Raw genomic sequence first — 56640 nt, 5'->3', positions numbered from 1 at the left:
CTCCCCGAACGGTGGTCGTGGGAGAATTTCCGCCTGGCCTGGGAGACCGGCGGTTTCGACCGGCTGATGTGGTCGGGCACGGTCATCGCGGTGTTCGTGGTGCCCCTGACGGTCTGCTTCGCCACCCTGGCCGGGTACGCGCTGTCGATCCTGGGGGTGTGGGGCGGACGCGCTCTCTCGCTCGCCTTCGTCCTCGGCCTGACCCTTCCGGTGGAACTGCTGGTCATCGCGCTGTACTTCAACCTGCGCGAGGTGGGGATGACCAACACCTACACGGGGGTGATCCTCGCCGAGGTCGCCCTGTTCCTGCCGTTCGGCGTGTACTGGATGCAGTCGCACTTCGCCTCGATGCCCCGGGAGCTGGTGGAGGCCGCCCGGGTGGACGGGGCCCGGGACCTCACCGTGCTGGCCCGGGTGCTGCTGCCCGTCTCATGGCCGGCCATCACCACCCTGGCGGTCCTGGTGTTCATGTGGTCGTGGAACCAGTTCCTCCTGGTCCTGGTGATGATCCAGGATCCGGCGTTGCGCACGGCCCCCACCGGGCTGGGGTTGTTCGTGGGCCAGTACGGGACCGACATCCCGCTGCTGTCGGCGGCGACCCTCCTGGTCATCGCCCCCATCGTGGTCGTCTACCTGGTCTTCCAGCGCAGCTTCGTCAACGGCCTCACCCAGGGCGCGGTGAAGGGCTGAGCCCCCGTCGTCCCCGAACGTCGACGCGTTCGGGGGCGACGGGGTCGGCTCACGCCTGGAGGAAGGCGCGCAGCCGGGAGACCAGCTCGGCCGGGCGCTCCTCCTGGAGCAGGTGGCCGCAGTCCATCGCGGAGCCGGTCACCGGTCCGGAGCAGACCTCCCGCCAGGTGGCGGCGACGTCGTACAGGCGACCGACCGTGCCCCGCGCGCCCCACAGGGCGAGCAGCGGACGGGTCACCAGGTGTCCGCGTCCGGTGTCGTGACGGTCGTGCTCCAGGTCGATCCCGGCGGCCGCGCGGTAGTCCTCGCAGATCGCGCGCACCGTCTCCGGGTCCCGGTAGCAGCGCAGGTACTCCTGGACCAGATCCTCGTTCGGCACGCCCTCGCTGCGGCTCTGTCCGCGCAGATGCGCGCGCAGGTACGTCTCGGTCGCCCCCGCGATCATCGTCTCCGGCAGCGGGGACGGCTGGATCAGGAAGAACCACCAGAAGTACCGGGTGGCGAACTCGCGGTCGGTCCGGTCGTACATGGTCGCCGTGGGGGCGATGTCCATGACCGCGAGCCGGTCCACCGCCTCGGGGTGGTCCAGGGCCATCCGGTGCGCGACCCGCCCGCCCCGATCGTGGCCGACCACGGCGAAACGCTCGTGACCGAGCAGACGCATCACCTCCACCTGGTCGGCGGCCATCGCCCGCTTGGAGTAGGAGGCGTGGTCGGGTTCGCTCTCCGGCGAGGTCGAGTCCCCATAACCCCGCAGGTCGGTGGCGACGACCGTGAAGTCGCGGGCCAACTCGGGGGCCACCTCGCGCCAGGTGGCGTGGGTCTGCGGATGACCGTGCAGGAGCAGCAGCGCGGGGCCTCGACCGCCGACCGCCGTACGGATCCGTTGCCCGTTCGCCAGGGTGAGGTCCGAGGCCTCGAAACCGGGGATCAGCGTGTGGACCATGACCGCTCCCCGCAGGCGCTCGGCCCGGCCTCGCCGTGGACGTGTGTCATGCCCGGGCCCCCTCGACCAGCTCGTCGGCGACGGCCTTGCCCAGGCCGACGGTCGTACCGTTCCCGCCCAGGTCCGGGGTGAACACCGAACGGTCGCCGGCGAGCACGCGCTCGATCGCGCCGAGGACGGCGGCGCCCGCCTTCTCCTGCCCCAGGTGTTCGAGCATCATGGAGGCGCTCCAGATCTGTCCGACCGGGTTGGCGATGCCCCGACCCGCGATGTCGGGGGCCGAACCGTGGACCGGCTCGAACAGGCTCGGGTAGCGGCCCTCGGGGTTGATGTTGGCGCTGGGGGCGATGCCGATCGTCCCCGTGCAGGCCGGGCCCAGGTCGGAGAGGATGTCGCCGAACAGGTTGCTGGCCACGACCACGTCGAACCGGTCCGGGTGCTGCACGAAGTGCGCGGTCAGGATGTCGATGTGGTACTGGTCCACGGTGATGTCGGGGAACTCGGCGCTCATCGCCGCCACGCGCTCGTCCCAGTAGGGCATGGTCTCGGAGATGCCGTTGCTCTTGGTGGCCGAGGTCAGGTGCCGGCGGTCACGGGTACGGGCCAGTTCGAAGGCGTAGCGCAGGATCCGGTCCACGCCGGTGCGGGTCATGACGGTCTCCTGGATCACCGTCTCCCGGTCGGTGCCCTCGAAGATCCTGCCGCCGATGGAGCTGTACTCGCCCTCGGTGTTCTCGCGGACCACGTAGAAGTCGACGTCGCCGGGGCCGCGACCGGCGAGCGGGCTGGTCACCCCTGGCATGAGCCGGACGGGTCGGACGTTCGCGTACTGGTCGAACCCGCGACGGAACTTCAGCAGGCTGCCCCAGAGGGAGACGTGGTCGGGGACGACCTCGGGCCAGCCTACGGCGCCCAGGAACAGGGCGTCGTAGCCGGACAGTTCCTCGAACCAGTCGTCGGGGAGCATCTTCCCGTGTTCGAGCCAGTAGTCGGCCGAGGCGAAGTCGTACTCGACCAGGTCGAGCCCGAACCCGAAGACCTCGGCGGCGGCGCGCAGGACCCGCACCCCCTCGGGGACGACCTCCTTACCGATTCCGTCCCCGGGGATCACGGCGATCCGGTAGCTCTCCGACATGCGCAAGGCCCTTCGTGTTCGTGGCGGTGGTTCACCGCACTCTCATGCCGGACCAAACTAGGAGGAAAGCCGACACGGAGGAACAGCCCTCCGGTCAACGCTCTCTTTCCTCCAACGCAAGAAGCGAGACGATGTCCACCCTTTCCGACCTGGACGACCTGGAGTTCTTCGCTACTCTGGCGCGCTCGCCCAACATGACGGCGGCCGCGCGGACGTGGAGCGTGTCCCTGTCCGCCGTGAGCAAGCGTCTGACCCGCTTGGAGTCCCGGCTGGGCACCCAGTTGATCCAGCGGAGCACCCGCCGGCTCACCCTGACCGAGAGCGGCGCGCTGTACGCCTCGGGCGCGCGCGATCTGGTGCAGAACCGCGCCGACCTGGAGGAACGGGTGAGCCGCGCCTCGGGAGAGCTGCGCGGTCGCCTGTCGGTGCACTCGACCCTGGGCCTGGGCCGCCGCCACATCGCACCGTTGTTGGAGGAGTTCACGACCGCGCATCCGGCCGTCGAGATGGACCTGACCCTGTCCGAGCACGCCTTCAGCATCGCCGGATCCGGCTACGATCTGGCGATCCGGGTGGGCTCGCCGCCCGACGCCCGATTGCGGATCCGCCGGCTGCACGCCAACCGTCGGATCCTGTGCGCGGCCCCCTCGTACCTGGCCGAGCACGGCGCGCCCCGATCGCTGTCGGAGCTGGCCGACCACGACTGTCTGGTGATCAAGGAGAACGACGCCGACTTCGGGGTGTGGCGGTTCGGTACCGGCCCGGACGACGAGAGCGCGATCCGCGTGTCCGGCGACATGGCCTGCAACGACGGCGAGGTGATCCTGGACTGGTGTCTGGCCGGCCGGGGCATCATGTTCCGTTCGGCCTGGCAGGCGCGACCGCTGGTGGAGCGGGGACTGCTGGTGTGCCTGTTGCCGGAGGTGCCCACACCGCCGGCGGACATCTTCGGGATCACCGACGCCACCGCCCATCTGCCGGGGCGCACGACGGCGCTGCTCGACCACCTGGCCTCAGGGCTGGAACGCCGTCTGGCGGACCCCGCCACCGGCTGAGGTCGGCCCCCGCTCGGGCACCCCGTCGTCCACAGGGGACGAGGGGCGGGGGTCCGCCTCGCGAAGGAGGGGTAGGGATCCCACCGGACACGGTCGAGGGACGCCCCTCTCGACCCCGACCGAGCAGACGAGGAGACCCATGGGTTCACCCGAGGCCGCCTACCGGGTCGGAGAGGGCGGCGTCCTCGACGTCGACACCGCCTTCTACGACCGTCTCGCCGCCCGTTCCGACGATCAGGAGGTGGTCGAACACCTCGTCCTGCCGATCCGCTCCGGCCTGGCCTGGGAGGTACCCGCCGGGCACCTGTTCCGGATCATCGCCCCCGAAGGCCCCCAGGTCGGCGACCTCAACCTCTGGAACCGGCACGATCCCCGGGAACGACTGTGGGCCTCCCGCACCCGACAGTTGCAGAGCGCCCACGTGTCCCGCCACGATCGACTGTGGTCGACGCTGCCCCGGCTGCGGCCGTTGGCCACGATCACCGCCGACTCCCTGGAGGACTACGGGACCGACGCCGACGGCGGGCGCGTCCACGATCTGCTGGGCACACGGTGCGACCCCTACGTGAACCGGATCCTCACCGGTGAGGACTTCGACCTGCACTGCCACTCGAACCTGACCCGGGCGGTGCTGCCGTACGGACTGACCGAGTTCGACGTGCACGACGTGCTCAACGTCTTCCAGTGCACCGGCCTCAACGACGAGGACCGGTACTTCATGAAGGCCTCTCCCGCGCGGCCCGGCGACTTCCTGGAGTTCTTCGCCGAACAGGACCTGCTGTGCGCCCTGTCGACCTGCCCCGGCGGCGACCTCTCGGTCCCGCTGTGGGGGCCGGACGCCCGCGACCCGATCGACGTGTGCCGCCCCCTCGCGGTGGAGATCCGGCGGCCCTCACCCGACCTGCTCCAAGGGTGGAACCCACCGGAGCCGGCCGCCTATAAGGGGGCGCACGGTCTGCGCGGGCCCGTCCAGGGGTGAGGCCCGGTATCGGCGGAGCCGCTCCGTGTCGAGCGAAGCCGTCGTCGTCCGTGGTGGTCACCGGCCCTACCGGAGCGGCGCGATCTCGTCCCGGAAGGGATCGCTCCGTCTCCGGCTCCCTGTGCCCGCCCGCGAGGTGCGGTGGTGGGCCCGACCTCCCCCGGGCCGCGCGGCGATGGGATGCTCTCGTCCATGAGCGAGGATCGACGGGGCGGGGCGAGACCGGGGCCGTGGGGGCTCATCGCGTGCGCCTGGGCGCTCGTCTTCGCGGCGGCGCACTTCTACTGGGCGCTCGGCGGCGACCTGGGACTGGCCGTCTCCGCGGGCCCCCTGGCCGAGGAACGCCCCGGGTGGTTCGTACTGGTGGGCCTGTGGGGCGTGGGTGCGCTGTGCCTGGTGGGCGCCGCGCTCGGATGGCTTCTGGGCGAATCGAGACCGGCCGGTGCGGCAGGGCGAGTGGTCACGGCGCTGGGGTGGTGCGCCTGCGCGGTCCTCCTGGCGCGCGGGCTCGCGGTCGAGGCGTTGCTGCTGTTCGACACGGCGGGCCGGTGGGTGGAGGTGAGCGCAGAGCAGCGGCTGTGGACGCTGCTGCTCTGGAACCCCTGGTTCGTGGTCGGCGGCCTGGCCTTCGGTCTTGCGGCGCGCGGGCCCGGACGGACACGGAACCCGCGCGCCCCGACCGGCTGACGCTCCGGGCCATGGGTCCAGTGTCGCGTGGAGGCGGGCGGGGTGCCATTGCCATTAAACCTACTTAATAAGTAGGATATGTGGGAATTGAACAGGCCCCGAAACCCCACCCACCGAGGAGCCCGTCATCCACCCCCGACGCCACCACCCCCTGATCCCCGGCCTGTCCCTGGCCCTGACCTGCCTGCTCGCCACCACCGCCTGCTCCGGGGACGAGGGCGGCGAGCACCTGCCCCTGAACGCCCCGCTGCCCGAACGGATCCCCGAGGGGACCACGCTCGTCGTCGGAGACCCCCGGACCCAGCGCGCCCTGGAACTGTCCGGCGAGATCGACGACCTGCCCTTCGAGGTCGAGTGGGCGAACATGTTCGGTGGACCGCAGACCTCCGAGGCCTTCCGCGCCGAGGCCCTCGACGTGGGCGCCGTCGCCGACATCCCGCCCCTGCACGCCCGGTGGACCGGACTGGACGTGCGCGTGGTCGCCGCCTCCGAGCGCGAGGCGCCACTGGAACACCCCCTCTACGAGATCGGGATCGCGCCCGGCGCCGACATCGACGACCTCTCCGACATCGAGGGCGCGCGCGTGGCCTACAGCCCCGGCCAGGCCCAGGGCGCGCTCGTCCTGCGCGTGCTGGAATCGGTCGGGCTGGAGCCGGAGGACGTGGAGCTGGTCGAGATGACCAGCGTCGACGACACCTACGTCAACGCCCTGGCCTCCGACCAGGTCGACGTCGCGCCCCTGGGCGACGTGCTCATCCGCCGCTACCTGGACCGGTACGCCCGGGACGGGGCCACCGTGCTCCCCCACGGGCTGCGCGACGACCCCTGGCACCTGTACGCGCCCGAAAGCGTCCTGGAGGACGCCGACAAGGCCGCCGCGATCCGGGAGCTGGTCCGGGCCTGGGGCCGGGCCCAGGTGTGGATCGGCGAACATCCCGAGGAGTGGGCCGAGGGCTTCTACGTCGACCACGAGGGGCTGAGCCCCGAGGACGCCGAACACCTCGTGGAGCGCGACGGGGTCAGCGTGATCCCCGAGGACTGGGACGAGACCATCGAACGCCACCAGGCCACCGCCGATCTGCTCTCCCGTATCCAGGAATGGCCTTCCGTGGACGTACGCGAGGAGGTCTACGACACGCGCTTCGAGACCGTCGCCTTCGAGGGACTGACCGAGGGGGACGCCCGATGAGCGGCCACGCCCCCTCCCCCGGGGCCGGCCCGGAGACCTCCACGACGGTCCCCCTGCCCGAACGCCGCGCGCGTCGTCGGGGTCCGGGCCCCGGACCCCGCGTACCGGGGCTGCTCGCCCTGGGCCCGCTGCTGCTCCTGACGGTCTGGTTCGTCGGGTCGGCCACCGGCCTCATCGAGGAGCGCACCCTGTCGGCGCCCTGGACGGTGGCGCGGACGGCCGCCGACCTCATCTCGGCGGGAACCTTGCAGGAACATCTGCTCGCCTCCGCCGGTCGGGCGCTGCTCGGGTTGGGCGTGGGCGTGACGATCGGCCTGGCCCTGGCCCTGGTGGCGGGGCTGAGCCGGATCGGCGAGGGCCTGGTCGACGGCCCCATGCAGATCAACCGGGCCGTTCCGAACCTGGCGCTGCTGCCGCTGCTGATCCTCTGGTTCGGCATCGGCGAGGAGATGAAGGTGATCACGATCGCCCTGGCGGTGGTCGTGCCGATCTACGTGCACACCCACAACGCGCTGAGCGCCATCGACCAGAGGTACGTGGAGCTGGCCGAGACCCTCGGCACGGGCCGCGCCACCTTCATCGGCCGGGTGGTCCTGCCCGGGGCACTGCCCGGTTTCCTGCTCGGGCTGCGCTTCGCCGTGACCGCCGCCTGGCTGTCCCTGGTCGTGGTGGAACAGGTCAACTCCACCAACGGCCTCGGCTACATGATGACCCTGGCCGGAAGCTACGGGCAGACCGACGTGATCGTCGTCGGTCTGGTCGTCTACGCCGTCCTCGGTCTACTGCTCGACGGACTCGTTCGACTCGTACAGAGGAGGGCGCTGACATGGCGTCGCACACTGGAAGGCTGACCCTGACTCCCCCGACCGAGGGGGCGCCCCTGACCACCGAGGCCCCCGCGGTCCGGGTACGCGGTCTGACCCGCGGCTTCGACGGACGCGCGGTCCTGCGCGGGGTGGACCTGGACATCGCTCGCGGCGAGTTCGTCGCCCTGCTGGGACGCAGCGGTTCGGGAAAGAGCACGCTGCTCAGGGCGGTGGCCGGGCTCGACCACGGGGTGGCCGGGGCCGGGGACGTCGACACCCCCGAGAGCGTCTCCATGGTCTTCCAGGACTCCCGGCTCCTGCCCTGGCAGCGGGTCCTGGCCAACGTCACCCTGGCGTTGCCGGGCCCCGGGGCCCGCGAGCGCGGTCGGGCGGCCCTGGCCGAGGTCGGGTTGGAGGGCAGGGAGCGGGCCTGGCCCCATGAGCTCTCCGGCGGGGAGCTCCAGCGCGCCGCGCTGGCCCGTTCCCTGGTGCGCGAGCCGCGCCTGTTGTTGGCCGACGAGCCGTTCGGCGCGTTGGACGCCCTCACCCGGACGCGGATGCAGGACCTCCTCCTGCGACTGACCGAGCGTCACCGCCCCGCGGTCCTCCTGGTCACGCACAGCGTGGACGAGGCCATCGTCCTGGCCGATCGGGTGGTGGTCCTGTCCGAGGGGGTGGTCGCGGCCGATCTACGGGTCGGCCTCGCCGCCCCGCGCGAGGTCGCCGACCCCGGTTTCGCGGCGTTGCGCGCCCGGCTGCTCTCCCTGCTCGGCGTGGACCGCGAGGAGCGGGCGACCGGTGAGTGAGGGTCGAGAGACGACGGAAGGGGTCCTCGCGGGCGCGACCCGCGAGGACCCGGCGGTCATCGTGCGCTCCGATCACCTCCGGGGGCCGAACACCCCCACGAGCAGGGAGACCAGGGCCAGGGCGGCCGCGCTCCACAGCAGGAGGACGAGCCCCGCCGCCTCCACCACGACCCCGCCGAGCAGGGCGCCCAGCGCGATCGAGGCGGTGAACACCCCGACGTAGAGTCCGGCGATCTGTTCGACCCGGTGGGGGACCGCGCGGGTCATCCAGAGCTGGCCCGCCACCGAGACACCTCCGTAGGCCGCGCCCCACAGGGCGATCCAGACCCAGGCGACCCAGGACGTCTGCCCCGAGAGCGCCGACAGGGCCACGGCCAGGGCGATCCCGCCGGCCAGGGTCAGGATCGTGAGGCGGGAGCGGCGGGCCGCCGTCGCCCCGGCGAGGAAGTTCCCGGCCAGCCCGAACAGGCCGTAGACCAGCAGGAGCGGGGCGATCGCCGTGGGGGCGAGTCCGGAGTGCTCCTCCAGGACGGGGCGCACGTAGGTGTAGGCGGCGAAGTGCGCGGTGACCAGGAGCGCCACCATCGCCAGGCCGATGGCCACGGCCGGGGTGAGCAGGGCCGGGGCCGGTCCGTCGTCGCCGGCCGAGGCCGCCGGTCGGGGCAGTCGTGGCAGCGCGACGGTCAGGGCCGCGGCCAGGACGAGCGCCGCGACCGCCAGGGCGGTGAAGGCCGCCCGCCATCCGAGGGAGTCGCCCACCATGGTGCCCAGGGGTACACCGGCCACGGAGGCGGCGGCGACCCCGCCGATGACGAAGGACACGGACAGGGCCACGTCGCGGGGCGCCACCAGTCGAGTGGTGACCGCCGCCGCCATCCCCCACACCGTCCCCATGGCCAGTCCCAGGATCACGCGGGAGAGGACCATGAAGGCGAAGCCGGAGGCGAGGGCGGTGAGCGCGTTGCCCAGCGCCAGGACCACCATGGCCACGGCCAGGACCGCGCGCCGGTCGAGTCCACCGAGCAGCCGGGGGACGAGCGGGGCGGTCACCGCCGCCACCAGACCGGTGACGGTGAGGCTGGATCCGGTGGCGCCCGTCGATATGCCGAGCCCCTCGGCCATGGGGGTGAGCACGCCGATCGGCAGCATCTCGGAGGTGACGACCAGGAAGGTGCTCAGGGACAGCACCGCGACGGCGGCCCACCGTCGGGGCGTGGTGCGGGAATCGTCGACGGCCGTCGTCGACACGGTTGAACTCATGGGTCCAGCCAAGCGGCCGTCACCGGGGCGAACAACAGCGATCCGCTCAGCGATCGTTGAGCTAGGCTCAACGATATGACGGGTGGGAGCGGAACGTTGAACCAGGTGCACGTCCAACAGATCGAGTGTCTGCTCGTGTTGTCCGAGGAGCTGCACTTCGGGCGGACCGCCGCGCGTCTGGGCTACTCCCCCAGCCGGGCCAGCCAACTCCTCTCGGCCCTGGAGCGACGGGTGGGCGTGCGCCTGGTGGAGCGCACCAGCCGTCGGGTGTCGCTCACCCGGTTCGGCGCCCAGTTCGTCGAGGAGGTGCGGCCCGCCTACGAGAACCTGAGCACCACCTTCCTGCGCGCCCGGGACCGGGCCATGCGCGGCGCCCTGCGCGAGCTGCGGCTGGGGTTCCACGGCAGCGTGTACGAGCAGGTGACCGAGGCCTTCCGCCTCCTGCGCGCCGAACACGAGGTGACGGTGACGCTCAGCGAGATCCCGTTGGGCTCCCCGTTCTCCGCGGTCCTGGAGGGGCGGCTGGACGCCGCGTTGGTGGAGCTGCCCGTCCACGATCCCGCCCTCACCGTGGGTTTCCGTTTCCCGCCCCAGGAGCAGCTCCTGGCAGTGGGCACGGCCCACCCCCTGGCCTCACGCGAGGGTGTGCGGGTGGAGGAACTGGCCGAGTTCGACCTGCTGCGGCCGGTCGGGGACGCCCCCGACTACTGGATGGCGGCCCGGGTCCCGCCGACCACGCCGTCGGGCCGGCCGATCCGCTCGGGTACGGGCATCAACACCATCCAGGAGGGGCTGGCGCTGGTCGCCGCGGGGACGCACGCCATGCTGGTCTGCCGTCCGATGGCCCAGAGCATCTCCAGGACCGACGTGCGCTGCCTGCCGATCTCGGAATGGGAGGAGCCCTCCCAGCTGGGGCTGGTCCGGCGGACCGCCGACACCGGTCCGCAGCTCACCGCGCTGGCCGGTCTGCTCGCCGAGGTCTACGGGGGCGACTCCCCCTGCTACGCGGGGCTCTCCCCCGCGCCGGGCTCACGCGACATCGCGTAGAGCGTGGGGCCGCCGGGGACGGTGATCGCCGCCGTGGTCCGGAAACCGAACCTCTCGTAGAAGGGGAGGTTCTCGGCCTTGCTCGATTCCAGGTAGGTGGGGAGCCCGGAGCGGTCGGCCCGTTCCAGACCCGAGAGCAACAACGCCTTGCCCGCCCCGGAGCCGCGCACGTCGGGGTCGGTGCCCAGTTCCGCCAGGTACCAGTGCGGCCCGCGGGGGAAGTGCTCTTCGAGCCGCTTCAGCCCCTTGAGCACGGTGGGCAGCCGTCGCATCCCGAAGATCCCGGGCAGGTGCGGGGCCACGCGCAGCGCGACCCACGTGTCCCGGGCGTCGGGGTCGCCCCACAGGGCGGCGCCGACCACGCGTCCGTCAAGGTCGGCCACCTCGACCCTTCCATGCGGCAGGTATTCGAACCCGGCCTCCAGGGCGTAGAGGCGTCGGGAGCGCGCGGGGCGCAGGGCGGGGTCGGGGAACATCCACTCGTTGAAGGGATCCCCCTCGAAGGCCCGGCTCAGGACGTGACCGATCGCCGCCACGTCCGTCGTCCGGGCGTCGCGTACCGAGGCCTTCACGCGCGGCTTCACCATGGTCTCCACAGACTCCCCTTCTCATACCGTCCGGACGGTACAGTAACGGGAACCGGGGCGTTCCGCCTATGACCTCCGCCACCCGGCGAGATCCCGGGGTGTCCTTGAAGACACGTCAACCCAGCGGCATCTGCACCATGTCGCGGATCGGGCCGGACAGCTCCTCCTCGAAGAAGGTGAAGAAGCCCTCCGGGTCCGGACCGGCGTTGATCAGGACCAGATGGTCGTAGCCGGCCTTGACGAACTCGCGGACCACCGTCAGGTGCCGTTCGGGGTCGGGGCCGTACCCGAAGACGTCCCCCATCGCGTCCCTGCTGATCAGGGAGGTCGCCGCCTCGAAGTTGACGGGGTTGGGCAGCTCGGACTGGACCTTCCATCCGGTGAGACCGAACCGGAAGATCTCGCGCGCCGACTCCAGCGCCGAACCGTCGTCCGCGGCCCAGGCCAGGGGCACCTCGCCGTAGGCGGGCCCCGTTCCGCCCATTTCCCGATAGTCGGTGACCAGTGTCCGATCCGGCTCGGTACCGAAGAGTCCGTCACCGAGTTCGGCGGCGAGCTCCGCCGCACGTCTTCCTCCGGCCGCCACGGCGATGGGCGGCGGCTCCTCCGGCAGATCGAACACCCGGGCGTCCTCCAGGACCAGGTGCTCGCCCCGGTAGGAGTGGTAGCCACCGGACCACAGCATGCGGATGATGGTGACCGCCTCCCTCAACATCTCGTGGCGGATGGTCGCGCTGGGCCAGCCGCGCCCCACCACGTGTTCGTTGAGCCTCTCGCCCGAGCCCACGCCCAGGGTGAAACGGCCTTCGGAGAGCAGGGCCGTGGTGGCGGCCGCCTGGGCGACGATCGCCGGGTGGACCCGCAGGATCGGACAGGTGACCCCGGTCGCCAGGCCGATGTTCTCGGTCCGTTCGGCGATCGCGGCCAGCATCGACCACACGAACCCGGAGTGCCCATGACTGAACAGCCAGGGGTGGAAGTGGTCGCTGATCTCCACGAAGTCGAATCCGGCCCGCTCGGCCCGTACCGCCTGTTCCACGATCTCGCGCGGCCCGAACCCCTCGGCGAACAGTTTGTAGCCGACCTTCATTCGAATCCCTCCCCTTCGTCCCTACCGCCGCCATGACCGTGACGCGGGCGACGGAAACATGACCTGGCCCAGAAATGGGCTCCGTTTCACTCGGAACGGAGGCCGGACCGCTCCGCCTCGAACGCCGGGCCACATCTGTGCGCCTCGGGGAGTACGGAATCGGAAAGGATCGTCCATAGGACGGAAAGGGCGTGCGCACGGACACGATACGAGATCGAATCCATTCGTTCGGGGATGGGTCTTGAAGTGAAGTCCCCCACGGACGACTTCACCGAGCAGACCCTACCAAGGACCCGTTTTCGAACGAAAGGGCATCGCTCGGATTCGATAAAAGACATCCCGCCACTCGTGCAACAGCATCACCATAACTCACCGTAGCAACATCTTTACAAACCCCCATGAACTACCCGATAGGGGACACATAACCCCTCCCGCGAAAAGATAGGGAAAACAGTCGGCGTCCGCCATTGACATACCGAACACCACGTGCCACCAGCAGCCATACGATCTTCGTTCGCACCCGCACCCCACCATCACCGCAGGTGACGAAGGCCGACGCCGTCCCACACCCCACCGAACCGAGAACACACGGGGGAAGGTCGGACGATTCCTCGCCGATTCCCTTGACATCACCCTCCACAACTGGAAACTGATAAAGCCGAGTCCTCGAACATCTCCTCGGCCTTCCGGACGACACCCGGAACAGACCAACGAAAGGCACGGAGAGGGTCATTTCAACGCGCCCACCGAGCGGCGTTCCCCACCGATCCTCTCCGGCCCGAACCGTACCCGTCGGACGGCCCGCCGCCCGCACCCGAATGAGGGGCGATAACTTGACGGACACGTTTCCCCAGGAAATAGAGACGACAGCCGCACAACGGAAACGTTTCATGGAATCCGGCTATCTGATCCTCCCCGGCTTCCTGCCCGAAGACCTCGTCGACGGCCTGGCCCCCGAGGTGGACCGCTGGGTGGACGAGGGTTGGCGCGAACGTTCGATCGCCGCCTGTCTCTCCCCCGGCTCCCAGGCCCCGCCCCCGCCGCTCATGGAGCTGGAACTGCCCTCGCACGGTCGACTCCTCGCGCATGAGCCCCTGATGAGGATCCTCGACGAGCTGATGGCCACCCCGTTCGTCTTCCATCATCTGCACAGCGACCGCCACGGGGACGTGACCGGGAGCAAACCCTGGCACCACGACCACGAGCCCAACGACCGGGACGACCCGGACCTGCTGATGGTCCACGCCCTGCACTACCTCGGCGGACTCGACGGCTCCGTCGGCCACCTCGTGCTCCTGCCCGGCTCCCACCTGGAACACGCCGACAAGAGGGCCCGGGCCCACCTCGACACCGCCGCGCTGCCCGGAGAGATCGTCGTCGACCGGCTCCCGCCCGGGTCGACCGTGCTGATGAACTCGGCCCTGTTCCACGCCCGCAGACCCTCGGACATCCCCGGTTCGGGAAAGCCGCGCTACTTCGTCGACGCCTCGTACTGTCAGGTGGGGGCGCTGTGGCGCCCCGTGAAGCCGTTCTGGCGGCACATGCTCGCCCGGGCCCGGGAACTGGACCTGGACGGCGGGCGCCGACCCGAGCTGTTCGCGGAACGGCACTTCGACGAATACACACCGGCGGAACGGAGTCCTTCCGTATGAGGATCATCGGCACTGTCGCCTTCTCCTACGTGAGAGCGGTCTATCGCGGCGACCACCCCCTCGACCGTGAACATCGGTCCAACACCAACGGCGACGGGGAACGGGCCCTGGAGATGGCCGACGAGATGCTCGGCACCTGGGTCCGGGTCCTGCTCACCCGCGAGGAGGTCCTCGGCATCACCCTGCCCTGGCACCTGAGCGAGGGCGGTGGGTTCGCCCTCGTGCCCAAGACCGGGACGACGGTGGGCGAGGCCGCGGAACTCGTCCGCTCCGACCCGGAGGCCATGGAGAGGGAGAACCCGGTCTGCGCGGAGAAGCTGGACCTGTTCCGACGCTCCCCGCACAGCCCGATCTACCTGAGCACGAGCCCGATCCCGCACCCCGACTACGCCGACCTGCGCGTGCGCAGCGGTCTCATCCACCTGGACGGGTTGCACCGGTCGGTGGCCTGGGCGCTGTCCGAACGTCTGGCGCCGGGAGAGAGGACCGAGGCGTTCGTCGCCGGTGTCCCGGAGTCCTCGTCCGAGCAGGGGCCGCCGCCCCCACGTCCCGACACCGACCGGACCGGAGGCCCACGCCCTTGACCCGTACGATGAGCCCGGCCCTCTCGCTCTCCGACGTGCTGACCCACCGGGCGCGCGCGTATCCGGAGCGGCCGGCGTTGTCCGACGGTGTCCGTGCCCTCGACTACCGCGCGCTCCACCTCACGGCCGATCGTGTGGCCGTCCGACTCCACGAACTCGGTGTCGTTCCCGGCGACCGGGTGGCGATCGCGGGCCCCCGCGACGCCCGGGTGTGCGCCCTGCTGTACGGGGTGCTGCGCTCCGGCGCGGCGGCGGTGGCCATCGACCCCACGTGGAGCGCGGCCGACGTGCGTCGCCGTCTGGACTCCGTCGACGCGCGGTGCGTCCTGGTCGCGGACGCCTCCCTCCCCGTCCCCGAGGGACGTCCGGTCGAGATCCTGGACGTGGACGCCCCGGACCCGGCCCCACGTCCCTTCGGGCCTCCGGTGCTCGCACCCGCCGCGCCCGCCTACCTCTCCTTCACCTCGGGATCGAGCGGAGAGCCCAAGGCCGTCACGGTCACCCACGCCAACGCCGTGCACTACGCGCTCTCCCTGCGCGCGCGGCTGGGTCTGGGCGAGGACGAGGCGCCGTGCTGCGCGCACGTCACCACCCTGGCGGCCGACCTCGGGCACACCGCCTGGCTGCTCGCCCTGGCCACCGGCGGATCGGTGCACGTCGTCCCCGACCACGAGACCCGGGAGCCGGCCGCCTTCTGGGCCTCCTTGGCCGGGGCCGGGGTGTCGGTGCTCAAGACGACGCCGTCGCATCTGACCGCCCTGGCCGAGGGACGGCCGGACGGAAGCCCGCCTCTGCGCACCCTGTTGTTGGGCGGTGAGGCGCTGCCCCGTTCCCTGGCCGCCGGGCTCCTGGACACCGGGGTGGCCCGCCAGGTGGTCAACCACTACGGCCCCACCGAGACCACCATCGGCGCCACCTGCTTCGTGGCCTCCTCCTCGTCCGAGCTTCCGGCGGACGAGCCCACGGTCCCCATCGGCACGGCGATCGGCGAGGTCGTCCTGGACCTGGTCGGTCCGGACGGGACACCCGTACCCGAAGAGGGCGAACTGCTGATCGGCGGCCGCGGGGTCACCGCGGGCTACTTCGGACGACCCGAGGAGACCGCGCGGCGTTTCGTCCCCCACCGGGACGGGATCGGCTACCTGACCGGCGACCTGTGCCGTCGTCGGCCGGAGGGGGACCTGGTCTTCGCCGGCCGTACGGACCGCCAGGTCAAGATCCGCGGCCATCGTGTGGACCCGGCCGACGTCGAGTGGGTGATGGGCGACCTCTCCGGGGTCGACCAGGCCGCGGTCGTCGTGCGTCGGACCCCTTCGGGGGCGCGTCTGGCGGCGGCGGTCCGCCCCGGGCCGGGCCTCGACCCCGAACGCCTCCTCGCCGAACTCCGCGTCCACCTGACGGATCGGCTGCCCGAGTACTCGATCCCCCGGCCGATCGTCGCGTTGACGGGGTTCCCGACGGGGCCCAACGGCAAGCTCGACCACGAACGTCTCGCCGTCCTGGTGGACGAGGCCGCGGCGAGGGAGCACGAGCCCGAGCCCTCCGTCCGGGCGACGGAACCATCCCCGTCCCCGGAACGGCTCCCCCTGGTGGAGGCCGTCACCGAACTCTGGGCGGGCGCGCTCGGGCTGTCCCACGTCGCGCCCGACTCCGACGTCCTGAGCCTGGGCGGGGACTCGATCCTGGCCATGCGCACCATCACCCTGCTGCGGCGTCACGGATACCGGGTCGCCTTCGAGGACTTCTACCGCTCCCCCTCGCCCCTGCTCCTGGCGTCGGTCGCACGACCCGTGACCGGGGAAGGAGTCTCCGCCGGAGCCGAACGGGACACCGCCGACGCGCTCGCCCTCGCTCCCGCCCAACGGTGGTTCTTCCGACAGGAGGCGCGGGAGCCGCGCCACTGGAACCAGGCGATCCTCCTGGAATGCGGGGTGCCGGTGGCCCCCTCGGCCCTGGTCCGGGCGGTGGGCACGGTCCTGACCCGCCACGTCGCCCTGCGCCGGCCGATCGGACCGGACGGTCCGGGTGCGCCCCGGGAGGTCGAGGACCTGGACACGGTGACCTTCTCCCGGCTCCCCCACGACCCCGAACACGCGGCGGAGAGGGTCGAGGCCACCTGCGCCGAGCTCCAGCACGCCCTGGACCCGGCGGCCGGCCTCTCGCTCCGTGTCCACCTCTTCTCCGGACGGGACGGAGTCCCGGACCGGCTCGCTCTGATCGCGCACCACCTGACGGTGGACGGCCTCTCCTGGCGGATCCTGCTCGACGACCTGGCCCACGCCTACCGCGCCGCGCTCTCCGGGGACACGGCCCTCCCACCGCCGACCGCCGACTTCCACCGATGGGCCGCGACGGCGCCGCCGGCCCCCGCCGACCCGCCGGTCCGCCCCGAGGCCCTGGCCGGGACCGAGCCGGCCGCCCTCACCTGGTCCCTCGACGCCGGGGCCACCGACCGGCTCCTCCACAGGCACGGGCGCTCCCAACGGCTGGAGGCCCTTCTGCTGTCGGCGTTCGCCCACGCCGTCTCCACGCGGGACGGGGGCGAGGCCCTCACCGTGGAGGTGGAGACCCACGGTCGGGACACCACGGACCGGGGCGACGCCTACATGGACACCGTCGGCTGGTTCACGGCGGTCAAACACGTGGCCGTGGACGGCGCCCGCCCGACCGCGGAGACGGTCGAGGAGACCGAACGCCGACTCCGCGAGGCCCCGGAACGGCCGATGGACGCGGCCGGTCCCCGCCCCGAGGTCGGCTTCAACCTCCTGGGCAGCTTCACCCTGCCCGACGAGCCGACCCTGCGCTGGTCGGTGGCTTCCGAGAGCCCGGGACCGGCGCGCTGCCCGAGCGCCGATCCGCTGCATCGGCTCCGTCTGACCGCCCGAGTCGTCGAGGGGAGGCTGGTGATCGACCTCGTGTACGCGTGGCCGTGGCTGTCGCACGACGCGGCCGAGGAGATCGTCGCCGCCCTCGGTCGCACCGTGGCGGCGGAGGCCGAGGCACCCGCCCCCGCACCGATACCGAACGCGGTGCCGCCCTCGGGCCACCTCCTGCACCCCGGGCTCCCCTCCCCCGCTCGGGCCCGGGTCCTGGAACCGCCGCCCCACGTCCTGCTCACCGGGGCCACCGGTTATCTGGGCCGGCACCTGGTGACCGCGCTCCTGGACCGGGGCTCCCGGGTCACCTGCCTGGTCCGGGGGCGGGACGACGCGGACGCGGCCCGACGACTCGCCGAACGGACCGGCGCCCCCGTCGGCTCGGAAGGGGCCCTGGACGTGATCGCCGGGGACATCGACCTCGAAGGGCTGGGGCTGGGCGGCGACGGGCTCGCCCTGGCCCGCCGGGCCGAGGTGATCGTGCACGCGGCCGCCGACGTACGTCTGGTCGCCCCGCCCGAGGAACTGGAACGCACCAACGACCTCGCGGTCCGACGCCTGGTGGCCTGGATCGAGAAGGAGGCGCCCGACGCGCGACTGCATCACCTGTCCACGCTCGCGGTCGCCGGCCGGATCGACGGACCTCCCCGCCGGTTCTCCGAGGCCGACCTGCGGATCGACCAGGACTTCCGCACCCCCTACGAGAGGACGAAGTTCGCGGCGGAGGAGACCGTCCGCGCCTGGGCCGCCGGCGGCCGCCCCTACCACGTGCACCGCAGCGGGCACATCGCCGCGCACAGCCGCACCGGCGCCTTCCAGGACAACGTGGCAGACAACCGGATCTACCAGCTCGTACGCGGATACGTCCTGGCCGGGGCCGCCCCGAGTCGCCCTTCGGAGGGCTTCGCCTTCTCCCACGTCGACACGGTCGCGGAGGGCATCGCGGCGATCGCGACCCGAGCGCACTCGGCTCCCGGGGTCCACCACGTGGAGTCCCCGCACACGGTGGCCCACGACGAACTGGTGTCCTGGCTCGTCGACCTGGGATATCCGATCACCCTGACCGACGACCACGGGTTCACCGAGGCCCTCTCCCGACTCGAACGGAGCGATCCGACCGCCGCGCGCCTGGCGATGGCGTGGTCGCAGCTGGAGGACCGCAACGTGGTGGTCGACGGCTCGCGGACGACGTCGACGCTGGAGCGCGCCGGGGTCCGCTTCGCCCCTCCGACCCGAACGTGGTGGTCGGCGGCCATGGCCTGGGCCGTGGACGTCGGCTTCCTCCCGAGACCAGGTGACCCGAGGCCATGACGAAGGGAACGGACCAGGAGATGACGGAGAACACCGTGACCGAGATCGGTTGGGGAAGCACGACGTTGGAGAGCCGGCGCGACCTGTGGTCGATGCCCCTCGACGACGAGGACCGGCGACTGCTCAGGCGGGACGCCGCGGCCCGGACCTGGAGCGAGGGGAAGGAGGCGCGCGAGCGGCTACGGTCCTTCGTCCAGGGGAGCGTCGCCTCGGTGGGTTTCGCGCACGTCCCCGACCTGCTCGACCCGAGTGAGGACGAGGTCGACATCGTGACGTCCCTGTCCTTCCTGCTGCGGGACTTCGGTGAGATCATCCCGCAGAACGCCCAGGGCGACCTGTTCCAGGTGCTGCGCGACCGCGACGGCGACGGCGCCACCGAGCTGGGCTTCCACTGCGACACCTGCGACGTGCTCGTCCTGCTCTGCCTCCAGCCGGCGGTCCTGGGTGGGGGGAACACCAAGCTCGCGAGCGCGCGCCACGTCCGGGAGATCATCGCCCGGGAGCGCCCGGACGTCCTGGAGACCCTGGAGGGCGACTGGACCTTCGACCGGACCGGTCGCGCCGGACAGCAGGTCATCGTCTCCCCCATCCTCTTCACCCAGGAGGACGGGACCACCGGCTGCTACTACCAGACCCGGACCGTGCGCACCTCGCCCGAGCGGGGCGGGCCGCCCTTGAGCGACCGACAGTGGGAGGCCCTCGACGTGCTCGACGAGGTCCTCTACCGACCGGAGATCGCCTTCGGGCTGCGGCTGGCCGCGGGCGACCTGCTGTTCATCCGCAACAGTCGTGTCCTGCACGGACGCTCGCCCTACGTGGACGAGCCCGGTCCTCGGGCGCGCCGCGTGCTCCGGGCCTGGATGAACGACGGTGACCGATGAGCGCCCCGGAGGAGGGGAGCGGCGTCGCCGTGGTCACCGGCGGCGGTGGCGGGCTGGGCCGGGCGGGAGCGCTCGCCCTGGTCGAGGCCGGCTGGTCGGTGGTGATCGCCGGGCGCCGCGAGGAGGCCTTGAAGGAGACGATCGCCCTGGCCGGGGACGAGGAGCGGCGGCTCCTGGCCGTCCCGACCGACATCCGCGATCCGGAGCGGGTCGCGGCGCTGTTCGCCGCCGCGCGTGAGCGGTTCGGCCGGGTGGACCTGCTCTTCAACAACGCGGGCGCGGCCGTGCCCCGCAGGCCGGTCGCCGAGATCGCCTTCGAGGACTGGACCACGATCATGGACACCACGGTCACCGGCACGTTCCTGTGCGCCCGTGAGGCCTTCCGGGTGATGCGGGAGCAGTCCCCGCAGGGCGGACGCATCATCAACAACGGCGCGCCCTCCGCCCATACGCCCCGACCCCATACCGCCGCCTACACCACCGCCAAGCACGCCGTCCTCGGTCTGACCAAGGCGCTGTCCCTGGACGGGCGGCCGTACGGCATCACCTGCGGACAGATCGACGTCGGCAACGTGGCCCCCTTGGACGGCGGCCCGCAGCCGCCCTCGATGCAGGCGGACGGGACGATGGCGGTGGAGACGACGATCCCGGTGGAACGGTTCGTCGAGACGCTGCTGTTGATGGCGTCGATGCCCCCGGACACCAACGTCCAGTACGTCACGGTGCTCCCCGCGACGATGCCGTTCGTCGGGAGGGGATGACCCGTGTTCGTCAGCGCGCGCTCCTTCGAGGAGTACCGGGCGATGTTCTCCCTCACCGATCGCGATCTGTCCCTGCGGATCCTGGACTGCCCGGGCGGCGCCGCGGGTTTCGTGTCCGAGGCCGGCGAGCGGGGTATCGACGCCGTCGCCGTGGACCCCGTCTACGGGTCCGACCGGGAACGTCTGGGAGAGCTGGCGCTCAAGGAGAACGAGCACAAACACCAGGAACTGCTCGAACGTCGGGAGGACTTCGTGTGGACGTGGTTCGACGGGCCCGAACAGTACACCCGCTCCCGTTCGCGGGCGGCGCGCGCCTTCGCGGCGGACATCGGGAAGCGCCCAGAACGCTACGTCGCGGGTTCGCTCCCCCGGCTGCCCTTCGCCGAGCGCTCCTTCGATCTCGTCCTCAGCTCGCACCTGCTGTTCTCCTACGGACGACAGTTGAGCGAGGACTTCCACCGCAGATCCCTGCTCGAACTGGTGCGGGTGTCCCGGTGGCAGGTGCGGCTCTATCCCTTGTTCCTGCACGCGGATTCCCGGCGCTATCCGGCGCTGGACCGGATGCGGGCGATGCTGGCGGGGTACGGCGTCACCTCGCGGGTGGAGCGGGTGGAGTACGCGTTCTTCCGGGGTGAGCCGGAGGCGTTGATCCTGGAGTGCGCCGAGCGTTCCGCCCTACCGAAGGACGAGCCCGAACCCGTCGCGGACACCGGATCGCACGACCCGGTGCGGTGGCGGCACCTGGAGTCCCCCGCCCGAAGCGGAGGACTCCCCTAGAACGGCTCCGGGCCCGCCCCCGGAAACGGGGCGGGCTCGGAGTCATCCACGACGGGTTCCCGAGGACGCCGTTCCGGCGGTTCGGCGGGAGCGGCGACCGGATCCGGAGGTCCGACGTTCGCTCTCCTTGCGCAGGGCGTCGACCAGCTCGTTCTTGCGCATCCGGGAACGGCCCTGGATGCCCAGTCGGCGGGCCTGGCGGTACAGGTGGTCCTTGGTGGCCTCGGCGTCGACCCCGCCGGCGGTGGGCAGGTCCGGGCCGGAGCGCCGTCCCGAACGCGGGTTGCGCGCCTGGGCGTCCGAGGGCCCCTTGCTCTGCTTGGCCTCCCAGTGGTCGCCGACCTTCTCGAAGGTGTGCTTGACCGCCGCGAAGGCCACCCGGTGGGCGCGTTCGCCCTCGCCGTACTCCTTCACCGCGTTGTCGTGCGCTTCGATCCAGGTCCGCTGCGCCTTCTTCGGTGACCGGCGCAGAGTGTCGGGAAGTTCGTCCTTACCCGGCATTCCTCTCATCCCCCGAATGGTCGGTTCCGGTGTGGGACGCCCTGCCCGCTCTCCGACCTCGGGAAACACCGGGGTGTCGGGGTCAGGTGGCGAAGATGTGGGACTCGTCGGCGAAGGCCTTGAACTCCAGGGCGTTGCCGGCGGGGTCGAGGAGGAACATCGTCCGCTGCTCTCCGGGCAGGCCTTCGAAGCGCACGTACGGTTCGATGACGAACTCGGTCCCGGCCGCGCGCAGCCGCTCGGCCAGCCGTTCGAAGGCCTCCGGGGCGAGGATGAGACCGAAGTGGGGCACGGGCACGTCGTGTCCGTCGACCGGGTTGTGGACGGCGGCCCGACGTTCGGGGGCCAGGTGGGTGACGAACTGGTGGCCTTCGAGGTTCCAGTCGATCCAGGTGTCGGAGCTACGGCCCTGTTCGAGGCCGAGCACGGTGCCGTAGAAGTGGCGGGCGGCCGTCAGATCGTCGACGGGGACGGCCAGGTGGAAGCGGGGGCGAGGGGTGTCCGGCCGGGTCATGGGGCGACCTTTCGGGAGGGGGTGTTCCATCGCGATGTCGACATTAGGACATCACGGCGTCCATGAGAAGACCCCCGAGACCCCGAGTACGACCGGAAGGGCCCGCCCCGGGGCGGGCCCTTCCGACGTGGCCGTGGGGCCGGGTCAGCCGACCAGGGCGAGCAGTTGCGGCACCGTCAACAGCGCCACGTAGAAGCCCATGAACTGCACACCGGTGTGCATGTTGAACATCCGGTTCAGCAGTCCGCCGACGAGGCCGACGCTGACCGCCACGCCGACGGCCAACAGGCCGCCCTCGTAGAGGCAGATCACCAGGATCAGGCCCGCGAACGATCCGATGATCGCCTCGTGGGAGATCCGGCGCATGACGAAACCGGCGGCCTTGTGGGCGTAGGTCATCGCGAACGGGTAGGCGATGACGGTCGCCAGCACCACGCCGAGCAGACCGTAGAAGAGGAACTCTCCCCCGGACAGCAGGTCGTGCAGGTTGTTGGTCGCGCCCGTCTCCGTGTCCACCGTGTACACCGGCGGGGCGTTGAACAGCGGCGCGGCCGGTCCGGCCGCCATCGGCGACAGCGGAAGCCCCAACGCGATCAGCGGGATGAGCGTCTCGGCGATGTAGGTGGACTCGGTGGTGCCGTTGCGCACCGACATCACGGTGGTGAGCCGGTGGTACCCGTTCTTGATCCGGGAGCCGGCCGCCTCGCCCATGAGCACGGTCATCGCGACCGGGGAGAACACGAAGGTCGCGCTGGAGACCGAGGCCGCGGCGGCCGTGTACCCCACCTGTCGCCGGTCGAGGATCTTGAACGGGTTGGGCACCCGCCCCTTCCACGTCCGGTTGTCCGGGGCCAGGTCGAACGATCGCGGCTTCGACCTGCGCAGGCCCTCCCGTCCGGCCGGGGACAGCGACAGGAACAGGTCCGCGATGAGCGGTCCGATGGCGATGCCCATGAAGAAGCTGATCGTCAGCGGCGTGCCGATGGTCTCGCCGATGAAGGTCTGCAACCCCACGACCAGCAGGACGAACGGGATCAGCGCGAAGACCGCCGCCAGCCGCCCCTTCGAGGTGTAGGCGATGATGAGCGCCGCCGCGAGGAAGATCCAGGGGGCCGCCGCTCCGATCGCCTCGGTGAAGGGGCTCAGCAGCCAGGCGAACAGGACCGACAGCGGGACCGAGATGAACGCGGCGAGCACACCGCCGGAGATGGCCTTGCGCAGCGCGATGTGGGGCACGCCCAACTCGCGCAGCATCTGCGCGTCCCGCAACATCGGCACGGCCAGGGTGTCACCGGGGATGCCCAACAGGGTCGTGGGGATCGCGTGGGTGATGTGCTTGGCGACAATGGCGCCGATGAAGAAGGTGAAGACGCCGGTGGGCGGCACGCCCAGCAGCACCACGAGCAGGGTCAGAGGGGCGACCGTGGCCGTCTCGTCGGTGTAGGAGGCCAGGCCGATGAAGGCGAAGACCACGACACCGATGATGCCCATGGCCACGGCCCAGGTCATGTCGGTGAGGAGTTCGGGGCTCATGATCGTTCCTCGGCTTCGGTGGAGCGCCGCCGGTGCTGCGCGAGCAGGTCGTCGTACAGCCCCAGGGTGCGGAGTTCCTCCTGGACCGCGGTGGGCAGTTCGGACGGGTCGCCCAGGGGGCCGATCTCGGCCTCGATGGCGTCCATGGCCTTCCTCCGACCCTCACCGTCGGCGGCGGTCTCGCGGACGATGCGCTTGGGTCGGAAGAACACGGCGTTGAGGAAGCCGGCGAGGAGACAGCCGCCCAGGCCCACCAGGAGGGCGTAGGTGGAGGCCACGTCCGGGTTGTCGCCGAAGTGGGCGAACAGCCGTTCCGAGACCAGGTAGAGCGGGACCGCGATCCCGGCTCCGAGCAGGATCGCCCACAGCGTGTGGCGGGAGTCGACGGTGTCGCCCCAGATCTCCAGGAGCCGGCCCGTCGCCTCCTTCTCTTCCTCCGGGGCGGTCATCGCCGGTCTCGCAGACGTGCCAGGACGGCCTCGGCGTGGTCGGCGCCGAAGGAACGATCGGCCACCAGGGCGGCCACCACCTGGGGGATCTCCTCGGGTTCGGCACCGGCGGCGACGGCGATGTTGCGGGCGTGCAGCGACATGTGGCCGCGCTGGATGCCCTCGGTGGCCAGGGCGCGCACCGCCGCGATGTTCTGGGCGAGGCCGACCGCCACCATGAGCTCGCCGAGTTCGCGGGCCGTGGTCACACCGGTCAGCGCCAGCGCGGCCCGGGCGACCGGGTGCGTGCGGGTGGCGCCGCCGACGAGGCCGACCGGGGTGGGCAGCTCCAGGGTGGCGACGACATCGCCTTCGGCGTCGAGCTCGAAGGTCGACAGGGAGGTGTAGCGACCGGAGGCGTCGACGGCGTGCGCGTGGGCGCCGGCCTCCATCGCGCGGGTGTCGTTGCCGGTGGCCAGGACCACGGCCGAGACGCCGTTCATGATGCCCTTGTTGTGGGTGGCGGCCCGGTAGGGGTCGGCGGCGGCCAGACGGTAGCCGTGGACGATGTCGCGGGCGACCTCGGGCCCGCCCAGCGCCTCGGCGTCCAGGACCGCGCGGGCCCGGCTGATCCGCCGGTCGGCGCGGTTGGTGAGGATGCGCAGCAGGGGGCGGCCCTGGGCCAGTTCGGCGATCCGGGGCGCGACGGCCTCGGCCATGGTGTTGACGGCGTTGGCGCCCATCGCGTCGCGCACGTCGACGGCCAGGTGGGCCACCACGTAGGTCTGGTCCCCGGTCGGCACGGTGCGCACGGTCAGGTCGACCACGCCTCCGCCCAGACGGACGAGGGTGGGGTCCTGGCGCTCGGCCAGTTCGATGATCTCCTCCCGCGCCTCCAGCACCCGCAGACGGGCCGCCTCCGGGTCGGTGACGTCGACGATCTGCACCTGCGCCTGCATCACCGGGGTGGTGCTCGTGGTGGTGAAACCGCCGCGGACGCGGGCGATGCGGGCCGCGTTGGAGGCGGCGGCCACGACCGAGGGCTCCTCGGTGGCCATCGGGACGAGGACGTCCCGCCCGTTGACGGTGAAGTTGGTGGCCACGCCCACCGGCACACCGATGACACCGACGGCGTTCTCGATCATCCGGTCGGCGATCTCGGAGTCCAGGCCGCCCGTCTCCAGAACGTCGAGCGCGTCCGGCTCCAGTCCGCACTCGCGCGCGGCCGTGCGTCGCCTCTCGACGACGTCGAGGTTACGGAACCCGGACAGCCTGCTGTTACCGGCCAAGCTGGGACACCCCCTGGGAGAAGGCACCGCGGACTATGCGGTGCGTCACTGTGATGGAGACCATGCAAGCAGCCCCGCAACGTGGGCGACATGTCCGATTCGGACAGAGAACTCCCCGTTAACCTGGCCGTTTCCTTCCGATCACATGGAGGCGGGCCGCCACGCCGAGTCGGAAGAGCGCGTCGGAGGAACGCCAGTCCGACCCCAGGAGTTCGGACAGACGCTCCAACCGCTGCTTGACGGTGTTGGGGTGCACGAACAGCGTCCGGGCGGTGCGGGTCACCCCGGCGCCGCTGTCGACGTAGGTCAGGAGCGTGCCGATCAGGTCCGTGCCGTGGTCGCGGTCCCAGGCGATCACCGGGCCGAGCAGGCGTTCGGCGAACCGGCGCGCGCGTTCGCCGTCGGTGCCGAACATGGCGAGGTAGGGCGCGTACTCCTCGGTGGAGAAGACCCCCTCCTCCGCCCCGAGTCCGGGGAGCAGGGCGGCGCACTCCCAGGCCTCCCGCATGGCCTCGGGCAGTCCGGCGGTCCCCTCGGCCCGGCCCACCACCACGGTCGTCGCCCCGGCCTCAGCCTGGTGGGCACGGGCCCGGACCTCCTCGGCCCGATCGGTCGCCCCCTCCCCCGGGATCAGGACGCCGACCCCGCCGTCCTGGACCGCCGCCAGCCAGCCGCGCCCTCCCGACAGGGCGCGGAGCACGGTGTGGCGTCGGGTGTCGGGGACGGGGAGGGCCAGCACCGTCCAGGCCCGGTCGAGTTCGATGCCCCGGGCCTTGGCGCGGCGTTCGAGCGACTCGGTGTCGGTGCTGCCCGAGAGCAGGTCCAGGGCCAGCTCGCCGCGCACCCGGTCCTCGGCCTCGGTCAACGCGTCGCGCCGCATGGTCAGCAGGGCCAGGATCTGGGCCGAGCGTTCGATGGTGCGCTGTTCCAGGTCGGTGAGGGGCTCTCGCGCCTCCCCCACCAGGACCAGCCCGAGGAAGACCGGCCCGGCCATGACGGCGGCCACGGTGGCCAGGCCGTGTGCGCCCACGTCGGCGCAGTGCCCCGAGGCCCGGCTGCGTTCGGCCGCCCGGACCACCTCGGGCAGGGGGCGGCCGTCGTGCCACCGGCGTTCGGCGGCCCCGGGCGAGGAGGCCAGCGGCCGGTGATCGCGGTCGACGACGGCGACCGGACGTTCCAGGGCCCCGGCCAGGGTGTCGGCGACCTCACGGGGCCCGTGCCCGGACAGGACCAGGGCGGTGAGTCGTTCGTGCACGCGGGCGGCCACGGCCATCTCCTCGGCGTGCTTGCGGGCCCGTTGGGCCGCCTCGGAGGCGGTGGAGAAGAGCCGCGCGGTGCGCAGGATGAGGGCGGCCTGGTCGGCGAAGGCCGAGAGCAGGGCGATCTCGTCGCCGCCGAAGGAGCGGGCCGAACGGTCGGCCGCGAAGAGCACGCCGAGGATCTCCCCGTCGGCGGAGACCGGCACGCCCAGCAGGGAACGGAGCCGCTCGTCCTTGACGGCCAGGTCGATCTCCGGGTCGCGGTCGAAGTCGGCCGTCTCCGAGTAGTCGGCGACCCACTGCGGGCTGAGGGTGTGGACCACCCGACTGGCGATGCCCACCCCGGTGGGGACGCGCAACCCGGGGAAACGCGGGGAGACCGTCCCCCGGCTGGCCCGCACGAACAGCTCGTCGGTGTCGGGGTCGTAGAGGGACATGTAGGTGACCTCGGTGCCGACGAGGTCGTGGGCCCGGTCCACCAGACGCTTGAGGACGGCCTGGGGATCGTGCACGTCGACCAGGTCGTGGGTGCTCGTGATCAGGGCGAGCAGTTCCCGTTCGCGCCGTCGGAGCCGGCCCACGAGAGCGGAGGTCCGTTGGACCTGGGAGGCGAGTTCCTCGCCCATGTCCCCCAGGATCGTCTCGGCCTCCTCCGCCCCCAGGTACTCGCCGGTCTCCAGCCGGCGGAGCAGGTCGACGACGGCGTGTCGCGCCTGCGGTCCCAGCCGTTCGGTGTGCTCTGCCATCGGTCCAGTCTGCCGGCCCGGGGCCGGCGAAACCGCTGGTGGGGCGGGTACGCTCTCGGTCCGGCCGGTTCCGTGGCCCCCTCGGGCCACCGGCTCAGGCCGGGGTGGTCTCTCCGTCCCCGTTCTCGTTCGGGGTGGCGGCGATCTCCAGGTGGACGCCGTGTTCGCGGATCGCCCGCGCCGAGGAGTCCGCGAGGCGGTCGTCGGTGATCACCGAGGAGAAACCGGAGAGCGGGGCGACCTTGAAGGTGCCGAAGGCCCCGTACTTGTCGGCTCCGGCGACGAGCACCGACGAGGAGGCCGCGGCCATGGCGGCGCGCTTGACCGCCACCTTCGACCGCGACGGCGTCGTCGAACCCCGGTTGAGGTCCCAGGAGCTGGTCGAGACGAAGGCGATGTCGATGTTGAACTCGGTGACCGTGGCGGCCGCGATGTCCCCGACCGAGGAACGGTTCTCCCGGTCGATCTGGCCCCCGATGAGGAACAGGGTCAGGTCGGGGTGGTCGGTGAGCGAGGCCGCGGTGGTGAGGTCGTTGGTGATGACGGTGAGCCCGGTGACGTTCCACAGCAGGGGGACCAGATGGCCGAGCGTCGTCCCCGCGTCCAGGTAGAGGGTCTGGCCCTCGCCCACCAGGGCGGCCGCCGCGCCGGCCATCGCCCGTTTCTCCGCGACGTCCACGCTGGACTTGTCCCGGTAGGAGGGTTCGGAGCGCACCTGGGAGGCGAGTTCGACCCCGCCCGGGACCGAGCGGACCCGGCCCTCCTCCTCCAGGGTCATGATGTCGCGCCGCACCGTCATGTGCGAGACGTCGAGGATCTCGCAGAGCTCCTTCACGCTCAGCACTCCCGTGCCGCGCAGCTCCCTCAGGAGCAGGTCACGCCGTTGCGCCGGAATCATCGTCCTCCTTCGTCGTCGGTTCCCACAGACATGGTACCGAGAGTTACCAGATGATCTTAGCTGTGATAATTTTTGACTCATATGTTCCGGCAGTGTTAAAACACTGCTCATCGCCTCGACGGCCGGCGCACCACGCGTCCCCCCACGAGGTGAGAGAAGGAGAACCATGCAAGGCACCGATCCCACCACCTCGCCTCACGCCCCCGTCCGGTACGCGCTCACCGGGGCTCGGGGCGGGTTCGCGCGCACGCTGCTCGCCCAGACCCTGCGGATCGAACGGTTGCGCCCCACCGTCCTGTGCGACCTCGACACCGCCGGAACCGTCGCCCTGTGCGAGGAACTCGGCTACGCCCCCGAGGACCTGCGGGTCTGTTCCACCCCGGACGAGCTGGCCGCCCTGGAACCCGGCCGGATCGCCGTGACCGACGACGCCGGCCTGCTCGCGCAGGAGGGCTACGACGTCCTCGTCGAGGCCACCGGTAGCCCGGCCGCCGGGACCGCGGCCGCGCGGACCGCCATCGAGACCGGCCGCCACGTCGTCATGGTCTCCAAGGAGGTCGCCTCCGTCGCCGGAACCGCCCTGGCCGACCTCGCCCGGGAACACGGCGTCGTCTACACCCCCGGAATGGGCGACCAGCCCGCCAACCTCATCGAGTGGTACGAGCGCGCGCTCACCCTCGGCCTCGACGTGGTCGCGATCGGCAAGTCCGGCGAGTACGACCTGGTGTTCGACCCCGAGACCGGGCGGGTCCGCCAACTCGACCGGGAGATCGACGCCCCCGAACTGGCCGATCTGCTCTCCCTGGGAACGGACGTGCCCGCCACCCTCGCCGCCCGGGCGCGCGCCGTGGCCGGACTCGACCGTTCGGCCGCCGCCGACTACTGCGAGATGGGCGTCGTCGCCGACCACACCGGGCTGACCTCGGACGTGGAGGGGCTCCACTACCCGGTCGCCCGGACCGCCGAGCTCGCCGACGTCTACTCCCTCACCGAGGACGGCGGGATCCTGAACCGCTCCGGGGTCGTGGACGTCTTCAGCGTGTTGCGTCTGCCGGAGGAGGCCTCCTTCGCCGGGGGCGTCTTCGTCATCGTGCGCACCGGCGACCCCGTGACCTGGGAGCTGCTGACCCAGAAGGGGCACGTGACCTCGCGTTCGGGCCGCTACGCCTGTCTCTACCTGCCCTACCACCTCATGGGCGTGGAGACCCCCCTGAGCCTGCTGGACGCGGTCGACCGCCACCGGGCCGCGGGTACGCGGCGACCGGCGCCGCACGCGATCCTCGCCGGACGGGCCCGAGGCCCGCTGACCGCCGGCACCCGACTGGACATGGGCGGACACCACCACGACGTCACCGGCGTGGCCCCCGTTCTCCTGGACCCGGCGCAGGCGCCGGACGACGTGGCCCCGCTCTACCTGGCGGCCCACACCACCCTGGGGCGCGACGTTCCCGAGGGCGCCCTGGTGCGCCTGGGCGACCTCGCCGACCCCGACGAGACCCTGATGGACGTCTGGCACCACGCCCGACGCCGGGCGAGCGATCGGAACAACTGACATGTCGGATCTCTACACACTGCTGGCGTTCCTCACCGCCATCGTCGTCCTCGTCCTGCTCATCGCCCGCTTCAAGGTCCACCCCGTGGCCACGCTGTTCATCGTGGTCATGGGTCTCGGCCTGGTCCTGGGCATGGGCGGGGCCGCCACCGTCGAACTGGTCATGGAGGGCTTCGGCAGCACCCTGGCCAAGGTCGGCCTGCTGGTGATCTTCGGCTGTGTCCTCGGCAAGATGCTCGAACTGAGCGGCGCCGCCATGAAGATCACCGAGACCGCGCTGCGGATGTTCGCGGAGAAGCGGGTGCCCTGGGCGATCGCCCTGGCCTCGACCGTGCTCGGCATCCCGCTCATCGCCGACACGGCGGTGGTCATGCTCATCCCCATCGTGTCCGCCCTGGCCTACCGCACGGGCATCTCGATGATGCGCCTGGGCCCGATCCTGTACATCGGCGCCTACGTCATGACCTCGGTCATCCCGCCCGGCCCCGGCCCCCTCGCCTCCGCCTCCCTGCTGGAGGTCTCCATGGGCGAGGCGATCCTCTACGGCCTCATGGTGGGCGTGCCCGGCGTCCTGGTCGCGACCCTCTACCTGTCGCGCATCAAGACCTACGTGCCGCCCAAGCCCGAGTTCGTCGAGCACCTGGTGGGGGCCGGCGGCCCGTCCTCCGGCGGCTCCGGCGAGGGGGCCGCCGACGGAACGACCCCGGGAGCGAAGGTGGGGCTGTTCGGCGCCCTGCTGCCCATCCTCGCCCCCATCGTCCTCATCGTCTTCGCCTCCCTGGCGGGACCGGCGCTGCCCGAGGGCTCCTGGTTCACCGGCACCGTGCTGTTCGTCGGCGAGCCGACCGTCGCCCTGTTCCTGGCCTGCCTCCTCGCGCTGCCGCTGTTCCGCGGCCGCTGGCGCGACAAGGAGACCCTCAACGACCTGTTCGAGTCGGGGCTGCGCATCGCCGCCATGCCCCTGGCCCTGACCGGTGTCGGCGGGGCGCTGGCCACCATCATCCGGGAGACCGGTGTGGCCGAGAGCGTGGCCGGGGGCATCGAGAGCGTCGGGCTGTCCCCGATCCTCGTCCCCTTCCTCGTCGCCGCCGCGGTGTGCACGATCACCGGCTCCAACATCCTCGGGGTCATGACCTCGGCCGCGATCATGCAGCCGCTGCTGCCCTCGCTCGACCTGTCCCCGATCGCGGTCTACCTGGCCTGCGCCACCGGCGCGCAGATCATGAAGCACGCGAACTCCTCGGGCTTCTGGGTGACCACCACCCTGTCCAACATGACGGTGGGCCAGGGCATCCGCTCCATCGGGGTCGCCTCGGTGCTGTCGGGTGTGACCGGGTTCGTGGTGCTCTACGCCATGCACACCGCCGGGCTCGTCTGATCCCCTCCCAGCGGGAGAGGGCCGTCCCCGCGTCCGACGCGGCGTGGGGACGGCCCGCACGACCGGAAGAAACGACCAACCTACGGAGGACCCCATGGCGACCCTCGGAGTGATCGCCGACGACCTCACCGGAGCGACCGACATCGCGATCGCCCTCACGTCGGCCGGATACCGGACCACCGTCGTCCTGGGCGACGACCCGAACGTCGGCGCCGTCGACACCGACGGCGCCGACGCCGTGGTCGTGGCCCTGAAGTCGCGCACCGCGCCCGTACGGGAGGCGGTCGCCGACTCCCTGAACGCGCTGGAGACGTTGCGGGCGGCCGGCTGCGAACGGTTCTACGTCAAGTACTGCTCGACCTTCGACTCCACCCCGGACGGCAACATCGGCCCCGTCTGCGAGGCGGTGCTGGAGGCCCTCGGCGAGCCCGTCACCGTGATCGCCCCCGCCTTCCCCGCCAACGGCCGCACCGTCTACCGGGGCCACCTGTTCGTGGGCGACGACCCCCTCGACGAGTCGTCGATGCGCCACCACCCGCTCACCCCGATGACCGACTCCAGCCTGCCGCGTCTGCTCGCGCCCCAGGTGTCCGGGGGCGCGGACGACATCGCCCTGGTGCCCTGGCAGGTCGTGGTCCGAGGGGCCGACGCCGTACGCTCCGCCATCGACGCGGCGGCCGCCTCGGGCGCCCGTTTCGTGGTCGTCGACGCCCTGGACGACGCCGACCTGGACACGCTCGCCGAGGCCACCGACCACCTGCGTCTGCTGACCGGCGGCAGCGCCCTGGCCCAGGGTCTGCGCGGCCCCCGCGACTTCGGCCCCTCCCGGATCACCCTCCCCGAGGGTCCCCGGGTGGTCCTGGCCGGCAGCGCCTCCCGCGCCACCCAGGGCCAGGTCCGCCACGCGCTCGCCGACGGCGACGGGATCCACCTGGTCCCCGCCGACCTGCGCGCGGACTTCGACGGTGTGGTCTCCACCGCCGTGGAACGCGCGCTCGGCTCGGGCGAGGGTCCGTTCGTGGTGTACGCGACCTCGGCCCCCGAGCACGTCGGCGACACGGCCGACGCGCCCTTGATCGAGGACGCCCTCTCGGAGATCGCCGCGCGACTCGTGGCCGCCGGGGTGCGCGCCCTCCTGGTCGCGGGCGGCGAGACCAGCGGCGCCGTCGTGCGACGTCTGGGCGTGGGCCCGCTGGCCCTGGGCCCCGAGGTCGACCCGGGTGTGGCGTGGATGCTCGGCCGTAAGGACGGCGCCGACCTGCACCTGATGCTCAAGTCCGGCAACTTCGGCGGCGAGGACCTCTTCGTCCGCGCTTGGGAGGAAGGGGAGTGAACCCTACGACACTGGAGGACGCCGAGAGACTGTGCGCGGCGGGGCGTCGCGCCGTCGACCTGGGGCTGAGCCCCGGGGCGTCGGGCAACGTCTCGGTCCGTTCGGGCGACCTGACGTTGATGAGCCCCACGGGGGTCCCGCTGAGCGAGCTGGACCCGGGAGAGTTGTCCGTCCTGGACGACTCCGGCCGCCACGTCGACGGCCCGGCCCCGTCCAAGGAGTTCCCGCTGCACCTGGCGATGTACCGCCGGGTACAGCGGGCCGGGGCGGTCGTGCACCTGCACTCCCCGCACACCGTCGCGGCCTCCTGCCTGCCCGCCTGGTCGAAGACCTCCGCCCTGCCGCCGATCACCCCCTACCTGGTGATGCGGGTCGGGCAGGCGCCCCTGGTGCCCTACGCGGCCCCGGGCAGCGCGCGCCTGGCCGAGAACCTGGACGAGCTGCCCGGCGACTTCCGCGCGGCGCTGCTGGCCAACCACGGTTCCCTGGTGGCGGCGGCCGACCCGGCCGCGGCCCTGGACGGGGCGATCGAGTTGGAGGAGGCCTCCCGGATCGTGGTCTCCCTCCAGGGACGGGAGTTCTCCGTGCTGACGCCCGAGGACGTGCGTGAGCTGACCGAACGTTACGGCACCGTCTGGGAGTGCTGACCCCGTCCCGAGGGGGAGGACGGGCGGACACGCGACGAGGGGCCCGCGCCGGGTGGCGCGGGCCCCTCGTCGTGATCCTCAGCCGGTCTCGGGCAGCCGGTAGACCGACACGTGCGAACGGGACTCGGAGGTGAAGGCGGCCCCCTTCCAATCGGCGTGCCGGGACTCCAGGACGAAACCGGCCAGGCGGGCCATCAGGTCGAGTTCGGCCGGCCAGACGTAACGGTGGCGGGAGCGGAGCAGCCGGGCCTCGCGCCCCTCCCCGAAGCGGAAGTGATGCGAGACCAGGTGCTGGCGGGCCACGTCGTAGGTGTCCAGACCGATGTAGCCGTCCTCGGCCGCGAACAGGGCGCCCTCCTGGCCCGGGGGCAGCCTGCGCAGGTCGGGCACGCCCAGTTCGATGACGAACCGGCCGCCGGGCCGCAGGTGACGGGCGGCGTTGCGGAAGCACTCCACCTGCTCGTCCTGTTCGAGCAGGTTGCCGATCGTGTTGTAGACCAGGTAGACGAGGGTGAAGTCGCCCGGGACCCGGGTGCTGGCCATGTCCCCGACCGTCACCGGCAGGACGGTCTCGTCGGTCTTCTCCCGAAGCCGGGCGAGCATCGCCTCGGACAGCTCGATCCCGGTGACCGGAACCCCGCGTTCGGCGAGCGGGATCGCCACGCGGCCGGTGCCGACCGCGAATTCGAGCGCGGCCCCGCCCTCGGCGAGCACGGCCAGACGTTCCACGGTCGGGCCGAGCCTCTCCGGCGCGAACATCCCCTCCCCCGGGGTGTCGTACTCGGCGGCGGTCTCGGCGTCCCACGTCAGCGCGTTCTCGCTCTGTTCCATGCGGGAACGCTAACCCGGCGGGAACGGACCGCGCCAAGGGTTTTTCCGGGCCCCGCGCCGCGCGGGCCCCTTCGTCGGGATCTTCGACCGTGCCGGCATTGCGTTCGCACTGTGTTCCACGTCACCCTCCTGGAGGAACGTCTCCCACAGTGAGGACCCCCATGACCACCCACCCCTCCGACACCTCCCCACCCGAGGAACGACACGGCTTCATCAGGACCCTGGGCCGGATCGACGTCTTCTTCCTCGGGTTCGGCTCGATGATCGGCTTCGGCTGGATCGTGCTCACCGGAGGCTGGATCCAGAGCGCGGGCACCCTCGGAGCCGTCACGGCCTTCCTCGTCGGCGGCGTCGTCATGGCGCTGGTCGGCCTGGTCTACTCCGAACTGGTCTCCGCCATGCCCAAGGCCGGCGGCGAACACCACTACCTCCTTCGAGGGATGGGCCCCAGGGCCGCGCTGCTCGGCTCGTGGGGCATCGTCGGCGGCTACGTCACCGTGATCCTCTTCCAGTCGGTCGCCGTCCCCCGATCACTGACCTACCTCTTCCCCGATCTGCCCCGGATCGAGTTGTGGACCATCGCGGGCGCCGACGTGCACCTGACCTGGGCCCTGGTCGGATCGGCCACGGCCGCCCTGCTGACCTGGCTGAACGTCCGAGGGATCCGGCAGGCCGGTCTCCTCCAGACCTCGGCGGTGCTGTTCCTGGTGGTCGTCGCCGTGGTGTTGCTCGCCTCCTCCTTCTTCGGCGGCCGACCCGAGAACGTCGAACCGCTCTTCACCGGCGGCGGTTCCGGGATCATCGCCGTCCTGGTCGTGGTGCCCTTCCTCTTCGTGGGCTTCGACGTGATCCCGCAGTCGGCCGAGGAGGCCCGGGTCTCGCCCCGACGGATCGGCTCCCTGGTGGTCCTGTCCGTGGTGATGGCCGCGGTGTTCTACATCGTGATCGTGGTGACCACCTCGCTGGCCGCGCCCACCGCCTCCCTGGGCTCGATGGACCTGGCCACCGCCGACGCGATGACGCACATGCTCGGCCACCCCTTCTGGGGGATGTTCGTGGTCGCGGGCGGTCTCGCGGGGATCGTCACCACCTGGAACGCCTTCCTGATCGGGGTCTCCCGGTTGCTGTGGGCGATGGCCCGTTCGGGCATGATCCCCCGCTGGTTCGGGGTGATGCACCGGCGCAACGGCACCCCGGTCAACGCGCTGCTGTTCGTGGGCGCCCTGTCGATGGGGGCGCCGTTCTTCGGGCTGGCGATGCTCGACTGGGCGGTCGACTCCGGCGGGCCGAGCATCGTCATCACCTATCTGATGGTCTCGGTGGTGTTCCTGCTGCTGCGCCGACGCGAGCCGGGGATGGAACGCCCCATGCGCGTGGGCGGCCGACGTCCCTGGGTCGGCGTCCTGGTGGGGGTCGCGGCCGTGGTGACCACCACGGCCATGCTCGCCCTCTACCTGCCCGGCATGCCGGCGTCGCTGTCCCCGGAGCCGTGGCTGATGTTCGTCGCCTGGTGGGCGCTGGGGCTGGTCTTCCTCGTCCGGATCCCCGGCGGCGTGCGCCCCGGACCCGAGGCCGAGGAGGAACTGAGCGCGCGGGTCGCCGAACGGACCCGTCGACGGAGCGGCCGGCCGTGACGGCGGGCCGTTCCGGGGCCCGCCCGGAACGGCCGCCTCCGTTCCCTCAGTCCTCGGTCGTACGGGGACGTTCGCCCTTGATCTCGGTGCCCACGTCCAGCTCGGCCCGCTCCTCGGCCAGGACCCGCAGCGCCTCCTCGTCGGAGACCCGGTTCCTCGGCGTGAGCAGGCTGACCACCACGCCCGCGACCAGGGCCGCGGCCAGGGACGGGAGCACCGCGTTGCCCCAGAAGGCGGCGTAGGAGTCCACGTTGTTCACGACCAGCGCCGCCACCGAACCGGCCGCCATCGCCGAGACCCCGCCCTGCCAGGTGGCCCGGGGCCAGAACCGGCCGAGGAGGGAGGCCACCAACAGGCCGGTGAGCACCGTGGAGATGAGCAGGGTGATGTAGTCGATGATCGTCGTGGCCAGCAGGGCGAAGACCAGCGCCAGGGCGAGGACCGAGGCCAGGGCCACCCGGGAGTGGAAGACGAGACGGTCGGGCCGGGGCAGCCGTCCGGTGACGAGCTGCACGACGTCGCGCAGCAGGATCGTGACGCCGACGATGGCGTCGGAGTCCCCCGAGGACATCGTGGCCGACAACCCGGCCACCAGGAGGAAGGCGCCCAGCCAGAGGGGGAAGAGCGTCGTCGCCAGGTAGGGGAAGGCCAGATCGGGGTTGTCCAGGCCCGGTTCCAGGGCGTGGGCGGACATCCCCGCGATGGCGGGCAGCAGGGAGAAGACCGCGAACAGCGTTCCGGCGATCAGGAAGCCGCGACGCACCGTCCGCACGTCGGCGGCCGAGTAGATCCGCTGCCGGTAGGAGGGGGTGGCCAGGACGCCCACCGCGATGACCACGGCCAGAGACAGGGCGGGCAGGAGCCCCAGCGCCTCGACGCCCAGCATGGACAGGGCCTCCTCACTGTTGCCCTCGGCCAGACCGGCGAACCCTCCGACGTGGACCAGGGCCAGCACCGCCAGGAGCGTGAAGCCGACGAACAGCAGCGTGCCCTGGATCGCGTCGGTGACGACCACGGCCAGGTAGCCACCGACGACGGTGTAGATCCCGAAGCCCAGCGCCACGACGACCTTGGCCGTCGCGGCGTCCATCCCGGTCAGAAAGGACAGATACATGGCACCGCCCATGATGTGCGCGCCCAGCCATCCGACGGAGGCCAGGAACAGCAGGACCGCCACCACGCCCTTCACCACGCGGTTCGCGCCGTAGTAGAAGCTCATCTCCTCGGCGAAGGTCATGAACCCGTACTCGCGCACGTCGGCGAACAGCCACATGAGCAGGAGGATCCCGGCCGCGCCGCCGATCCCGTACAGGGCTCCGGCCCAGCCGTTCTGGTAGGCGAAGCCGACCGCGCCGAGGCTGGATCCGGTGCCGACCAGGGTCGCCAGGGTGCTGCCCATGATCAGGGGGACCCCGAGGCGGCGCCCGGCGAGGAGGAAGTCCTCCCCGTCTCGGGTCCTTCGGGCCACCCACCAGCCGACGCCGATCATGAGGAGGACCGCGGCGATCAGGGCGGGGAGATAGATCATCCGCGCTTCGACCATGACACTGCTCCGTCTCGAGGGGGTACGGAGCCGCGGGGGCTCCGGGGCGGGGTGAGGGAGCGGGGTCGCCCGGTCGAAGGGCGACCCCGGACGGAAGGACCGGCGGGGGCCGTTCCTCAGGCGGTGTAGAGCACCGCGTCGATCTCGATGAGGAACCCGGGCAGGTCGGCCTGGATGGTGGTGCGCACGGGCGGCTCGTCGCCGAAGTACTCGGCGAAGAGCGTGTTCATCGCCTGGAAGTCGTCCAGGTCGCGCAGGTAGACCCGGGCCTGGACGGCGTCCCGCAGGCTCGAACCCGCGGCCTCGGCGATGGCGACGAGGTTGGCGAAGGTGGCGCGGGCCTGCTCCTCGAAGGTGCCCTCCACCAGGGAGCCGTCGGTGCGGTGCGGGGTGGCCCCGGCCAGGTACACGAAGTCCCCGGCGATGGCGGCGTGGGAGTAGGGGCCTCCGGGCGGGGAGGCGTTGGGAGTGACCAGGGTCTTCTTCTTGCTCACGTGTTCTCCTCGAACATCGGATCGGTCCACCGGTCGGCGGACGGGTGCGGCTGCGCCCCGGGGCCCGGGGCGTTCGTGCGGGGGGTCGGTGGAGGTCCTCCGGTCAGGGGCGGGGGAAGGGTTCGTCGAAGTCCTCGGGCCGGTCGAGGCGGCGCACGGAGGCGCGCACCCGTTCGCGGCGTTCGTTCTCCGCCTCCTGTTGGGCCGGGCTGAGCGGCACCCAGAGGGGCGGTGGCGCGGCCGAGGCCGGGGGCAGGAGGCGACCACCGACGTAGGTGGCGGTGTTGGTCAGTCGTACCGGCGCCCTGCGGACGCCGCCGTGGACGTCCACGGCGTCGAAGCCGTCGTGGTCGATCTCGAAGACGGCGATGTCGGCGGCGGCGCCGACCGCCAGGGTTCCCGCGTCCAGGCCCAGCGCGCGGGCGGGGCGGACGGTCGCGGCGGCCACCGCCCGGTTCAGGTCCATCCCCGCGGCCATGGCCTTGGCCATGACGGTGGGCAGGTCGAAGGCGGGCCCGTGGATCGACCGGACGTGCAGGTCGGTGGAGACGACGGGGTCGATCCCGGCGGCCAGTTCGGCCTCGAACACCTCGAAGTCGAAGGCGCCCGAGCCGTGGCCCAGGTCGAAGACGACGCCCGTGTCGCGCAGGCGCAGGAGCGTGTCGGTGGGTCGCCCCTCGGAGACCAGTCCGGCGGCCACGCCGGTGGCGCAGTGGGTGAGGACGTCCCCCTCCTTCAGGAGCGGGGCGATCTCGGCCAGACCGGGCGGCCCGTAGCCGATGTGGACCATGAGGGGGCGGCCGAGCCGGTCGGCCACGCTGCGGGCGCGGCGCAGGGGTTCGATCCCGTGGGGGCCGACGGTGTGCCGGTCGATCCGGGCCTTGACCCCGCGGACCAGGTCCGGTTCGGCGGCGGCGACCGCCACGGTGGTGTCGACGTCGAGGTTCTCCAGCACGTGGTGTTCGCCGGTCCGACCGACCAGGCCGGTGCCGGCCACGTTGATCAGGGCGTGCACGCGCAGCGGGGAGGGGTCGACGATCGACCGGCGCAGCCCGGCGAGGGTGTAGGCGCCCGCCGAGCCGGCGTCGATCCAGGTCGTCACCCCGGTGCGCCAGGCGATCGGGGCGGGGTCGAGCCCCCAGTAGCCCGCGCCGTCGCCCAGGTGGGTGTGCAGGTCGACGAGGCCGGGCAGGACCACCAGGCCCGTGACGTCCACCGCGTGCACGGCCTCGGAGCGGGGCAGGTCGACCGCGACGTCGACGATCCTGCCCCCTCGGACGCCGATGTCGGCGATCCCGTCCCTTCCCGTGCCCGGGTCGATGACCCGTCCGCCGTGGAGCAGAAGGTCCCACACACCCATCACCCCCATGGTGTTGCGTCCTGCGCAACACTGTTGCTCCATTGCCAACAGATTGAATAGCATCCCGACGTGACACGGGTCAATGAGTTCGGTGTCGAGCGCTACGAAAGGACCTCGGTGGACGAGTCGCATCCCCCCGCTCAGAGGGACCCCCGATCCACGCACGCCCCCGGGACGGCACGACCGCGGATCGACGCGGTGTGCGTGGGAGAGTGCATGGCGCTCCTGGTCCCGGAGGAGGCGCCCCCCGGCCACGCCCCGCGTTTCCGCGCCGAGGTCGGTGGCGCCGAGGGCAACGTCGCCGTGCACCTGGCCCGGGCCGGACGTCGGGTGGAGTGGCACGGCCCCCTGGGCGACGACCCCTTCGGCGACCGGATCCGCGAGCGGCTCACCGCCTCCGGCGTGGTCTGCCGATCCCGGATCGACCCGGCCCGTCCGACCGGCCTGTACATGAAGCACCCCGGCCCCGAGGGCACCCGGATGCGCTACTGGAGGCGCGGGTCGGCCGCCTCGGCCCTGGGCCGGGACGACGCCGTCGCGGTCCGAAAGGCCGCGCCGCGCCTGGTCCACACCACCGGCATCACCGCGGCCCTGTCGGAGACCGCGGATGAGCTGGTCGAGGACCTGCTGACCGACACCTCCCCCACCACACTGCGCAGCTTCGACGTCAACCACCGGCCGGCGCTGCACGACACGCCGGGTCGACGTCGACGGCTGCTGGATCTGGCCCGCCGGGCCGACGTCGTCTTCTGCGGGCTGGACGAGGCCCAGGCCCTCTGGGGGATCGAGACCATCGACGGGCTCCGCGCGCTCATCCCCGAACCCGAGTGGCTCGTGGTCAAACAGGGCGCCACCGGGGCGACCGCCCTGCGTGCGGGCGGTTCCTTCTTCCATCCGGCCCCGGAGGTCGAGGTCGTCGAACCGGTCGGCGCGGGCGACGCCTTCGCCGCCGGATTCCTCCACCGACTGCTGGACGAGGCGCCTCCGATGGAGTGTCTGGCGGAGGGGACCGCCCTGGCCGGGCTGGTCCTGGGACTGGAGGGGGACGCCCCCGCTCCCCCACCACCCCCGACCTCCTGCGACACTGACACGGGGCCCTCGGGCCGCCACCACTGAACGACCGGGGCGAAGGAGAAGGTGCACAGGTGTCCAACAGCGTCGAACGCGCGATGCGCATCCTCGTGGAGCTGGCCGACGGCCCCAGCACCATCAGTGAGCTCGGCCGACGTCTCGACGTGCACCGCACCACCTCGCTCCGACTGCTGCGCACCCTCGAGGAACAGCGTTTCGTGCGGCGTACCGAGGACGGCCGCTTCCAGCTCGGAGCGCGTATGGCCACCCTCGCCGCCGCCGCGCTGACCGGCCTGGACATCCGGGGCTCGGCCGCCCGTCACCTCCGGGACCTGGGCGAGGCCACCGGCCAGACCGTCCATCTGGGGGCGCTGGAGGGCGATCGGATCGTGTACCTGGACAAGGTGGAGTCGCGTCACGCGGTGCGCATGTACTCCCACATCGGCGCCCTGGCGCCCCTGCACGCGACCGGTATCGGCAAGGTGATCCTGGCCCACCTCCCGCCCGCGGAGCGCGACGGCCTGTTGGGCCCCGAGCCGTTCGCGAGGTGCACCGCCGGAACCCTCACCGACCGCGCCTCGCTCGACGCCGACCTGGACCGGATCCTGCGCCGGGGCTGGGCCCTGGACGACTTCGAACACGAGGAGTTCATCCACTGCGTCGCCGCCCCGGTCCGTGACGCGGCGGGCAGGGTGAACGCGGCGATCTCGGTGTCCGCGCCCAGCGTCGTCCTGGACCGCGACGGGCTCCTCGGACTCACCGACGACCTGGTCGCGGCGGCGGACGCCATCGGCGAGGAACTGGGGTGGCGACCTCCCCGAACGCGCTGAGGGGAACGCGGGGGCGAACTTGAGTACTCGTACTCACGTGCCCGCGGCCCCGTCCGGAGAGCATGGGGACATGAACCCCGCACAGACCCGCCCCGCCTCCCTCCCCCGACCGCTCTCGGCCCTGATGACCGCCCTGCTCCTGGCCGGCACCGCCGTCTCCACCTGGTGGGTGACACGCACTCCGCCCCATGAGGAGGCGGCCGCCGGAGGCTTCTCCCTCGACGAGGCCGACCACGCGATCGACCCCCTCGTCCTGCCCGCGTGGGCCGAGACGCTGATCGGCGCCTCCGCCCTGGTGATCGCCCTGGCCATGGCGGCGCTGCTCGTCCGGGCGATGGTGGTCGAACGTCTGGACCGCCGGTGGGGCGCGGTCATCCTGTCGCTGACGCCGATCGCGGCGATGGCCGGACTGTGGTGGATGATCGGGACCGCCCCGGTGATCGGCGCCAACATCGGCTTCGGGCTGGCCTCGATGGTGTTCGGCCCGGCCTCCCTGATCCTGCTCGCCGTCGCGATCGCCCTCTCGATCCCGATCCTGCGCTCCCGCTGACCCCGGGGCGGGGGTCAGGACGGGCGTTCCCCGCCCTTCGTCCCGCTCCGTCGGGTGCCCCCATAGTGGCGGGCGGCCTTGGCCCGATTCCCGCAGCGCGTCATCGAACACCAACGGCGGTTGCGTCCGGGCGAACGGTCGTGGAAACGCAGCCCGCACCGTTCGTGCGAGCAGACCCGCACCGCGCCCGTCTCCCCCGCCGCGACCAGGGCGATCGTGTCGGCGGCCGCGCCGGCCAGGGCCCGTTCGACCCCCGGGGCCGGATCGGCCGAGCGCAGCACGCCCCCGTCGTCCTTCAGGAGGGGGCGGGCCTCGTGGGCCCGGACCGCCCACCGATTGACGGTCGCGATGTCGGCGGCCTCGGGTGAGGTCCCCTCCCGGGCGACGGTCAGCAGCCGGTCGACGGCCTCGCGCAGTCCACGCGCCTCCTCCAGCAACGCCGGTTCCGGTTCGGGGACCCGTTCGCCCGCCGCCGCGGCGAGGCCGCTCCGCTCGGCCCATTCCGCGAGGTCGTCCGGGGTCACGAGCAGCTCGCGAGGTTCGTTCCAGCGGTCGCGCAGGGTGTTGACCAGGTCCAGGCAGGGCCGGCCGCCGTCCCAGATCCAGTCGTGGGCGGACGTGGCCATGGCTCCTCCTCGGCTCGACCCGACTTGAACAGGACGCCATCCTAGCCTTACTCTCTAACCCCCTTAGATGGTTAGGATCTATGATGCACAGCGAGACCGCCCTCGTCGGCGACCTGCGAATGCACTACCTGCGCGCCGGAAGCGGCCCCCTCCTCGTCCTGCTCCACGGCTGGCCCCAGACCTCCCACTGCTGGCGCCACGTCATGCCGACCCTGGCCGAGCACTACACCGTCATCGCCCCCGACCTGCGCGGCTACGGGCTCACCGACAAGCCCGTCGGCGGATACGACAAGCGCACCATGGCCACCGACGTCCGGGCCCTGGCCCGACGGTTCGACGACGGGCCCATCCGGTTGGTGGGTCACGACCGGGGCGCGCGCGTGGCCCACCGCTACGCCCTCGACCACCCCGACGAGGTCGAACGGATGGCCCTGCTGGACATCGCCCCCACCCTGGCGACCTTCCGACGCACCTCCATGACCGTGGCCCGCAACTACTGGCACTGGCTGTTCCACATGCAGCCCGACCTGCCCGAGGAGCTGGTCGGAGGCCGTCACGACACCTACCTGCGGTACTTCTTCGAACGGTGGACCGTCAATCGCTCCGCCGTGGAGGAGGCCATCGACCACTACGTCGACGCCTTCTCCCGCCCCGGGGCGCTGCGCGCCGGCTTCGACGACTACCGCGCCACCCACCCCGAGGACCTGGACGCCGACGAGGCCGACCAGGAGGCCGGCCGGCGGCTGACCATGCCGCTCCTGGTCCTGTGGGGGGACGCGGGCCTGCCCGCCGCGCTCCCGGTCGCCGACATCTGGCGCGAGTACGCCGACGACGTCACCGGAGAGGCCTTGGAGGACTGTGGCCACTTCCTCCCCGAGGAGCGCCCCGCCGAGCTGGTCGACCGCCTGCTCCGCTTCCTCTAGACGGAGGACCCCAGAGAGGGCGCGGCCGCACCCCCGATACGGCCGCCGCCCTCGGGGATCTCTCAGAAGCGGCTGCCGGGGACGGCCACGTCGAGGCGGCCGTCGAAGACCTCGGCGGCCCGATGGCGGCCCTCCTCCCAGTCGGCGGGGTCGGCGAAGTGGGTGAGCACCAGGTGCCGCGCGTTCGCGCTCGCGGCCACCTCCCCCGCCATCCGGGCGGTCAGATGGCCGTGGCCGTGCAGCGCCCGCTCGTCGGCCTCCAGGTAGGTGGCCTCGCAGACGAACAGGTCCGCGTCGCGGGCCGCCTCCACCAGCGGCTCGCACAGGCCCGTGTCGGAGGAGAAGGCGAGCACCCGTCCGTCCGGCGCCTCGAAGCGCAGCGCCGCCGAGGGCACGCTGTGGTGAGCGGCGAAGGAGCGGAACACCAGCCCGTCCACCTCGTAGACGGTGACGCCGTCCCGCGTCATCGGACGGGCCTCGAACGACTGAGCGATGGGGCGGTTCATCGTCGGCAGCGTCGGGATGCCGAAGACCGCGTCGAAGGCGGCCAACCGTTCGGCCTCGCCCTCGGGGAAGAAGAGCGGGATCGACGGCAGTTCCTCGGGGAAGGTCCATCGGTAGGCCCAGGCCATCAGGTCCAGGCTGTGGTCGGCGTGCAGGTGGGTGACCACGATGCCGCGCAGCTCGGAGAGTTCGTGGCGGGCGCAGTAGGCCGCCAGCGAGCCGGGCCCCGCGTCGACCAGCAGCACACCGGTCTCGGTGCGCAGCAGGTAGCAGGAGGCTGGGCCCTCCTTCGTCGGCGCGGTCGCGTTGGATCCGAGGATCTCCAGTTCGAGCATGTCCGTCCTTTCGGGGCGTGCGGTCGTCAGGGGTTCGGGGTGAGCAGCGCGGCCCGGCCCGGGTTCACGGTCAGGGCCACGGAGCGGCCGACGCGGGTTCCGGGCGGTACCCGGACCCCGAGCGCGTGCCCTCCGGCGCGCACGGTCAGGTGGAGGGCGTCGCCGGTGAACTCGACGTGCTCCACCTCCGCGACCAGCGCGGATCCGTCATCGGGCGTCTCCTCCTCGTCGACCACGCCGAGGCCGTCGTGGTGCAGCAGCAGGCGGGTGCTCCCGTGTTCGGTCGGGCGCACGTCCAGCTCGCGCACCGGGATCCGCCAGCGTCCGTCCATGACCACGGCGTGGTCGTGGTCGCGTTCGGCCTCCAGCAGTACCGCCCCGGACAGGAAGTCGGCGACGAACGCGTCGGCCGGGTCGTCCCAGAGCCGCCGCGGAGTGTCGAACTGGACCGGGCGGCCGTCCCGGAGCAGGAGGATCCGCGACCCCAGGGACAGCGCCTCGCGCTGGTCGTGGGTGACGATGAGCGTGGCGCATTCGGTGGCCGCGAGCATGCCGGACAGCTCTCGCCGCAGTCCCCCGCGCAGTTGGGGGTCCAGGGCGGCCAGGGGCTCGTCCAGGAGCAGGGTGTCGGGGCGGATCGCCAGCGCGCGGGCCAGCGCCACCCTCTGCCGCTGACCGCCCGAGAGCTGGTCGGGGCGGCGTTCGGCCAGTTCGGTGAGGCGGGTCAGGTCGAGCATCTCGCCCACCCGGGCCCGTCGTTCCGAGGCGGGCACCCCTCTGGCGCGCAGCCCGTAGGCGATGTTGGCGGCCACGGTCATGTGCGGGAACACCGCGTAGTTCTGCGGCACCAGTCCGACGTTGCGCCGGGCCGGATCCAGCGAGGTGACGTCGCGGCCGGCCAGGGTGATCGTGCCCCCGGCGACGGGGACCAGGCCGGCGACGGCGCGCAGGGTGCTGCTCTTGCCGCAGCCCGAGGGGCCGATGACGGCGACGGTCTCGGCCGGGGCCACGTCCAGGGATACGCCTTCCACCGCGGTGGTGTCGCCGTAGCGGACGTTCAGGTCGTCCACGGCCAGGCCGGCCGCCCGGACGGCGCCGTCCGGGCCCCCGCTCCGCGAGTCGGTGGAAACGGTGGTGGTCACGGGGTCCTCCTCGGGGCGCGGCGGCGGGCCAGGACGACGGCGGTCAGGACCGGCACGACGAAGGCGATGAAGATCGCCGACTGGGCCGAGGCCGATTCGAGCCGTTGGGTGGAGTAGGAGTCGAACAGGGCGAAGGGCGCGGTCGACGTCGCCGGAGGGTTGATGAAGAAGGAGACGTTGAACTCGCCGAAGGACAGGGCGAAGACCATGGTCACCGCCTGGGTGACGGCGACCAGGCAGGCCGGAACGGTGATGGTGCGCAGCACTCGGAGCGGACCGGCCCCCAGACTGCGGGCCACGCTCTCGTTGGTGCGCAGTTCGGTGTCGGCCAGGGCCGGCGTCAACGCGGCCAGGGTGAACGGCAGCGTGAAGACCAGGTGGCCCATGACCAGCAGCAGACCGCTGGGGCGCAGCATCGGGTAGGTGCCCACCAGCGCCACGCTCAGAGCGATGCCCGGTACGGCCAGGGGCACGTTGACGAGGTAACCGGTGAGCCGGGTCAGCGGAGAGGGGTGCCGCGCCACCCACCAGGCCAGCGGCCCTCCGAGGAGGAGGTTGAGCGCGACCACGATCGCGGCCACGGCCAGGCTCCGGCCGATCACCGGGGCCAGCGGCGGCCAGGCGTAGGCGAACCAATCGAGGGTGACGCCGCCGCCCCAGGGCCCCTGGGAGAAGTCGACGCTGGTGGCGGCGACCAGGGTGGCCAGGATCGGGATGAGGACGAACGCGCAGGTGGCGCGGCTGACGAAGCGGGTCATGCGGCCACCGCCCTACGGACCAGGCGGGACAGCGCCCGCCCCAGGACCAGGGCCAGCACGGCGGTCACCGCGAGGATCACCGCCAGGGCCGAGGAGTCGGCCAGCCGGTAGCCGGTGGTGAGCTCGTTGGCGACGTTGAGCGGCAGCAGCCGCACCCCTTCTGAGAGGGTCGCGACCGTGCCGTAGCCGCCCAGGGCCACCGCGATGGCCGTCCCGCTCGTCTCGATGAGGGCGGGCAGCAGCAGCGGCAGGGTCACGGTGGTGAAGACCCGGATTCGGGAGGCGCCCAGGGTGCGGGCGCTCTCGGTCAAGGCCGGGTCGAGGGTCGCGGCGGCGCCCCGCAGCGGCCCCAGGACCCTGGGCAGGGAGAAGTACATGTAGGCCACCAGCAGGCCGGAGAAGGTGTAGGCGAGACCGGAGAACCCGCCCCAGGCCAGTCCCAACAGCCCGGTACGACCGGTGAGGACGATCGCGAAGAAGCCGATGATGATGCCGGGCAGGGCGATGGGCAGGGTCAGCAGGACGTCGGTGGCCACGCCACCGCGACCGTGTCGGTCGTCGTCGGCCTGGCGCAGGACCACCGGAACGGCCACCAGCAGGACGAGGAGGACCGAACCTCCGGCGATCAGCACGGAGTCGAGCAGGGCGGATCTGACGGTCTCGGATCCGAAGGCGCGCGTGTAGTGGTCGAGGGTGAGACCCTCGTCGGCCGGTGGGCGTCCCACGCCCAGGGAGCCGGCCACCATCACCATGACGGGGTGGACGCTGAACAGACCGATGACGATCAGGGCCGGGAGCGCGGCGAGCCAGGCCGGGCCGGGCACGGCGCGCCCCCGGGCAGGGGCGCGGACGGGCACTAGAAGCCCACCTCGTCCTGGTACAGCTCGATGAACTCCTGCTGGCGGGCGCCCTGCTCGATGTAGTCGATGGTGACGGCCCGCTCGTAGTCCTCGTCCGGCAGGACGCGCTCGGCGACGTCCTCGGGCAGGTCGCCGATGACGGGGCGCATGTACCCGGCGGCGAACAGGCCCTGCCCCTCCTCGGAGAAGTAGAAGTCGAGGAGCTCTCTGCCGTTGTCCTCGTTGGGGGCACCGGCGACCAGACCCACGATGTAGGGGATCTGGAGGGAGCCCTCCTCGGGGATGACGACCGAGACGTCGGCGCCCTCGTCCTGGAGCTTGTAGCCGTTGAAGTCGGTGTCGATGAGGATGGGGATCTCGCCCTGGGCGACCTTCGCGGTCGCGGTCTGGGCCGAGGTCGAGGCCCCGTTCTCCTTGAGACCGTCGAGGTAGTCCAGGCCCGGGCCCCAGTCCTCGAGCGTTCCGCCCAGGGCCAGGTTGGCGGCGGTGGCGACGGAGTAGCCGACGGCGGCCTGGGTGGGGTCGAGGTAGCCGACCAGGCCCTCGTACTCGGGCTCGAGCAGGTCCTCCCAGCCGGTGGGGACCGGGGCGCCGTCGAGGTGGTCCTCGTTGACGATGAAGGCGATGGTCCCGGTGTGGACGGTGGTCCAGGCCCCGTCGGGGTCGCGCAGGTCGTCGGGGACCTGGTCCGCGCCCTCGGGGACGTAGTCCTGGAGGACCTCGGCGTCCGTCAGCTGCTCGGCGAAGGCGATACCGGTGTAGGCCACGTCGGCGACGGGCGCGCCCTTCTCGGCCTGGAGGGCGGCCAGGGCCTGCCCGGAGTTCTTGGGGTCGTTGGGGGCCTGGATCCCGGTCCTCTCGGTGAAGGTGGACAGGACCCGCCCGTAGTTGCCCCATTCGGTGGGCGAGTTGTAGGTGATGACGATCTCCCCGTCGCCCGTGGCGGTGCCCTCGGGCGCCGCCACGTTGCCGCAGGAGGTCAGGGCCAGGGCGAGGGCGGCCGCGGTGGCGGTCGCGGGGATCACCGTGTGTCGGTGGGACATGAAGGCTCCATCAGGGGAACGAAGACCCGTTCGCGGGCCGGGGGGCGGACCGAGAGTGCTTCCTGATGAAACGATTAACCACAGGGGTGACCTGCGATGTCTCGATATGTGTCCTGAAGGGGAACGCCGTGGGAACAGCCGGCCGTCACACACCCGGGAGACGGGCGACACAGGGGCCGGGGAGGGCGGGGCGATGAACGCGCCCCCTGTGGAGGTCGATCACGACCACGGGACCGAGGGGAGGTGCGAGGGGCCGGAGGGAGGGACGATCGGGAAGGGGTGGAGGTGAGGCGGGTGGAGAAGTCCGCGCGGAGCCCATGAGAACCCCGCGCGTCGACGTGACCCCGGAGCGATCGGGCCGTTCGGACGGGGGCCCGCTCCGAGGCCGGACGCCTCATCGATGATCGGTCGGCGCGGATTCCCGGGCGTGGATCTCCCCTTCGACGGTGCCGTATCCACCGCCACCGCCTCCGCCGTCCCCGGATCCGGGGCATCCCGCGGTGAGAAGGGCGACGGCCGTCGCGGCCAGGACCGCTCCGGCGATCCAACCCGTACGTCGGGGCGTGACACCGCCTCGAGTGCTGTCGTCGTTCATGGCTCTCCCCGTCCGTGGCCCGCCGGCCCTCCGGCCGTTTCGCACACGCCACCGGCGGCCCACTCGTGGTGGTCACAACACGGCCCATGGTAACGATTTGGTGTCGTTTGTCACGATAGATACCGTCGTGTCGGATTTTCTCTCAGTCTCGTTCGAGAACGCCTCCACACAGGGACGGCCCGTCCACGCGGCGACGAGTGGACCCGGGGCGGCCCCGATGGAACGATCGATCGACAAGGGGTGGACCGCGTTCCCCCACCGCGTGTCCCGAGTCCGCGCCACCGGCGCGTCCACCGCCCGTTCCCTGGAAGGAACCCGTGTCCGAACCCCGCAAACGCGCGACCCTGCGCGACGTCGCCGCCCGAGCCGGGGTGTCGGTGGCCCAGGCCAGCTTCGCCCTGAACGGACGGGGCCGCGTCGCCCCCGCCACCGCCGAACGGATCAGGCGGGCCGCCGACGAACTCGACTACCAGGTCGACCGCCGGGCCCGAGAGCTGCGCACCGGCCGCAGATCTCTCTACGGGGTGGTCATCCGCAACATGCGCAACCCCTTCTTCCTGGACGTGCTGCGCGGCATGGAGGTGCGCGCCCACCGGGAGGGCGCCTCCCTGCTCATCCTGAGCTCGGACTACGACACCGCGCGGGAGGAATCGGTGCTGCGCCGGCTCGGCACCGAAGGGGTGGGCGGCGTCGCCATCACCCCCATCGGCCGTGGAGGCCCCCTCTCCGACTGGTTGCCCCGCCACCCCGACGTCCCCGTCGTGGCGTTCAACTGCACCCCCGACCCGGACCTGTCCGGTCCGGGCGGACGCGTCTCCACCGTGGGCCCCGACGACGACGCCGCCGTCTCCCTGGCCCTGGAACATCTGCGCGCTCGAGGTCACCGAGGCGCGACCCTGGTGACGGCCCCGGAGGGGCTGGCCGCCGACGGGGGACGTGAGGAGGAGTTCCACCGAAGGTGCGCCTCGTGGGGGCTGGCCGGAACGGTGGTGCGCTGCCCCCTGGACCACGAGAACGTGGCGCGGATGACGGCCGAGAGGCTCACCTCGACCGAAGGGCACGAGGCGTTCGTGCTCAACTCCGACCACCTGGGCATCGCCGTCTACGACGCCGCCCGCACCCTCGGCCTACGCGTGGGGAGCGACGTGAGCGTGATCGGCCACGACGACCTGCCCACCTCGGCCCTGTTGGACCCCGGTCTGACCACGCTGCGCCTGGACCGTGAACTGTTGGGCGACCACATCATGCGGTTGCTGACCGGCCCCGGGACCGAGACGGTCCGCCTTCCGGTCCGGCTGATGGACCGGGGCTCGGTGGCCCTTCTCGACGACCGATAGAGCACACCCGGCCACTCGTACCCGCCGAACGGACGAAATAACCGGAAAACCCCCATGACCGGGGATAACGCGTTCGAGAACACACACCGGCGTGTGCGGTCGCACCCCGTTCACCCCGCCGCACCGGGGGAGAACGCACGTAGACTCCGTCGGGTCCCGTGTCCGGGGCCTTCGCCGTCCGCCGTGTCGGTACCGCTGTGACGGCCGTTCTCTTCAGACTTCCCGAAGCGCCCGAAGGCGTGCCCGGTCCCATGCTCCTATTCGAGGAGATCTCTTCACTCCATGTCCTCCGAACAGCGCACACCCGTGCCCAAGACCGGAAGTCGCCCCGACCCCTGGGTCATCGGCGTCTCCGGCGGCCTCCTGGTCGCGTTCGTCCTGACCGCCCTGATCCTCCCCGCGCAGGTGAGCGCCGGGGTCGACGCCGCCTTCGCCTGGTCCGCACGCTGGTTCGGCGCCTACTGGCAGGTCCTGCTCCTGGCCACCGTGGCCGTCATCACCGTCCTCGCCATGTCCCGCTACGGGCGGGTCCGTATGGGCGGTGACGTCACACCCGAGTTCGGCTGGTTCCGCTGGGTCGCCATGATCCTGACGACGTTGCTCGCCGCGGGCGGGGTCTTCTGGGCGGCGGCCGAGCCGATCGCCCACTACGTCGACGCTCCGCCGCAGTACGCCGACGTCCAGGGCGGCATGGACGGGGCCGCCGTCGCGATGGCGCAGAGCTTCGTCCACTGGGGCTTCCCCGCGTGGGCGATCGGCGGATCGCTCGCCACCCTGGTGATGATGCGCGGCGTCGAGAAGGGCATGCCCCTGCGCCCGCGCACCCTGCTGTGGCCGGTCATGGGCGACCGGATCCGCACCCACTGGATCGGCTCGGTCGTCGACATCTGCTGCGTGGTCGCGGTGGTCGCCGGCACCGTCGGCCCGATCGGTTTCCTCGGTCTCCAGATGTCCTACATCGGCGGCGAGGTCTTCGGACTCTCCTCCGGTTACGGGACCCAGGTGATCGTCATCGTCGGACTGACCCTGGTCGCCACGGTGTCGGTGCTCAGCGGCCTCGACCGCGGCATCCAGCTGATCAGCCGGATCAACGTCTGGGCCGCCCTGGCCCTGATCGTCCTGCTCGTGGGGCTGGCCTCGCTCCCCTACGTCGTGGACCTGTTCCTCCAGGCGAGCGCGGTGCACATCCGCGAGTTCGTGCCCATGACGCTGTTCCGCGGCGACCAGGAATGGCTCGGCTACTGGACCGTCTTCTTCTTCGGCTGGTTCATCGGCTACGGCCCGCTCATGGCGATCTTCATCGCGCGGATCTCCAAGGGCCGCACGGTGCGCCAGATCTTCCTGGGCGCGACCGTGCTGCCCGCCGTGGTCACCGGACTGTGGTTCACCGCTCTGGGCGGCACCGGTCTGTGGCTGGAGCAGAGCGACCCCGGGGTCATCTCCGGCCCCTACGCCGAGCACGGGCTGCCCGCCGCGGCCCTGGCCATCGTCGACGCCCTGCCGATGAGCGGTCTGACCGCCCTGGTCATGGTCGTGGTGACCCTGATCTTCTTCGCGGGCACCATGGACGCGATGTCCTACGCCATCTCCGCGTCGAGCATGCGCGAGGGCGAACCGCGCTCCCTGATCCGCGCGTTCTGGTGCGTGGGCATGGGCGTGGCGGCCGTCGTCCTGCTGACCATCGGGGACGGCGGCGTACAAGCGCTCCAGTCCTTCATCGTGGTCACCGCGGTGCCGGTGGGTCTGATCATGCTGCCGTCCCTGTGGACCACCCCTCGCCTGATCCGGGAGATGGCCGTGGAACAGGGGATCGTGACCCCGACCGTCCCGGCCGGAGAGGTCGCCGCCCCGGTCGAGGAGACCGCACCCGTCGAGGTGCCGGCCAAGGTCTGAGCCCGAAGCGACCCGAGAGGGCCCCGCCCCCGCCACGACGGCGGGGCGGGGCCCTTCGCATTCCCACCGGAACGATGGGCGGGGCCGTGCGGCGCGGGGCGACCTGACAGACTGGGGGACCACGAGGCGCGACACGATGGCCGATCGACAGAGGGTTTTCATGGAACGCGGTTACGACATCGTCCTGTTCGGCGCGACGGGGTACACGGGGACGCTCACCGCCGAGTACCTGGCCGAGAACTCCCCCCGCGAGCTGCGCTGGGCGTTGGCCGGACGGAACGGGGAGAGGCTGGAGGCGCTCCGGGCCGAGTTGGCCGAGATCGACCCGGACCGGCCCACGCCCGACCTGCTCCTGGCCGACATCGACGACGCCGCCTCGATCCGCTCTCTGGCCGCCTCCGCCCGGGTGGTCGTCACCACGGTGGGCCCCTACACCGACTACGGCGAGCCCTTGGTCGCCGCGTGCGCGGCCGAGGGCACCGACTACGTGGACCTGTGCGGCGAACCGGCCTTCGTGGACCGGATGTACATGAGGTACCACGAGACCGCCCGACGCACCGGCGCGCGGATCGTGCACTCCTGCGGTTTCGACTCGATCCCCTACGACCTGGGCGCTCTGTTCACCGTGGAGCGACTGCCCGAGGGCGTCCCTCTGCACCTGGAGGGGTTCGTACGGGCCAAGGGGACCGCCTCGGGCGGCACCCTGCGTTCGGCGTTGGGCGCCTTCTCCGACCTCGGCGGTATGAAGGAGGCCTCTCGGGAGCGGCGCGCGATGGAGGGCCGGCCGGAGGGTCGCCGGGTGCGGATCGACCGGAGCGGCAGGCCCCGTACACGCCTGGCCCGAGGGTGGACGCTGCCGCTGCCGACCCTGGACCCGCTGGTCGTGGCGCGTTCGGCCGCGTCCCTGGAACGCTACGGCCCCGACTTCTCGTACGGGCACTACGCGGCCTTCCGCCACCTGTCCAGCGCGGTGGGCGCGGCCGCCGGGGCCGCCGGTGTACTGGCCGCCGTCCGGGTGCCCTCTCTACGAGAGCGGCTCCTGTCGTTGCGCTCCCCTGGTGAGGGCCCCGATGAGGAGGCGCTCGCCGAGGGCTGGTTCACGGTGCACTTCGTGGGCACGGGCGGGGGCCGCAGGGTCCACACCCTGGTCTCGGGCGGGGAGCCCGGCTACGGAGCGACCTCGGGCATGCTCGCGGAGTCGGCCCTGTGCCTGTGGCGCGACGAACTGCCACCGACCTCGGGCCAGGTGACCACGGCGGTGGCCATGGGCGACGCGCTCATCGAACGTCTGCCCCGGGCCGGGGTGGAGTTCCGCGTGCTCGACGTGTTCGAGGACTGAGTCGAAGGGCGCGGGGTCGGTCTCACGACCTCCGGACGGCGTACCGGGCCAGGGAGAGCGCCACGGCGTCCTCCATGAGCGCGCCCTGCCAATCGGGGCGTCGTTCACCCCACCAGGAACGCCAGCCCAGCCCGAGCGCGGCGCCCACCGGGGCCGTGAGCGCGCAGATCCCCGCGGTCAGGGGAACGGAGGCCCCGGTCCGGCGGGCCAACAGGCTCCCGCCCCAGGCGCCGGAGAAGGCCCGGAAGAGCAGGCCGGGGCCCTCCGTTCGCGCCGGGGCCGCGGGGCTCTTGTCGCCGAGCATCTCTCCGGCGACCGTCAGTGCGGCCAGGCACCGCCCGCCGACCCGTCCCTCGTCGCGGGCCCGCGCCCACAGGGGCGCGCACGGTCCCAGGGTGCCGCGCGCGCCCGCGGCCAGGCCCAGGGCGAGGGCGCGGAGAAGGGGCGTTCGCATGTCGACTCCTCGTGTACGGGTGCGCGGTCGGTGGTCCCGCGCGGGGACGGTATCCCCGCTCTCCCCCGCCCCGAATCCGCCCCTTGACCTCTACCTTGGTCGAGGTTCGATCCTGGGGGTATGACGCACATCGAGATCGGCGCGGTCCTTCCCAGCGCCATGGACGAACTGACGGACCCGACCACCCCCGACCCGATCAGAGCCGCCCGTATGGTCGAGGAGCGCGGCCTGGAGTCCCTCTGGGTCGCCGACCTGGTCTTGGGCGACGGCACCCCCGCCTTGGAGCCGGCGCTCACCCTCGCCGCCGCCGCGGCGGTCACCGAACGGGTGCGGCTCGGCTTCGGGGTGCTCTCCCTCCCACCGCGCCCCGCCCCCTGGGTCGCCTCACAGGTGGCCACCCTCCAGCACCTGTCGCGGGGACGGATCGAACTCGGGGTGGGCATCGGCGGCTTCCCCGATTCCCCCTGGTGGCGGGCGCTCGGTGTGTCCCCTCGTGGCCGGGGTCGGGCCACCGACTCGACCCTGGACCTGTTGCCGTCGCTGGTCACCGGCGCGGAGACCTCCGTCGGAGAGGAGGGCACCCGGCTGCGCCTGGCCCCGGCCGCCTCCATGCCCCCGGTGTGGATCGGCGGTGGGGAGGCGGCCTTCGCCCGGGTCCTACGCCACGGCGGTGGCTGGTTCCCCTCCCAGCTCTCGCCGCCCGACCTGGCCGGAGCGATCTCCCGGCTGAGCGCCGCGGCCGACGAACGTGGGCTGCCCGCGCCTCCGGTGACGGTCGGTGGCCACCTCATCCTGGGAACGGACGACAGGGCCGAACGGGCCCGGGCCCTCCTGGTGCGCGAGCTGATCGAACACCATGGGATCTCCCCCGAGAAGGCGGAACGGGCGCCGATGGTCGCCCGCACCCCCGAGGAACTGGCCGGACTCTACACGGCCTACGCGGAGGCGGGCGCCCGGCGCGTGGTCGCCGGTGCGGACACCATGGGCTGGGAGGAGCAACTGGACTTCGTCGCGGAGGCGCTCTCCCATATGGACCGGGCCCCGTCTTCCGCCGGATGACGGCTCCGTCGGGGAGGGCGGCGGATACGGCGCCGGGCCGGGGTCAAAGGTCCACGTGAAGGGCGTGCACCCCTTCGGTGGTGGCCAGCACCACCACACCGTCGGGGGCCGCCACCAGGTCCTCCAGCTCGCCCGGCCAGGTGCCGGGGATCTCCGTCACCGGCTGCCCCGGCCGGTCCAGGTGGCGCACCCGCAACCGGTCCAGGTACCAGGAGCCGAGCCCTCCGGGGCGGGCGTCCTCCTCCTGGTAGACGGCGACCGCCTCGCCTCCCCACTCCACCAGGGAGGTCAGAGTGCGCGGCCCGCCCAGTTCGGCGACCAGCTCCAGGTCGGGGAGCGAGTGGATCCGGCCGGCCACCGCCAGCAGGGATCGGCCGCCCACCTTCGCGGCCACGGTCTCGGAGTCGGCGTGGCTCTCCACCTCGCCCAGGTACTCGCCGTCCTCCAGCCGGTAGACGCGTTCCCTGGGGTGCTCGTAGTCGGCGAGGATGACCGGATCGAAGCCGGGGTCCTGTCCGGGCGCCACCAGGTAGTCACCGGCGAAGGACATCCGTTCGCCGCGGGCCTCGTGGCCGGGCCGGGAGTCGGTGAGGTCGGGCACGGCGGCGCCGGTACAGGGGTCCACCGCCCACCAGCGGGTCGTGCCGTCGCCGTCCTCCCCGTAGAGGAAGACCACCGCCTCCTTGTCGACCACCCGCAGCGCGACGTCGTCGGGCCACAGCTCGCCCGGTTCGGCCAGGTCGGTCTCCAACAGCGGGCTGCCGGTACGCGGGTCGCGCACGGTCACCGAGCGGCGCGAGGCCTGGATCAGCACCGTCCGCGGCCATCCCCGCCCCTGCGGGGCCCGCGCCAGGTTCACCGGCCCCTGGGCCTCGAAGGCCGTTCCCAGGGGACGGAGGGAGCGGGTGTCGAAGGCCCGCGCCTCGTACCGCGACTTACGCGGGTCCGGGTTGGGGTCGACGTCGCCGTGGACGAGGACCGTCCGGTCCGCCAGGAACAGGCGCGGAAACCGCAACCCCCTGCGCCACAGCCGTTCCGCGCGCACGAGTCGCCCTCCCCGATCTCCTGTGTCTTTCCACGCCACCCCGACGTTATCGGGTGAGGCGACAGGGCGCCTCCCCGATGCTCAAGACGGCCGCCGTGCAGCGTACCGCGCGAGACGCCCCTCCGTTGACCTCGTCGGGCGTCGTTCGCCCCCGAAAGGGGACGGATCCCTCACTCCCCCGGCCCGGAACGAGCCGAGGCGGGCGTGGGCGGGATCGTCGTGGCCACCGTCTCCGCGCGCCGGCACGCGGAGAGTTCGCCGAGACGACGGCGGGCCGTCCCCCCGTGTCCAGGAGACGGCCCGCCGGTGTTCGCCGGTGTGGTCAGCGCGGCAGACGCTCGGCCAGCCAGGCCTCCACCTCGGCGGAGGAACGCGGCAGACCCGCCGACATCACGGTCCGGCCCTCCTCGGTGACCAGGACGTCGTCCTCGATGCGCACGCCGATGCCGCGCAGCTCCTCGGGGACGGTCAGGTCGTCGGGCTGGAAGTACAGGCCCGGCTCGACGGTGAGCACCATGCCCGGCTTCAGGTCGCCGTACAGGTGCGTCTCCTGACGGGAGACCGCGCAGTCGTGCACGTCCATGCCGAGCATGTGCCCGGTGCCGTGCAGGGTGTAGCGACGCTGTAGACCCAGCTCCAGGACGCGGTCGACCGGACCCTCCAGCAGGCCCCACTCGACCAGGCCCTCGGCCAGCACCCGCTGGGAGGCCTCGTGGAAGTCGGTGAAGGGACGCCCCGGGGCGACCGCGGCGATACCGGCCTCCTGGGCCTTGTAGACCAGGTCGTAGACCTTGCGCTGTAGATCGGTGAAGGTGCCCGAGATCGGCATGGTGCGGGTGACGTCGGCCGTGTAGAGGGTGGTGGTCTCCACACCGGCGTCCAGGAGCAGCAGCTCGCCCTCGCGGACCGGACCGTCGTTGCGGGTCCAGTGCAGGGTGGTGGCGTTGGGGCCGGAGGCGGCGATGGTGCCGTAACCGACGTCGTTGCCCTCCACCCGGGCGCGCAGGAAGAAGGTGCCCTCGATGTAGCGCTCGGAGGTGTCCTTGGCCTTGGGCAGGGTCCCGGCCACGTCCTCGAAGCCGCGCGTGGTGGCGTCCACGGCCTTCTGGAGCTGGGCGATCTCCCACTCGTCCTTGACCAGACGGTGGTCGGCCAGGGTCACGGCCAGTTCCTCGTCCAGACGGGCGGACTTGGCGCGGGCCTCGGTGTCGGCGTCG

53 protein-coding genes (2 of these 53 only partly in view) are annotated in these 56640 nt (G+C 71.9%); 27 read left to right on the top strand and 26 right to left on the bottom strand.

Annotation, left to right across the window (positions count from 1 at the left end; genetic code table 11):
- Positions 1-690: the 3' portion of a carbohydrate ABC transporter permease gene (locus U9J66_RS00775; protein WP_017535288.1), read on the top strand. The gene continues 135 nt to the left of window position 1, outside the view; only the last 690 of its 825 coding nucleotides appear in the window; its start codon lies beyond the left edge, outside the window; it ends in the stop codon at positions 688-690.
- A 49-nt stretch (positions 691-739) separates the two neighbouring features.
- On the opposite strand, the gene U9J66_RS00770 is transcribed toward U9J66_RS00775, so the two are convergent.
- Positions 740-1636 carry an alpha/beta fold hydrolase gene (locus tag U9J66_RS00770; RefSeq protein ID WP_161112227.1) on the bottom strand — a complete coding sequence of 299 codons (897 nt, stop codon included), beginning with the start codon at positions 1634-1636 and terminating at the stop codon, positions 740-742.
- A 46-nt stretch (positions 1637-1682) separates the two neighbouring features.
- A complete protein-coding gene (locus U9J66_RS00765; protein ID WP_017535286.1) occupies positions 1683-2771 on the bottom strand; it encodes a tartrate dehydrogenase in 1089 nt (362 codons plus the stop codon).
- A gap of 131 nt (positions 2772-2902) precedes the next feature.
- Here U9J66_RS00765 and U9J66_RS00760 point away from each other — a divergent pair, with 131 nt between their 5' ends.
- The 6 genes from U9J66_RS00760 (at position 2903) to U9J66_RS00735 (ending at position 8293) form a co-directional block, all read left to right on the top strand.
- Positions 2903-3826 carry a LysR family transcriptional regulator gene (locus tag U9J66_RS00760; protein WP_014911919.1) on the top strand — a complete coding sequence of 308 codons (924 nt, stop codon included), beginning with the start codon at positions 2903-2905 and terminating at the stop codon, positions 3824-3826.
- A 139-nt stretch (positions 3827-3965) separates the two neighbouring features.
- Complete coding sequence (locus tag U9J66_RS00755; RefSeq protein WP_326336656.1) at positions 3966-4805, top strand: urea carboxylase-associated family protein; 840 nt, start codon at positions 3966-3968, stop codon at positions 4803-4805.
- A gap of 192 nt (positions 4806-4997) precedes the next feature.
- Positions 4998-5492 (top strand): DUF3995 domain-containing protein, encoded by a 495-nt coding sequence (locus U9J66_RS00750; protein ID WP_234305945.1) that lies wholly within the window; start codon positions 4998-5000, stop codon positions 5490-5492.
- A gap of 364 nt (positions 5493-5856) precedes the next feature.
- Positions 5857-6681 (top strand): ABC transporter substrate-binding protein, encoded by an 825-nt coding sequence (locus U9J66_RS00745; RefSeq protein WP_161112231.1) that lies wholly within the window; start codon positions 5857-5859, stop codon positions 6679-6681.
- Positions 6678-7532, top strand: coding sequence for an ABC transporter permease (locus tag U9J66_RS00740; protein ID WP_326336655.1), 855 nt, complete (start codon positions 6678-6680; stop codon positions 7530-7532). Before U9J66_RS00745 ends, U9J66_RS00740 begins: the two co-directional genes overlap by 4 nt.
- The gene (locus U9J66_RS00735) at positions 7508-8293 is read left to right on the top strand and encodes an ABC transporter ATP-binding protein (protein WP_326336654.1); all 786 of its coding nucleotides are present in this window, start codon (positions 7508-7510) and stop codon (positions 8291-8293) included. Before U9J66_RS00740 ends, U9J66_RS00735 begins: the two co-directional genes overlap by 25 nt.
- A gap of 72 nt (positions 8294-8365) precedes the next feature.
- Here U9J66_RS00735 and U9J66_RS00730 read toward each other — a convergent pair whose 3' ends face one another.
- Positions 8366-9553 carry an MFS transporter gene (locus U9J66_RS00730; RefSeq protein WP_326336653.1) on the bottom strand — a complete coding sequence of 396 codons (1188 nt, stop codon included), beginning with the start codon at positions 9551-9553 and terminating at the stop codon, positions 8366-8368.
- Between the two features lie 75 nt (positions 9554-9628).
- Between U9J66_RS00730 and U9J66_RS00725 the strand changes: the two genes are divergently transcribed.
- Positions 9629-10600 (top strand): LysR family transcriptional regulator, encoded by a 972-nt coding sequence (locus U9J66_RS00725; protein WP_161112234.1) that lies wholly within the window; start codon positions 9629-9631, stop codon positions 10598-10600.
- Here the strand turns inward: U9J66_RS00725 and U9J66_RS00720 are convergent.
- Positions 10555-11187 (bottom strand): GNAT family N-acetyltransferase, encoded by a 633-nt coding sequence (locus U9J66_RS00720; protein WP_326336651.1) that lies wholly within the window; start codon positions 11185-11187, stop codon positions 10555-10557. The two genes, U9J66_RS00725 and U9J66_RS00720, sit on opposite strands and share 46 nt — an antisense overlap.
- A 115-nt stretch (positions 11188-11302) precedes the next feature.
- Positions 11303-12277, bottom strand: coding sequence for a TIGR03557 family F420-dependent LLM class oxidoreductase (locus U9J66_RS00715; protein WP_014908765.1), 975 nt, complete (start codon positions 12275-12277; stop codon positions 11303-11305).
- 890 nt (positions 12278-13167) lie between these two features.
- Here U9J66_RS00715 and U9J66_RS00710 point away from each other — a divergent pair.
- From U9J66_RS00710 to U9J66_RS00685, 6 genes are read left to right on the top strand one after another with little or no spacing between them, the layout of a single operon-like run.
- Positions 13168-13929, top strand: coding sequence for a phytanoyl-CoA dioxygenase family protein (locus U9J66_RS00710; RefSeq protein ID WP_326336650.1), 762 nt, complete (start codon positions 13168-13170; stop codon positions 13927-13929).
- Positions 13926-14513, top strand: a complete 588-nt coding sequence (locus U9J66_RS00705) for a DUF6309 family protein (RefSeq protein WP_161112238.1) — start codon at positions 13926-13928, stop codon at positions 14511-14513. The genes U9J66_RS00710 and U9J66_RS00705 overlap by 4 nt, the downstream gene beginning before the upstream one ends.
- Positions 14510-18700 (top strand): AMP-binding protein, encoded by a 4191-nt coding sequence (locus U9J66_RS00700; protein WP_326336649.1) that lies wholly within the window; start codon positions 14510-14512, stop codon positions 18698-18700. Before U9J66_RS00705 ends, U9J66_RS00700 begins: the two co-directional genes overlap by 4 nt.
- Positions 18697-19581, top strand: coding sequence for a TauD/TfdA family dioxygenase (locus tag U9J66_RS00695; protein ID WP_161112239.1), 885 nt, complete (start codon positions 18697-18699; stop codon positions 19579-19581). The genes U9J66_RS00700 and U9J66_RS00695 overlap by 4 nt, the downstream gene beginning before the upstream one ends.
- On the top strand, positions 19578-20342 hold the full coding sequence (locus U9J66_RS00690) for an SDR family oxidoreductase (protein WP_326336648.1): 765 nt from the start codon (positions 19578-19580) through the stop codon (positions 20340-20342). Before U9J66_RS00695 ends, U9J66_RS00690 begins: the two co-directional genes overlap by 4 nt.
- A gap of 3 nt (positions 20343-20345) precedes the next feature.
- Positions 20346-21119 carry a methyltransferase gene (locus tag U9J66_RS00685; RefSeq protein WP_017535273.1) on the top strand — a complete coding sequence of 258 codons (774 nt, stop codon included), beginning with the start codon at positions 20346-20348 and terminating at the stop codon, positions 21117-21119.
- A 42-nt stretch (positions 21120-21161) separates the two neighbouring features.
- Here U9J66_RS00685 and U9J66_RS00680 read toward each other — a convergent pair whose 3' ends face one another.
- The 7 genes from U9J66_RS00680 to U9J66_RS00650 all read right to left on the bottom strand — a co-directional run bounded on the left by U9J66_RS00680 (position 21162) and on the right by U9J66_RS00650 (position 28287).
- Positions 21162-21620, bottom strand: a complete 459-nt coding sequence (locus U9J66_RS00680) for a ChaB family protein (protein WP_326336647.1) — start codon at positions 21618-21620, stop codon at positions 21162-21164.
- 82 nt (positions 21621-21702) lie between these two features.
- Positions 21703-22134, bottom strand: coding sequence for a VOC family protein (locus tag U9J66_RS00675; RefSeq protein ID WP_326336646.1), 432 nt, complete (start codon positions 22132-22134; stop codon positions 21703-21705).
- 144 nt (positions 22135-22278) lie between these two features.
- Positions 22279-23667 (bottom strand): tripartite tricarboxylate transporter permease, encoded by a 1389-nt coding sequence (locus tag U9J66_RS00670; protein WP_014911330.1) that lies wholly within the window; start codon positions 23665-23667, stop codon positions 22279-22281.
- Positions 23664-24116, bottom strand: coding sequence for a hypothetical protein (locus U9J66_RS00665; protein WP_014909972.1), 453 nt, complete (start codon positions 24114-24116; stop codon positions 23664-23666). The genes U9J66_RS00670 and U9J66_RS00665 overlap by 4 nt, the downstream gene beginning before the upstream one ends.
- A complete protein-coding gene (locus U9J66_RS00660; RefSeq protein WP_017535270.1) occupies positions 24113-25384 on the bottom strand; it encodes a hydroxymethylglutaryl-CoA reductase, degradative in 1272 nt (423 codons plus the stop codon). Before U9J66_RS00660 ends, U9J66_RS00665 begins: the two co-directional genes overlap by 4 nt.
- A gap of 118 nt (positions 25385-25502) precedes the next feature.
- The gene (locus tag U9J66_RS00655) at positions 25503-27389 is read right to left on the bottom strand and encodes a helix-turn-helix domain-containing protein (protein ID WP_326336645.1); all 1887 of its coding nucleotides are present in this window, start codon (positions 27387-27389) and stop codon (positions 25503-25505) included.
- A gap of 94 nt (positions 27390-27483) precedes the next feature.
- Entirely contained in the window at positions 27484-28287 is an 804-nt protein-coding gene (locus U9J66_RS00650; RefSeq protein ID WP_017535268.1) for a DeoR/GlpR family DNA-binding transcription regulator, read from the bottom strand.
- A gap of 166 nt (positions 28288-28453) precedes the next feature.
- Here U9J66_RS00650 and U9J66_RS00645 point away from each other — a divergent pair, with 166 nt between their 5' ends.
- From U9J66_RS00645 to U9J66_RS00630, 4 genes are all read left to right on the top strand, one after another.
- Entirely contained in the window at positions 28454-29839 is a 1386-nt protein-coding gene (locus U9J66_RS00645) for a homoserine dehydrogenase (protein ID WP_326336644.1), read from the top strand.
- Between the two features lies 1 nt (position 29840).
- Positions 29841-31217 (top strand): GntP family permease, encoded by a 1377-nt coding sequence (locus tag U9J66_RS00640; protein ID WP_326336643.1) that lies wholly within the window; start codon positions 29841-29843, stop codon positions 31215-31217.
- A 94-nt stretch (positions 31218-31311) separates the two neighbouring features.
- Positions 31312-32550 (top strand): 3-oxo-tetronate kinase, encoded by a 1239-nt coding sequence (gene otnK, locus U9J66_RS00635; protein ID WP_161112246.1) that lies wholly within the window; start codon positions 31312-31314, stop codon positions 32548-32550.
- On the top strand, positions 32547-33197 hold the full coding sequence (locus tag U9J66_RS00630) for a class II aldolase/adducin family protein (protein ID WP_017535264.1): 651 nt from the start codon (positions 32547-32549) through the stop codon (positions 33195-33197). The genes otnK and U9J66_RS00630 overlap by 4 nt, the downstream gene beginning before the upstream one ends.
- A gap of 78 nt (positions 33198-33275) precedes the next feature.
- Here U9J66_RS00630 and U9J66_RS00625 read toward each other — a convergent pair whose 3' ends face one another.
- Entirely contained in the window at positions 33276-34028 is a 753-nt protein-coding gene (locus U9J66_RS00625; RefSeq protein ID WP_326336642.1) for a class I SAM-dependent methyltransferase, read from the bottom strand.
- A gap of 161 nt (positions 34029-34189) precedes the next feature.
- Here U9J66_RS00625 and U9J66_RS00620 point away from each other — a divergent pair, with 161 nt between their 5' ends.
- Positions 34190-35662, top strand: coding sequence for an APC family permease (locus U9J66_RS00620; RefSeq protein ID WP_435825245.1), 1473 nt, complete (start codon positions 34190-34192; stop codon positions 35660-35662).
- A 46-nt stretch (positions 35663-35708) separates the two neighbouring features.
- Here U9J66_RS00620 and U9J66_RS00615 read toward each other — a convergent pair whose 3' ends face one another.
- The 3 genes from U9J66_RS00615 to U9J66_RS00605 form a co-directional block, all read right to left on the bottom strand.
- Entirely contained in the window at positions 35709-37205 is a 1497-nt protein-coding gene (locus tag U9J66_RS00615) for a sodium:solute symporter family protein (RefSeq protein WP_326336640.1), read from the bottom strand.
- A 116-nt stretch (positions 37206-37321) separates the two neighbouring features.
- The gene (locus U9J66_RS00610; protein ID WP_017535260.1) at positions 37322-37699 is read right to left on the bottom strand and encodes a RidA family protein; all 378 of its coding nucleotides are present in this window, start codon (positions 37697-37699) and stop codon (positions 37322-37324) included.
- Positions 37700-37802: 103 nt separating this feature from the next.
- Positions 37803-39053, bottom strand: a complete 1251-nt coding sequence (locus U9J66_RS00605; protein WP_042285601.1) for an amidohydrolase family protein — start codon at positions 39051-39053, stop codon at positions 37803-37805.
- Between the two features lie 195 nt (positions 39054-39248).
- Between U9J66_RS00605 and U9J66_RS00600 the strand changes: the two genes are divergently transcribed.
- The 3 genes from U9J66_RS00600 to U9J66_RS00590 all read left to right on the top strand — a co-directional run bounded on the left by U9J66_RS00600 (position 39249) and on the right by U9J66_RS00590 (position 41510).
- Positions 39249-40175: a sugar kinase gene (locus U9J66_RS00600; protein WP_378758479.1), complete on the top strand. Its 927-nt coding sequence runs from the start codon at positions 39249-39251 to the stop codon at positions 40173-40175.
- Positions 40176-40204: 29 nt separating this feature from the next.
- Positions 40205-40960, top strand: a complete 756-nt coding sequence (locus U9J66_RS00595) for an IclR family transcriptional regulator (protein ID WP_161112250.1) — start codon at positions 40205-40207, stop codon at positions 40958-40960.
- Between the two features lie 70 nt (positions 40961-41030).
- Positions 41031-41510 (top strand): hypothetical protein, encoded by a 480-nt coding sequence (locus U9J66_RS00590; RefSeq protein ID WP_161112251.1) that lies wholly within the window; start codon positions 41031-41033, stop codon positions 41508-41510.
- Positions 41511-41524: 14 nt separating this feature from the next.
- Here the strand turns inward: U9J66_RS00590 and U9J66_RS00585 are convergent, their stop codons facing one another.
- Entirely contained in the window at positions 41525-42136 is a 612-nt protein-coding gene (locus U9J66_RS00585) for a CGNR zinc finger domain-containing protein (protein ID WP_161112252.1), read from the bottom strand.
- Between the two features lie 80 nt (positions 42137-42216).
- Here U9J66_RS00585 and U9J66_RS00580 point away from each other — a divergent pair, with 80 nt between their 5' ends.
- The gene (locus tag U9J66_RS00580) at positions 42217-43059 is read left to right on the top strand and encodes an alpha/beta fold hydrolase (protein ID WP_326336639.1); all 843 of its coding nucleotides are present in this window, start codon (positions 42217-42219) and stop codon (positions 43057-43059) included.
- 62 nt (positions 43060-43121) lie between these two features.
- Here U9J66_RS00580 and U9J66_RS00575 read toward each other — a convergent pair whose 3' ends face one another.
- The 6 genes from U9J66_RS00575 to U9J66_RS00550 form a co-directional block, all read right to left on the bottom strand.
- Complete coding sequence (locus tag U9J66_RS00575) at positions 43122-43898, bottom strand: MBL fold metallo-hydrolase (protein WP_326336638.1); 777 nt, start codon at positions 43896-43898, stop codon at positions 43122-43124.
- A gap of 26 nt (positions 43899-43924) precedes the next feature.
- Positions 43925-45040 (bottom strand): ABC transporter ATP-binding protein, encoded by a 1116-nt coding sequence (locus tag U9J66_RS00570; protein WP_017535248.1) that lies wholly within the window; start codon positions 45038-45040, stop codon positions 43925-43927.
- Positions 45037-45798 (bottom strand): ABC transporter permease, encoded by a 762-nt coding sequence (locus tag U9J66_RS00565; RefSeq protein WP_014908977.1) that lies wholly within the window; start codon positions 45796-45798, stop codon positions 45037-45039. Before U9J66_RS00565 ends, U9J66_RS00570 begins: the two co-directional genes overlap by 4 nt.
- On the bottom strand, positions 45795-46622 hold the full coding sequence (locus tag U9J66_RS00560) for an ABC transporter permease subunit (RefSeq protein WP_326336637.1): 828 nt from the start codon (positions 46620-46622) through the stop codon (positions 45795-45797). The genes U9J66_RS00565 and U9J66_RS00560 overlap by 4 nt, the downstream gene beginning before the upstream one ends.
- Before the next feature lie 32 nt (positions 46623-46654).
- Positions 46655-47701, bottom strand: coding sequence for an extracellular solute-binding protein (locus tag U9J66_RS00555; protein WP_326336636.1), 1047 nt, complete (start codon positions 47699-47701; stop codon positions 46655-46657).
- Positions 47702-48095: 394 nt separating this feature from the next.
- The gene (locus U9J66_RS00550; RefSeq protein ID WP_161112256.1) at positions 48096-48296 is read right to left on the bottom strand and encodes a hypothetical protein; all 201 of its coding nucleotides are present in this window, start codon (positions 48294-48296) and stop codon (positions 48096-48098) included.
- Between the two features lie 317 nt (positions 48297-48613).
- Here U9J66_RS00550 and U9J66_RS00545 point away from each other — a divergent pair, with 317 nt between their 5' ends.
- From U9J66_RS00545 to U9J66_RS00535, 3 genes are all read left to right on the top strand, one after another.
- Positions 48614-49633, top strand: a complete 1020-nt coding sequence (locus U9J66_RS00545) for a LacI family DNA-binding transcriptional regulator (RefSeq protein WP_014908767.1) — start codon at positions 48614-48616, stop codon at positions 49631-49633.
- 282 nt (positions 49634-49915) lie between these two features.
- A complete protein-coding gene (locus U9J66_RS00540; protein ID WP_326336635.1) occupies positions 49916-51526 on the top strand; it encodes a BCCT family transporter in 1611 nt (536 codons plus the stop codon).
- A 160-nt stretch (positions 51527-51686) separates the two neighbouring features.
- A complete protein-coding gene (locus U9J66_RS00535; protein WP_161112596.1) occupies positions 51687-52865 on the top strand; it encodes a saccharopine dehydrogenase family protein in 1179 nt (392 codons plus the stop codon).
- 22 nt (positions 52866-52887) lie between these two features.
- On the opposite strand, the gene U9J66_RS00530 is transcribed toward U9J66_RS00535, so the two are convergent.
- Positions 52888-53319 (bottom strand): hypothetical protein, encoded by a 432-nt coding sequence (locus U9J66_RS00530; RefSeq protein ID WP_326336634.1) that lies wholly within the window; start codon positions 53317-53319, stop codon positions 52888-52890.
- Positions 53320-53439: 120 nt separating this feature from the next.
- Between U9J66_RS00530 and U9J66_RS00525 the strand changes: the two genes are divergently transcribed.
- Positions 53440-54378, top strand: coding sequence for an LLM class flavin-dependent oxidoreductase (locus U9J66_RS00525; RefSeq protein ID WP_326336633.1), 939 nt, complete (start codon positions 53440-53442; stop codon positions 54376-54378).
- 43 nt (positions 54379-54421) lie between these two features.
- Here U9J66_RS00525 and U9J66_RS00520 read toward each other — a convergent pair whose 3' ends face one another.
- Positions 54422-55423, bottom strand: a complete 1002-nt coding sequence (locus U9J66_RS00520; RefSeq protein ID WP_014908225.1) for a hypothetical protein — start codon at positions 55421-55423, stop codon at positions 54422-54424.
- A 322-nt stretch (positions 55424-55745) separates the two neighbouring features.
- On the bottom strand, positions 55746-56640 hold the 3' portion of the coding sequence (locus tag U9J66_RS00515; protein WP_326336632.1) for an aminopeptidase P family protein. It continues 596 nt past the right edge of the window; only the last 895 of its 1491 coding nucleotides appear in the window; the start codon falls outside the window, past its right edge; its stop codon occupies positions 55746-55748.

Origin of the sequence: Nocardiopsis sp. LDBS1602, assembly GCF_035818715.1 — a bacterium.
GTDB lineage: Bacteria > Actinomycetota > Actinomycetes > Streptosporangiales > Streptosporangiaceae > Nocardiopsis > Nocardiopsis alba.
The sequence above is the reverse complement of the archived record's forward strand: the minus strand, read 5'-3'. Positions and strand labels throughout refer to the sequence as shown.

Excerpts from the sequence above, each read along its gene's own strand:
- U9J66_RS00770 (WP_161112227.1), bottom strand. The coding sequence starts at position 1,636 with ATGGTCCACACGCTGATCCCCGGTTTCGAGGCCTCGGACCTCACCCTG.
- U9J66_RS00765 (WP_017535286.1), bottom strand. The coding sequence starts at position 2,771 with ATGTCGGAGAGCTACCGGATCGCCGTGATCCCCGGGGACGGAATCGGT.
- U9J66_RS00760 (WP_014911919.1), top strand. The coding sequence starts at position 2,903 with ATGTCCACCCTTTCCGACCTGGACGACCTGGAGTTCTTCGCTACTCTG.
- U9J66_RS00755 (WP_326336656.1), top strand. The coding sequence starts at position 3,966 with ATGGGTTCACCCGAGGCCGCCTACCGGGTCGGAGAGGGCGGCGTCCTC.
- U9J66_RS00750 (WP_234305945.1), top strand. The coding sequence starts at position 4,998 with ATGAGCGAGGATCGACGGGGCGGGGCGAGACCGGGGCCGTGGGGGCTC.
- U9J66_RS00745 (WP_161112231.1), top strand. The coding sequence starts at position 5,857 with ATGTTCGGTGGACCGCAGACCTCCGAGGCCTTCCGCGCCGAGGCCCTC.
- U9J66_RS00740 (WP_326336655.1), top strand. The coding sequence starts at position 6,678 with ATGAGCGGCCACGCCCCCTCCCCCGGGGCCGGCCCGGAGACCTCCACG.
- U9J66_RS00735 (WP_326336654.1), top strand. The coding sequence starts at position 7,508 with ATGGCGTCGCACACTGGAAGGCTGACCCTGACTCCCCCGACCGAGGGG.
- U9J66_RS00730 (WP_326336653.1), bottom strand. The coding sequence starts at position 9,553 with ATGAGTTCAACCGTGTCGACGACGGCCGTCGACGATTCCCGCACCACG.
- U9J66_RS00725 (WP_161112234.1), top strand. The coding sequence starts at position 9,629 with ATGACGGGTGGGAGCGGAACGTTGAACCAGGTGCACGTCCAACAGATC.
- U9J66_RS00720 (WP_326336651.1), bottom strand. The coding sequence starts at position 11,187 with ATGGTGAAGCCGCGCGTGAAGGCCTCGGTACGCGACGCCCGGACGACG.
- U9J66_RS00715 (WP_014908765.1), bottom strand. The coding sequence starts at position 12,277 with ATGAAGGTCGGCTACAAACTGTTCGCCGAGGGGTTCGGGCCGCGCGAG.
- U9J66_RS00710 (WP_326336650.1), top strand. The coding sequence starts at position 13,168 with ATGGAATCCGGCTATCTGATCCTCCCCGGCTTCCTGCCCGAAGACCTC.
- U9J66_RS00705 (WP_161112238.1), top strand. The coding sequence starts at position 13,926 with ATGAGGATCATCGGCACTGTCGCCTTCTCCTACGTGAGAGCGGTCTAT.
- U9J66_RS00695 (WP_161112239.1), top strand. The coding sequence starts at position 18,697 with ATGACGAAGGGAACGGACCAGGAGATGACGGAGAACACCGTGACCGAG.
- U9J66_RS00690 (WP_326336648.1), top strand. The coding sequence starts at position 19,578 with ATGAGCGCCCCGGAGGAGGGGAGCGGCGTCGCCGTGGTCACCGGCGGC.
- U9J66_RS00680 (WP_326336647.1), bottom strand. The coding sequence starts at position 21,620 with ATGCCGGGTAAGGACGAACTTCCCGACACTCTGCGCCGGTCACCGAAG.
- U9J66_RS00675 (WP_326336646.1), bottom strand. The coding sequence starts at position 22,134 with ATGACCCGGCCGGACACCCCTCGCCCCCGCTTCCACCTGGCCGTCCCC.
- U9J66_RS00670 (WP_014911330.1), bottom strand. The coding sequence starts at position 23,667 with ATGAGCCCCGAACTCCTCACCGACATGACCTGGGCCGTGGCCATGGGC.
- U9J66_RS00665 (WP_014909972.1), bottom strand. The coding sequence starts at position 24,116 with ATGACCGCCCCGGAGGAAGAGAAGGAGGCGACGGGCCGGCTCCTGGAG.
- U9J66_RS00655 (WP_326336645.1), bottom strand. The coding sequence starts at position 27,389 with ATGGCAGAGCACACCGAACGGCTGGGACCGCAGGCGCGACACGCCGTC.
- U9J66_RS00650 (WP_017535268.1), bottom strand. The coding sequence starts at position 28,287 with ATGATTCCGGCGCAACGGCGTGACCTGCTCCTGAGGGAGCTGCGCGGC.
- U9J66_RS00645 (WP_326336644.1), top strand. The coding sequence starts at position 28,454 with ATGCAAGGCACCGATCCCACCACCTCGCCTCACGCCCCCGTCCGGTAC.
- U9J66_RS00640 (WP_326336643.1), top strand. The coding sequence starts at position 29,841 with ATGTCGGATCTCTACACACTGCTGGCGTTCCTCACCGCCATCGTCGTC.
- otnK (WP_161112246.1), top strand. The coding sequence starts at position 31,312 with ATGGCGACCCTCGGAGTGATCGCCGACGACCTCACCGGAGCGACCGAC.
- U9J66_RS00625 (WP_326336642.1), bottom strand. The coding sequence starts at position 34,028 with ATGGAACAGAGCGAGAACGCGCTGACGTGGGACGCCGAGACCGCCGCC.
- U9J66_RS00620 (WP_435825245.1), top strand. The coding sequence starts at position 34,190 with ATGACCACCCACCCCTCCGACACCTCCCCACCCGAGGAACGACACGGC.
- U9J66_RS00615 (WP_326336640.1), bottom strand. The coding sequence starts at position 37,205 with ATGGTCGAAGCGCGGATGATCTATCTCCCCGCCCTGATCGCCGCGGTC.
- U9J66_RS00590 (WP_161112251.1), top strand. The coding sequence starts at position 41,031 with ATGAACCCCGCACAGACCCGCCCCGCCTCCCTCCCCCGACCGCTCTCG.
- U9J66_RS00585 (WP_161112252.1), bottom strand. The coding sequence starts at position 42,136 with ATGGCCACGTCCGCCCACGACTGGATCTGGGACGGCGGCCGGCCCTGC.
- U9J66_RS00580 (WP_326336639.1), top strand. The coding sequence starts at position 42,217 with ATGATGCACAGCGAGACCGCCCTCGTCGGCGACCTGCGAATGCACTAC.
- U9J66_RS00575 (WP_326336638.1), bottom strand. The coding sequence starts at position 43,898 with ATGCTCGAACTGGAGATCCTCGGATCCAACGCGACCGCGCCGACGAAG.
- U9J66_RS00565 (WP_014908977.1), bottom strand. The coding sequence starts at position 45,798 with ATGACCCGCTTCGTCAGCCGCGCCACCTGCGCGTTCGTCCTCATCCCG.
- U9J66_RS00555 (WP_326336636.1), bottom strand. The coding sequence starts at position 47,701 with ATGTCCCACCGACACACGGTGATCCCCGCGACCGCCACCGCGGCCGCC.
- U9J66_RS00550 (WP_161112256.1), bottom strand. The coding sequence starts at position 48,296 with ATGAACGACGACAGCACTCGAGGCGGTGTCACGCCCCGACGTACGGGT.
- U9J66_RS00540 (WP_326336635.1), top strand. The coding sequence starts at position 49,916 with ATGTCCTCCGAACAGCGCACACCCGTGCCCAAGACCGGAAGTCGCCCC.
- U9J66_RS00535 (WP_161112596.1), top strand. The coding sequence starts at position 51,687 with ATGGAACGCGGTTACGACATCGTCCTGTTCGGCGCGACGGGGTACACG.
- U9J66_RS00530 (WP_326336634.1), bottom strand. The coding sequence starts at position 53,319 with ATGCGAACGCCCCTTCTCCGCGCCCTCGCCCTGGGCCTGGCCGCGGGC.
- U9J66_RS00525 (WP_326336633.1), top strand. The coding sequence starts at position 53,440 with ATGACGCACATCGAGATCGGCGCGGTCCTTCCCAGCGCCATGGACGAA.